The 56566-nt window shown below is 51.1% G+C and carries 63 protein-coding genes (2 of these 63 only partly in view); 59 read left to right on the top strand and 4 right to left on the bottom strand.

Annotation, left to right across the window (positions count from 1 at the left end; genetic code table 11):
• Positions 1 to 153, top strand: the end of a protein-coding gene (locus HP435_RS17225) for a cation diffusion facilitator family transporter (protein ID WP_173598899.1). It extends 729 nt beyond the left edge of the window; the window shows 153 of its 882 coding nt (coding positions 730-882); the start codon falls outside the window, past its left edge; its stop codon occupies positions 151 to 153.
• A gap of 42 nt (positions 154 to 195) precedes the next feature.
• On the opposite strand, the gene HP435_RS17220 is transcribed toward HP435_RS17225, so the two are convergent.
• Positions 196 to 1149 carry a non-homologous end joining protein Ku gene (locus tag HP435_RS17220; RefSeq protein WP_173598898.1) on the bottom strand — a complete coding sequence of 318 codons (954 nt, stop codon included), beginning with the start codon at positions 1147 to 1149 and terminating at the stop codon, positions 196 to 198.
• A 224-nt stretch (positions 1150 to 1373) separates the two neighbouring features.
• Positions 1374 to 1517, bottom strand: coding sequence for a hypothetical protein (locus tag HP435_RS17215; protein WP_167470328.1), 144 nt, complete (start codon positions 1515 to 1517; stop codon positions 1374 to 1376).
• Positions 1518 to 1948: 431 nt separating this feature from the next.
• Between HP435_RS17215 and rsmD the strand changes: the two genes are divergently transcribed.
• Together rsmD and coaD are read left to right on the top strand one after the other, a co-directional pair.
• Positions 1949 to 2515, top strand: a complete 567-nt coding sequence (gene rsmD / locus HP435_RS17210; protein ID WP_122965154.1) for a 16S rRNA (guanine(966)-N(2))-methyltransferase RsmD — start codon at positions 1949 to 1951, stop codon at positions 2513 to 2515.
• Positions 2516 to 2595: 80 nt separating this feature from the next.
• A complete protein-coding gene (gene coaD / locus HP435_RS17205; RefSeq protein ID WP_063227686.1) occupies positions 2596 to 3078 on the top strand; it encodes a pantetheine-phosphate adenylyltransferase in 483 nt (160 codons plus the stop codon).
• Between the two features lie 6 nt (positions 3079 to 3084).
• Here the strand turns inward: coaD and ylbJ are convergent, their stop codons facing one another.
• Entirely contained in the window at positions 3085 to 4317 is a 1233-nt protein-coding gene (gene ylbJ / locus HP435_RS17200; protein WP_173598897.1) for a sporulation integral membrane protein YlbJ, read from the bottom strand.
• Between the two features lie 137 nt (positions 4318 to 4454).
• Between ylbJ and HP435_RS17195 the strand changes: the two genes are divergently transcribed.
• From HP435_RS17195 to HP435_RS17020, 36 genes are all read left to right on the top strand, one after another.
• On the top strand, positions 4455 to 5249 hold the full coding sequence (locus HP435_RS17195; RefSeq protein WP_173598896.1) for a patatin-like phospholipase family protein: 795 nt from the start codon (positions 4455 to 4457) through the stop codon (positions 5247 to 5249).
• The gene (locus HP435_RS17190) at positions 5246 to 6313 is read left to right on the top strand and encodes a SepM family pheromone-processing serine protease (protein WP_173598895.1); all 1068 of its coding nucleotides are present in this window, start codon (positions 5246 to 5248) and stop codon (positions 6311 to 6313) included. Before HP435_RS17195 ends, HP435_RS17190 begins: the two co-directional genes overlap by 4 nt.
• 84 nt (positions 6314 to 6397) lie before the next feature.
• Positions 6398 to 6916: a YceD family protein gene (locus HP435_RS17185; RefSeq protein WP_063227682.1), complete on the top strand. Its 519-nt coding sequence runs from the start codon at positions 6398 to 6400 to the stop codon at positions 6914 to 6916.
• 138 nt (positions 6917 to 7054) lie between these two features.
• The gene (gene rpmF, locus HP435_RS17180; protein ID WP_005834357.1) at positions 7055 to 7225 is read left to right on the top strand and encodes a 50S ribosomal protein L32; all 171 of its coding nucleotides are present in this window, start codon (positions 7055 to 7057) and stop codon (positions 7223 to 7225) included.
• Positions 7226 to 7378: 153 nt separating this feature from the next.
• On the top strand, positions 7379 to 8155 hold the full coding sequence (locus HP435_RS17175) for a DeoR/GlpR family DNA-binding transcription regulator (RefSeq protein WP_173598907.1): 777 nt from the start codon (positions 7379 to 7381) through the stop codon (positions 8153 to 8155).
• A 169-nt stretch (positions 8156 to 8324) separates the two neighbouring features.
• A complete protein-coding gene (locus HP435_RS17170; RefSeq protein WP_173598894.1) occupies positions 8325 to 9104 on the top strand; it encodes an ABC transporter permease in 780 nt (259 codons plus the stop codon).
• A 10-nt stretch (positions 9105 to 9114) separates the two neighbouring features.
• Positions 9115 to 9897 carry an ABC transporter permease gene (locus tag HP435_RS17165; RefSeq protein WP_217365686.1) on the top strand — a complete coding sequence of 261 codons (783 nt, stop codon included), beginning with the start codon at positions 9115 to 9117 and terminating at the stop codon, positions 9895 to 9897.
• Positions 9898 to 9910: 13 nt separating this feature from the next.
• Positions 9911 to 10879, top strand: a complete 969-nt coding sequence (locus tag HP435_RS17160; RefSeq protein ID WP_173598892.1) for an ABC transporter ATP-binding protein — start codon at positions 9911 to 9913, stop codon at positions 10877 to 10879.
• A gap of 125 nt (positions 10880 to 11004) precedes the next feature.
• Positions 11005 to 11589 (top strand): transcription factor FapR, encoded by a 585-nt coding sequence (gene fapR / locus HP435_RS17155; protein ID WP_122965162.1) that lies wholly within the window; start codon positions 11005 to 11007, stop codon positions 11587 to 11589.
• A 20-nt stretch (positions 11590 to 11609) separates the two neighbouring features.
• Positions 11610 to 12617, top strand: a complete 1008-nt coding sequence (gene plsX / locus HP435_RS17150) for a phosphate acyltransferase PlsX (protein WP_173598891.1) — start codon at positions 11610 to 11612, stop codon at positions 12615 to 12617.
• A 5-nt stretch (positions 12618 to 12622) separates the two neighbouring features.
• Positions 12623 to 13642 carry a beta-ketoacyl-ACP synthase III gene (locus HP435_RS17145; protein ID WP_122965479.1) on the top strand — a complete coding sequence of 340 codons (1020 nt, stop codon included), beginning with the start codon at positions 12623 to 12625 and terminating at the stop codon, positions 13640 to 13642.
• Entirely contained in the window at positions 13642 to 14592 is a 951-nt protein-coding gene (fabD, locus tag HP435_RS17140) for an ACP S-malonyltransferase (protein WP_173598890.1), read from the top strand. Before HP435_RS17145 ends, fabD begins: the two co-directional genes overlap by 1 nt.
• Complete coding sequence (fabG, locus tag HP435_RS17135) at positions 14586 to 15326, top strand: 3-oxoacyl-[acyl-carrier-protein] reductase (RefSeq protein WP_122965165.1); 741 nt, start codon at positions 14586 to 14588, stop codon at positions 15324 to 15326. Before fabD ends, fabG begins: the two co-directional genes overlap by 7 nt.
• 53 nt (positions 15327 to 15379) lie before the next feature.
• Positions 15380 to 15613, top strand: coding sequence for an acyl carrier protein (acpP, locus tag HP435_RS17130; protein WP_005834336.1), 234 nt, complete (start codon positions 15380 to 15382; stop codon positions 15611 to 15613).
• A gap of 132 nt (positions 15614 to 15745) precedes the next feature.
• Positions 15746 to 16987 carry a beta-ketoacyl-ACP synthase II gene (fabF, locus tag HP435_RS17125; RefSeq protein ID WP_063227674.1) on the top strand — a complete coding sequence of 414 codons (1242 nt, stop codon included), beginning with the start codon at positions 15746 to 15748 and terminating at the stop codon, positions 16985 to 16987.
• A 54-nt stretch (positions 16988 to 17041) separates the two neighbouring features.
• The gene (gene rnc, locus HP435_RS17120; protein WP_269747568.1) at positions 17042 to 17728 is read left to right on the top strand and encodes a ribonuclease III; all 687 of its coding nucleotides are present in this window, start codon (positions 17042 to 17044) and stop codon (positions 17726 to 17728) included.
• Between the two features lie 278 nt (positions 17729 to 18006).
• Positions 18007 to 21579 (top strand): chromosome segregation protein SMC, encoded by a 3573-nt coding sequence (gene smc / locus HP435_RS17115; protein WP_173598889.1) that lies wholly within the window; start codon positions 18007 to 18009, stop codon positions 21577 to 21579.
• A gap of 70 nt (positions 21580 to 21649) precedes the next feature.
• Entirely contained in the window at positions 21650 to 22657 is a 1008-nt protein-coding gene (ftsY, locus tag HP435_RS17110; RefSeq protein WP_122965167.1) for a signal recognition particle-docking protein FtsY, read from the top strand.
• A 144-nt stretch (positions 22658 to 22801) separates the two neighbouring features.
• Positions 22802 to 23140 (top strand): putative DNA-binding protein, encoded by a 339-nt coding sequence (locus tag HP435_RS17105; RefSeq protein WP_063227670.1) that lies wholly within the window; start codon positions 22802 to 22804, stop codon positions 23138 to 23140.
• 10 nt (positions 23141 to 23150) lie between these two features.
• A complete protein-coding gene (ffh, locus tag HP435_RS17100; RefSeq protein WP_063227669.1) occupies positions 23151 to 24566 on the top strand; it encodes a signal recognition particle protein in 1416 nt (471 codons plus the stop codon).
• 113 nt (positions 24567 to 24679) lie between these two features.
• Positions 24680 to 24952, top strand: a complete 273-nt coding sequence (gene rpsP, locus HP435_RS17095; protein ID WP_005834322.1) for a 30S ribosomal protein S16 — start codon at positions 24680 to 24682, stop codon at positions 24950 to 24952.
• A gap of 23 nt (positions 24953 to 24975) precedes the next feature.
• Positions 24976 to 25203, top strand: a complete 228-nt coding sequence (locus tag HP435_RS17090) for a KH domain-containing protein (RefSeq protein WP_005834320.1) — start codon at positions 24976 to 24978, stop codon at positions 25201 to 25203.
• 101 nt (positions 25204 to 25304) lie between these two features.
• A complete protein-coding gene (locus HP435_RS17085; RefSeq protein WP_063227668.1) occupies positions 25305 to 25733 on the top strand; it encodes a YlqD family protein in 429 nt (142 codons plus the stop codon).
• A gap of 14 nt (positions 25734 to 25747) precedes the next feature.
• Positions 25748 to 26266, top strand: coding sequence for a ribosome maturation factor RimM (gene rimM, locus HP435_RS17080; RefSeq protein ID WP_063227667.1), 519 nt, complete (start codon positions 25748 to 25750; stop codon positions 26264 to 26266).
• 12 nt (positions 26267 to 26278) lie between these two features.
• The gene (trmD, locus tag HP435_RS17075) at positions 26279 to 27037 is read left to right on the top strand and encodes a tRNA (guanosine(37)-N1)-methyltransferase TrmD (RefSeq protein ID WP_122965168.1); all 759 of its coding nucleotides are present in this window, start codon (positions 26279 to 26281) and stop codon (positions 27035 to 27037) included.
• Positions 27038 to 27196: 159 nt separating this feature from the next.
• On the top strand, positions 27197 to 27544 hold the full coding sequence (gene rplS / locus HP435_RS17070; protein ID WP_049738740.1) for a 50S ribosomal protein L19: 348 nt from the start codon (positions 27197 to 27199) through the stop codon (positions 27542 to 27544).
• Positions 27545 to 27635: 91 nt separating this feature from the next.
• Positions 27636 to 28199 (top strand): signal peptidase I, encoded by a 564-nt coding sequence (gene lepB, locus HP435_RS17065; protein WP_122965169.1) that lies wholly within the window; start codon positions 27636 to 27638, stop codon positions 28197 to 28199.
• 29 nt (positions 28200 to 28228) lie between these two features.
• Complete coding sequence (gene ylqF / locus HP435_RS17060) at positions 28229 to 29128, top strand: ribosome biogenesis GTPase YlqF (protein WP_063227664.1); 900 nt, start codon at positions 28229 to 28231, stop codon at positions 29126 to 29128.
• 67 nt (positions 29129 to 29195) lie between these two features.
• Positions 29196 to 29972: a ribonuclease HII gene (locus tag HP435_RS17055; protein WP_122965170.1), complete on the top strand. Its 777-nt coding sequence runs from the start codon at positions 29196 to 29198 to the stop codon at positions 29970 to 29972.
• A 35-nt stretch (positions 29973 to 30007) separates the two neighbouring features.
• A complete protein-coding gene (locus tag HP435_RS17050; protein WP_173598888.1) occupies positions 30008 to 31939 on the top strand; it encodes a hypothetical protein in 1932 nt (643 codons plus the stop codon).
• Positions 31936 to 32226 (top strand): EscU/YscU/HrcU family type III secretion system export apparatus switch protein, encoded by a 291-nt coding sequence (locus tag HP435_RS17045; protein WP_122965172.1) that lies wholly within the window; start codon positions 31936 to 31938, stop codon positions 32224 to 32226. The genes HP435_RS17050 and HP435_RS17045 overlap by 4 nt, the downstream gene beginning before the upstream one ends.
• Positions 32223 to 32600, top strand: a complete 378-nt coding sequence (locus tag HP435_RS17040) for a YraN family protein (protein ID WP_173598887.1) — start codon at positions 32223 to 32225, stop codon at positions 32598 to 32600. The genes HP435_RS17045 and HP435_RS17040 overlap by 4 nt, the downstream gene beginning before the upstream one ends.
• 340 nt (positions 32601 to 32940) lie before the next feature.
• Positions 32941 to 34296 carry an Ig-like domain-containing protein gene (locus HP435_RS17035; protein WP_173598886.1) on the top strand — a complete coding sequence of 452 codons (1356 nt, stop codon included), beginning with the start codon at positions 32941 to 32943 and terminating at the stop codon, positions 34294 to 34296.
• A gap of 93 nt (positions 34297 to 34389) precedes the next feature.
• Positions 34390 to 35163: a nucleotidyltransferase domain-containing protein gene (locus HP435_RS17030; protein WP_173598885.1), complete on the top strand. Its 774-nt coding sequence runs from the start codon at positions 34390 to 34392 to the stop codon at positions 35161 to 35163.
• Between the two features lie 141 nt (positions 35164 to 35304).
• The gene (locus HP435_RS17025; RefSeq protein WP_122965176.1) at positions 35305 to 35496 is read left to right on the top strand and encodes a hypothetical protein; all 192 of its coding nucleotides are present in this window, start codon (positions 35305 to 35307) and stop codon (positions 35494 to 35496) included.
• 589 nt (positions 35497 to 36085) lie between these two features.
• Positions 36086 to 37633: a YifB family Mg chelatase-like AAA ATPase gene (locus HP435_RS17020; RefSeq protein ID WP_173598884.1), complete on the top strand. Its 1548-nt coding sequence runs from the start codon at positions 36086 to 36088 to the stop codon at positions 37631 to 37633.
• A gap of 235 nt (positions 37634 to 37868) precedes the next feature.
• On the opposite strand, the gene HP435_RS17015 is transcribed toward HP435_RS17020, so the two are convergent.
• Positions 37869 to 38177 (bottom strand): protease inhibitor I42 family protein, encoded by a 309-nt coding sequence (locus HP435_RS17015; RefSeq protein ID WP_173598883.1) that lies wholly within the window; start codon positions 38175 to 38177, stop codon positions 37869 to 37871.
• 383 nt (positions 38178 to 38560) lie between these two features.
• On the opposite strand from HP435_RS17015, the gene HP435_RS17010 reads away from it, so the two are divergent.
• The 20 genes from HP435_RS17010 to fliF all read left to right on the top strand — a co-directional run.
• Positions 38561 to 39349: an EAL domain-containing protein gene (locus tag HP435_RS17010; protein ID WP_370641079.1), complete on the top strand. Its 789-nt coding sequence runs from the start codon at positions 38561 to 38563 to the stop codon at positions 39347 to 39349.
• Between the two features lie 15 nt (positions 39350 to 39364).
• On the top strand, positions 39365 to 39736 hold the full coding sequence (locus HP435_RS17005) for a hypothetical protein (RefSeq protein ID WP_229049700.1): 372 nt from the start codon (positions 39365 to 39367) through the stop codon (positions 39734 to 39736).
• Positions 39733 to 40545 carry a GGDEF domain-containing protein gene (locus HP435_RS17000; RefSeq protein ID WP_122965181.1) on the top strand — a complete coding sequence of 271 codons (813 nt, stop codon included), beginning with the start codon at positions 39733 to 39735 and terminating at the stop codon, positions 40543 to 40545. The genes HP435_RS17005 and HP435_RS17000 overlap by 4 nt, the downstream gene beginning before the upstream one ends.
• A 116-nt stretch (positions 40546 to 40661) precedes the next feature.
• Positions 40662 to 40976, top strand: a complete 315-nt coding sequence (locus HP435_RS16995) for a YbjQ family protein (RefSeq protein WP_063227651.1) — start codon at positions 40662 to 40664, stop codon at positions 40974 to 40976.
• 135 nt (positions 40977 to 41111) lie between these two features.
• Positions 41112 to 41468, top strand: coding sequence for an SCP2 sterol-binding domain-containing protein (locus tag HP435_RS16990; RefSeq protein WP_173596485.1), 357 nt, complete (start codon positions 41112 to 41114; stop codon positions 41466 to 41468).
• Between the two features lie 139 nt (positions 41469 to 41607).
• Positions 41608 to 42501 (top strand): AlbA family DNA-binding domain-containing protein, encoded by an 894-nt coding sequence (locus HP435_RS16985; RefSeq protein ID WP_122965183.1) that lies wholly within the window; start codon positions 41608 to 41610, stop codon positions 42499 to 42501.
• A gap of 38 nt (positions 42502 to 42539) precedes the next feature.
• The gene (locus HP435_RS16980; RefSeq protein WP_173598881.1) at positions 42540 to 43595 is read left to right on the top strand and encodes a hypothetical protein; all 1056 of its coding nucleotides are present in this window, start codon (positions 42540 to 42542) and stop codon (positions 43593 to 43595) included.
• Between the two features lie 188 nt (positions 43596 to 43783).
• Positions 43784 to 44944, top strand: coding sequence for an ADP-forming succinate--CoA ligase subunit beta (sucC, locus tag HP435_RS16975; protein WP_063227647.1), 1161 nt, complete (start codon positions 43784 to 43786; stop codon positions 44942 to 44944).
• Positions 44945 to 44988: 44 nt separating this feature from the next.
• A complete protein-coding gene (gene sucD / locus HP435_RS16970) occupies positions 44989 to 45891 on the top strand; it encodes a succinate--CoA ligase subunit alpha (protein ID WP_122965185.1) in 903 nt (300 codons plus the stop codon).
• A gap of 132 nt (positions 45892 to 46023) precedes the next feature.
• The gene (gene dprA, locus HP435_RS16965) at positions 46024 to 47139 is read left to right on the top strand and encodes a DNA-processing protein DprA (RefSeq protein ID WP_173598880.1); all 1116 of its coding nucleotides are present in this window, start codon (positions 46024 to 46026) and stop codon (positions 47137 to 47139) included.
• A 109-nt stretch (positions 47140 to 47248) separates the two neighbouring features.
• Complete coding sequence (gene topA, locus HP435_RS16960) at positions 47249 to 49327, top strand: type I DNA topoisomerase (RefSeq protein WP_173596488.1); 2079 nt, start codon at positions 47249 to 47251, stop codon at positions 49325 to 49327.
• A gap of 39 nt (positions 49328 to 49366) precedes the next feature.
• Entirely contained in the window at positions 49367 to 50671 is a 1305-nt protein-coding gene (trmFO, locus tag HP435_RS16955; protein WP_122965188.1) for an FADH(2)-oxidizing methylenetetrahydrofolate--tRNA-(uracil(54)-C(5))-methyltransferase TrmFO, read from the top strand.
• 73 nt (positions 50672 to 50744) lie between these two features.
• Complete coding sequence (gene xerC, locus HP435_RS16950) at positions 50745 to 51686, top strand: tyrosine recombinase XerC (RefSeq protein ID WP_173598879.1); 942 nt, start codon at positions 50745 to 50747, stop codon at positions 51684 to 51686.
• Between the two features lie 15 nt (positions 51687 to 51701).
• Entirely contained in the window at positions 51702 to 52244 is a 543-nt protein-coding gene (hslV, locus tag HP435_RS16945) for an ATP-dependent protease subunit HslV (RefSeq protein WP_122965190.1), read from the top strand.
• 19 nt (positions 52245 to 52263) lie between these two features.
• Positions 52264 to 53661: an ATP-dependent protease ATPase subunit HslU gene (gene hslU, locus HP435_RS16940; RefSeq protein ID WP_063227640.1), complete on the top strand. Its 1398-nt coding sequence runs from the start codon at positions 52264 to 52266 to the stop codon at positions 53659 to 53661.
• A 40-nt stretch (positions 53662 to 53701) separates the two neighbouring features.
• Complete coding sequence (codY, locus tag HP435_RS16935; protein WP_005834266.1) at positions 53702 to 54481, top strand: GTP-sensing pleiotropic transcriptional regulator CodY; 780 nt, start codon at positions 53702 to 53704, stop codon at positions 54479 to 54481.
• A gap of 373 nt (positions 54482 to 54854) precedes the next feature.
• The gene (gene flgB, locus HP435_RS16930; protein WP_122965191.1) at positions 54855 to 55268 is read left to right on the top strand and encodes a flagellar basal body rod protein FlgB; all 414 of its coding nucleotides are present in this window, start codon (positions 54855 to 54857) and stop codon (positions 55266 to 55268) included.
• Between the two features lie 2 nt (positions 55269 to 55270).
• Positions 55271 to 55729: a flagellar basal body rod protein FlgC gene (gene flgC / locus HP435_RS16925; RefSeq protein ID WP_122965192.1), complete on the top strand. Its 459-nt coding sequence runs from the start codon at positions 55271 to 55273 to the stop codon at positions 55727 to 55729.
• Positions 55730 to 55748: 19 nt separating this feature from the next.
• Positions 55749 to 56048: a flagellar hook-basal body complex protein FliE gene (fliE, locus tag HP435_RS16920; protein ID WP_063227636.1), complete on the top strand. Its 300-nt coding sequence runs from the start codon at positions 55749 to 55751 to the stop codon at positions 56046 to 56048.
• Between the two features lie 29 nt (positions 56049 to 56077).
• A protein-coding gene (fliF, locus tag HP435_RS16915; RefSeq protein WP_122965193.1) for a flagellar basal-body MS-ring/collar protein FliF crosses the window boundary here: on the top strand, positions 56078 to 56566 show its 5' end (the start). 1098 nt of this gene lie beyond the right edge of the window; the window shows 489 of its 1587 coding nt (coding positions 1-489); it begins with the start codon at positions 56078 to 56080; its stop codon lies beyond the right edge, outside the window.

Below are 56566 nucleotides of genomic sequence, written 5' to 3'. Positions count from 1 at the left end.
CTGGTTGACGTCGTGATCCATGTGGAGCCGCATCTCAATGTGGTAGAAAGCCACACCATCACCGAACACATCGAAGAACGCATGAGACGTGTACACAAAATCAATACCGTTCATATTCATATCGAGCCAGAGCAGCAACTGGTCGAAAATTAAGCAAAAAACCTGTCCGTATCGGGCAGGTTTTTTTGCATGGCGTTACACGGGAGTCGCTTTTTTGCGACGCAGCTTTTTGGTTGTGGTCATCGCCTCGCTTTGCGCTGGCATTTGCTTGGGAGCTGCTGCGGTCGGCTCTGCGGGAGTTGCGCGCTTGCGGCTTGGCTTCGGTTTCGCTGCTGCTGGCGTAGGCTCAGGCTCGATTTTTACCGGACCAGGCGAAGTGCCTGCGGTAGAAGCGAGACTTTCCTTCAATGCTTGCATCAGGTCGATGACATTCGTCCGAGCGACGGTCGGTGCCGTGGCAATCTCCTGGCCTTCCAGCTTTTTCTCGATCATTTTTTGCAGCTCGCTGCGGTATTCATCGGTGTATTTGGCTGGGTCAAACGGAACGGTCATATTGCCGATCAGCTCGGTTGCCATTTTCAGCTCGTTTTCCGCCAAGGGGATGGTCGCCTCTGGCAAGGCAGGCACTTGATTGACTGGCCGTACTTCGTCAGGATAAAAAATCGTTTCCAGCATCATGCAATGCTCATACAGCCGAATGACGGCGAGACTTTGCCGATTGCGCATCGTCACCTGGGCAATCGCGATTTTTCCGGTTTGGCCCATCGCGGCGCGAAGCAGGGCGTACGCTTTTTCCCCTGTGTCCTGAGGGGACAGAAAGTAGCTTTTGTCAAAGTAAACCGGATCGATCTCCGACAAGTCCACAAAATCGAGAATCTCAATAGCTCGGCGGGTTTCGGGGGTGATCGCCTCCAGGTCCTCGTCGTTGATCATGACGAAGTGGCCTTTTTCATACTCGTAGCCGCGAACGATCTCGCTGGCGTCCACTTCCCGCTGACAATGCGGACACATTTTCGTGTATTTGATGGGGGTGTTGCATTCCTTGTGCAGCTGGCGGAAGCGAATATCCCGTTCTTCTGTCGCCGTAAACATGCGAACCGGGATGTTGACCAGGCCGAAGCTGATTGATCCTTTCCAGACGGTGTGCATACGATTCCTCCCGATTCGGTAGTGGCATAAGGCTGGGGCTGGATGCTGCCACGAGGTAAGTGATGAGATGGGTGCGGCCATTTTGCTTATTGTTTGTAGGCAGCCAGACGAAGCCGCGAGGGAAATGCAGGCGGGAAACATTGACACAGACGAGCTTGCTTTCCATTCCATGAAAAAACCAGCCGATCGAATGGGACGGCTGGTTGCGTTCTTTTTGCCTGATTTTACTGCCCGTGTTTGACGATGTCGGACTGGTCCGCCCGCGATTGCATTTCGCGTGCCGCTTCGCTGCCAATGCCTGTACGATCCGCGATGGACTGGGCTTTGGCTGCTTTCAGCTTTTGCTCGGACGGTTGTTTTGCTGCCATGTCAATTCCCCCTTTTGGAACATGTGCAAGTAGTATGCGCATGCCGGGAACAAAAAAATACCCCCTCGTCAAATGACGATGGGGCAGCTGTTCAACTCCTCCCGCGAAGGGAGCGATGGCACGGAATGCTCCTATCAGACACGCCGCGCGCCTAAGTGAACTGCCTTTCAATTATGGGAGAGGAGAAACCGGAGGAAGAGCTTATGGGGAAACGTAAGTCTTCTCCGCGGTTGTCAGCGACACCGTTGCGTCGCTATCCATCATGTTTTCCAAACTTTGCGTCTCGTATACCTGAAGCCGGCATAAATTTTCCAGTTGCCAATTTTACGGGGGTAGGCAGTTGTGATAGTATGATATCAGCCTGAAGGCAGAACGGCCTTGGTACAGGCGGCATTTATCTTCTACAAACTTCTTTGAACAGGTGAACAATTATGCGCGTCATCGCAGGAGAACACAGAGGTAGAAAACTTGCGGCCGTCCCTGGAAGCGGAACGCGTCCGACGACCGACAAAGTGAAAGAATCGATTTTCAACATGATCGGCCCGTACTTTGATGGGGGCTGGGCATTGGATTTGTATGCCGGCACAGGCAGCTTGGGCATTGAGGCGTTAAGCAGGGGAGCGGACAAAGCTGTCTTCGTCGAGCGCGATGCCAAAGCGTTTTCTGTCGTCAAGCAAAATGTCAGCGCCTGCCGCCTTGATGCATACGCAGAAATGTACCGCATGGATGCGGATCGAGCCATCCGGCAATTGGCAAAGCGGGAGCAGCCGTTTGATCTCGTTTTTTTGGACCCGCCGTATGCGAAGCAAAACATCGTGGAAGAAATCACTCAGCTACAACAGCTTGGTCTGCTCGCAGCAGGTGCCTGGATCGTCGCCGAACACGACAGCAAGGACTCGTTTCCCGCTGCCATCGGCGATTGCGTCAAAGATCGCGAGGCTACGTACGGCGAGACAGCGGTCACTTTGTACTATTACGAGCCGCAGCAAGAAGCATAGGAACGCCTCGCTTTTTGCGGTCGCATTCCATTTCATGAAAAACGTCGAGACGTTTTTCACAGAAAAAAGGGGGAGGCAACATGGCGATTGCCGTTTGCTCGGGAAGCTTTGATCCGGTTACATATGGACACCTCGACATTATCAGTCGGGGGGCAAAAGTGTTTGACAAAGTCATCGTGGCAGTTCTGATCAACTCCAAAAAAAATTCCCTGTTCAGCGTAGAGGAGCGCGTCGAGATGCTTCGTCAGGCGACAGCGGACATGAGCAATGTGGAGATCGACTCTTTTGACGGCTTGCTGATCGATTACATGAACAAGCGCGGAGCCAAAGTGATCATTCGCGGTCTTCGCGCTGTGTCCGACTTCGAGTACGAAATGCAGGTTGCTTCCATCAACAAAAAGCTCGACGATCAGATCGAGACCTTTTTCATGATGACCAACAATCAGTATTCGTATCTCAGCTCCAGCATCGTAAAAGAAGTGGCAAGGTACAAGGCAAGTGTCGCCGATCTGGTGCCGCCAGCGATTGAAGAAGCGCTCAAGCGCAAATTGGCCAGCGAGTAACCGAGTTTACCTCGGCTTGCTGCTGCGAAAGTAACGGGTGAGCAAGCTGATGCCGAAAAGCAGAACAGCCACCCCTGCCGCGAGCGTGCCAGAAAAAGCGATCGTCTCCCACCAGCTTGTAACGGGGATTCCGGAAGTGGTCGGCACGAAGACGGGAACGCTTTTTTCCAAAAACCAGTTGCTCGCTTTGACCAGCGGCTGCCAGAAAACAAAGGTCAAAATGGCAGCCAATAAAGCGTGGAGAGCACGCGCAATCAAATAAGGCGCTACCCGGATGTCTGTTTCGCTGAGAATGCTGGCGACTTGCGCATGGACGCTCAGTCCGCCCCAGGACAGTATGGCGCTGGCGATCGCAGCTTTCCAGACCATGGATACGGCATCGGGAACGACACTGGCTGCCTGCGCGCCCAACGTGACTTCAAACAGCCCGGCGACGATGGCTTTGGAAAAGGCGGGAGGAAAGCCAAAGGGACCGAGGAAAATAGCGAGAAACGTACTGATCAATTGGGTCAGGTGAATCGCTTGAAACAACTGAATCAACACAGAGAACACGATGATAAAGCCACCGATCATGAGCAAGGTGTTGAGCGCTGACTGCACGGCATCCCCCATGAGTTTGCCAAACGGCCGACCGTCGCGGATTCGCGCCCGGTGCATGGCTTGCAGCGCGCGGAGCGGGAGGGGCAAATTCGTTTTTTCCAAAGGCTTGGTTATGGCAGCAAACGGCGCGTGGAAACGGTAAATCAGCCCCATGATGACTGCCGACAAATAGTGGGTCAAGGCGAGGACGACTCCCATTTGCTCGCTGTGGAAAAAGCCGATTGCCACCGCGCCCATGACAAACAGCGGATCTCCCGTCGTCGTAAAAGATACGAGCCGTTCCCCTTCCGCTTTGGAGATATTGCTCTGCTGGCGCAAGCGGGTAGTCAGCTTGGCTGCCACCGGATATCCCGATGAAAAGCCCATGGCGAGCACAAATCCGCCTGTTCCCGGAACATTGAACAAAGGGCGCATCAACGGTTCCAACAGCACGCCAACAAAGTGAACGACTCCGAGTCCCATCAATATTTCCGAGAGGACGATAAACGGGAGCGTGGACGGGAATACGACCTCCCACCAGATTTTGAGTCCACGGACGGCGGCTTCAAAAGAAATTTGCGAGTAAATGACAAGGGTCAAGACGAGCGCGACTGTCGAGAGGGCAAGCAACAAGGTGAAAAACGGTGAGTGGCGTGACATGGAATCCTCCTGTGTCGACGAAAAGATCATAGTACATGTCTACGTGACAGGCTGATGATCTATGCGTGAGGCTTGTATCTTTCAAGTGTGAAAGGAACAGGGAATGGTCACATAGGCTGTTTACAGGAGGTGTTTGCATGACGGCGAAGCGAAAGCCAACCGTGGGGGTAGCGCTAGGCTCAGGCGGGGCCCGCGGTTTTGCGCATATTGGTGTCTTGAAAGCATTCGAGGCGCAAGGAATCGAGATCGACATGCTTGCGGGCAGCAGTATGGGGAGTTTGATTGCGGCGGTGTATGCAAACGGAATCGAGCCGCACATGATGGCGAAGCTCGCGCTCAATCTGAAGCGCAAGCACTGGCTTGATCTGACCGTACCGAGCATGGGGTTTGTCGCGGGAGAGAAAATCAAGCAGTTGATCAAGCTGCTCACTCACGGGAAGCGGATGGAAGAACTGGGCAAGCCTTTGGCGATTGTGGCGACTGACATCGAATCCGGCGAACGGGTTGTATTCCGCGATGGGCCGATTGATCAGGCAGTCAGGGCGAGCATTTCCATTCCAGGCATATTTGTCCCGGAAAAGGTTGGCGGGCGTCTGCTGGTCGATGGCGGTGTCATTGACCGCGTGCCTGTGACGGTGCTGAAAGACATGGGAGCGGATATCGTCATTGCAGTCGATGTGGCCCAGGTCGATACGCCAATGAAGGTGAACAGCATCTTCGACGTCATTGCCCAGACGATTGATGTGATGGAACGGGAAATTCTCCGCCACAGGATCATTGCTGCGGATATCGTAATCCGCCCGGATGTTGGACATTATAGCAGTATTGCCTACTCTGGCGTGGAGGAAATCATCGAACTCGGGGAACGCGAGGGTGCAGCACAAGCAGAGCGCATCCAGCAACTGATTGCGAACTGGGAGGAAAACGGATGAACGAGGACCAACTTTATAGACAAACGCGCAGATCGCGAGGAGCCAGAGGCTTTAGCTGGGTTTTGGCCTTGATTGTGATTGTGGCTGGACTGTCTTTTTTTATCCCGACCAATTACTATGTGACAAGGCCAGGCTCGGCTATCGCGCTAGGCCCGATGATCGACGTAGAAGGCGGCAAAAAGGACGAAACAGGCGCGTTCATGCTTACGACTGTGCGCATGGGTGAGGCGAATCTCGCTTGGTACGTCTACGCGAACATGTCGCCTGATGCCGAGCTGATGCCGAAAGAGCTGGTGGTCAGCAAAGGGGAGGACAACGAAGACTTCGTCCGCCGCGAGCAAGCCGTGATGGACAATTCGCAAAAGATCGCCGAAGCGGTCGCTTTTCGCCTGGCTGGCTACGATGTCAAGATCGAAAAAGAAGGCGTCTGGGTCATGGGCACAATCGAAGGACTTCCCGCCAAAAAAGTGCTGAAAATCGGCGACGTCATCACCGCCGTCGATGGAGTGCGCACCGCCGAAGCCAAAGATTTGCTGCAAGCTCTCGCCAGCAAAAAGGCAGGCGATCAGGTCGAGATTACATATACAAGAGATGGACAAGAAGGGAAAACGATGGTAACCTTGGAACCACTGCCAGAGTCGAAGTCCGTCGGCATCGGGGTGCGTCCGGACAACAAGCAAGAGATCGTGATTCCGAAAAAAGTAACGATCGCGTCGCAAGGGATCGGTGGACCATCTGCCGGGCTGATGATGACGCTGGAGATTTTGGATCAGCTCGATGTGGCGAAGGATTTGACAAAAGGCTATAAAATCGCCGGTACAGGCACGATTTCACTGGATGGGACAGTCGGCCGGATCGGCGGGATCAACCACAAGGTCATCGCGGCTGACAAAGCAGGGGCGGAAATTTTCTTTGCACCCGAGGATACGCCTGATGCAACCTCCAATTATCAGGAAGCGCTGGCTACCGCAAAACGGATTGGAACTTCCATGCAGATCGTTCCCATCAAGACAGTAAAGGATGCGATTGCGTATCTGGATGGACAAAAACCGAAATCTTCCTGAGCAAACAAGCTGTCAAGGAAAAATGGTTGACAAAGCTTTTTGCACGGGCTATAATCATCCTTGTTGTGCATGAGGTGAAGTGCTATGAACATTAAGTTAGCAGAGTTGGAACACCGAAAAGGAGAGGCACTGCCGTTTCAGTTGACGCTCGATGCAGCAGAACTGAAAGGTCGCCATAACGAGATTCGCGGGATCACTCCTGTGAATGCCGAGGGCGAAGCTGTACAGCTCGGTAACCTCTACTATGTAAAAGGCAGCATGAAGGCCGATGTCGATTTCGTCTGCGCCCGATGCTTGAATCCTTTTACCCATCACGCGGCAATAGACTTCTCCGAGACCTTTGCTTTGGCAGATGATCCTATCATAAGCGAGGACGAAGACAGCGACATCCTTCCACTGGAAGGAGACGAGATCGAGCTTACTGCGCTGTTGCAAGAGGACTTTTTGCTCGCGATGCCAACCTTCCCGCTGTGCGAGGAAGATTGCAAAGGATTGTGCCCGAGTTGTGGCGTAAACCGCAACGAAGTGGCATGCAGCTGCAAGAATGAGCGGATTGACCCGCGCTTGGCCGGGTTGGCTGACTTTTTCAAGGACAGCAAGTAGTATTCTCTTGTTTTCAAGGTGAGGCGCCGATCTTCGGATGCAGCGTCTCATTTTTGAAGGACGGCATAAGCTTTTGGCCTATACTGTCCACCCAATAGAGCATCTTAGCATTTGTCAGTTGAAGGAGGTGTAAGGAAGATGGCAGTACCTCAACGGAGAACTTCCAAAACCCGTAAAAGAATGCGTCGTACGCACTTCAAATTAGAGATTCCAGGCATGATCAAATGCGATAATTGCAGCGAATACAAGCTTGCGCATCGTGTTTGCCCAAGCTGCGGTCACTACAAAGGTGTGAAAGTAGCAAAGTAAGCTTTGCTGCGTAAAAAGTGAGGTGAGCAATCACCTTGCTTTTTTTGTGCCTTCATTTTGCTTATTAATGCTTATGAATACTTAAATAATATTGCTTAAAATGCGTAAATGACTTACAATGAGGAAGAAAGGCAAGGATGGAGTGAAACCGTGATGTACCAGGAAGAGCGATTGACCGCGATCCTGCAATATTTGCAGCAGCACCACCGAATCAGTGTACAGGAAGTCGTGGAGCAATTCGGCGTCTCCCGTGATACGGCCCGGCGAGATATCGTCAAGCTGGAGGAGCAGGGAGAAATCTTGCGGACTCGCGGTGGAGCGATTTTGCCTAGCTTGAGCAAAAAAAGCTTTTCTCATCAGGAGCGCATGCAGCTCGATTTGACAGGGAAGCGGCGGATTGCGCAGGCTGCCGCGCGTTTGATCAAACACGGCGACTATTTGCTGCTTGACGCATCCACGACGGTTCAACTGACGGTAGAATCGTTGCAGACAAAAGACCATGTCATCATTACAAACTCCTTGGCTACAGCAGCCAGTGTTTCGCGCAAGGAAGGCGTGCTTGTGAAAATGCTCGGCGGAGATGTGAACCCGCAAGATCAGTGTGTGCACGGCACCCGAACCGTAGAAAATCTGGCGAATTACCACGTCGACAAGTTGCTGGTCGGAGCTTGCGGGCTGACGACGGGCGGGCTTGTTTCCCCGGATGAAGATCACGGCTATGTGATCAGGGAGATGATGAAGCGGGCGGATCAGGTGATTATTCTTGCTGACCACTCCAAATTCGGAAAAAGCATGTTGTACCGGGTAGCCAGTCTGGATCAGATCGACTTGATCGTGACGGACTGCGCACCAGGGCGGGAAATGGCCGAAGCCTTCGACAAGAGCGAGGTAGACGTATTGGTAGCCGCTGAAAACGGCAAAGACGCATGAAATAGCGGGTAGATTTCATCTGGCTGGCGTGAAGGGAGACCCCGCGTGACAGCAGATGGATTTATCAGAGAAGGTTCTTCTTTTTGAAGAGCCTTCTCTTTTTTTTGCTTGCAATCATATAGGAGCCCTGCTATCCTGTTATTCCTGACTTTTCCACGAGGAGGTTCTTATGGTTTACTGGCGGATTATCCGCAAAAGCTATCGACGCAATCTTCAGTATCGTCTCTCTCATCTGATCAACAATGTGGCGAGCTCGATTTTTGGGCTTGTTTTTATTGCCATTTGGATGGGAGTCCTGCGAGGCAAAGCCGTTCACGGCCCGTACGACGCGGAAACGATGGCCTGCTACATCGCGATTTGCCAAAGCGTGCTTTGGGTGACGACGTTCATGTCACCGGGGCTGAATGTGCAGGTCGGGGTGCGCAGCGGAGCGGTCAGCCTCGACATGATCAAGCCTGTCCATTACTTGTGGTACACCTTGAGCCAGGAGTTTGGCCGCCTGCTCTATAACGCCTGTTACCGCAGTCTGCCGATCGGCCTTTTGCTTGGGCTTGCGGTAGGCTTTTCTTTCCCCTCCGATCCGCTTGCGTACCTCTTGTTTTTGCTCTCGCTTCTGCTGGCTGCCTACGTAGGCATGCTCCTTTTTTATTTGGTCGGCATTTCTTCTTTCTGGACGACCGAGGTGCGCTGGCTGCACCTCATTTTGCTCTCGCTAGTTTTCGGCTTTGGCGGGCAGATGATCCCTGTTGATCTGATGCCGGGGGTACTCGGGCAGCTGGCTCCGTTTTTGCCTTTTGCCGCCATGATTTACTATCCGGTCATGAACTGGCTGGAGCTTGCTCCGGTCTACAGCATCGGGGTTCAGCTGCTGTGGGCTGTCATTTTGACAGTAGTCGCTCTCGCTGTGACGAAGCAAGCAAGAAGAAAGCTGGAAATACAAGGGGGGTAGCGACGTGCTCATGCTTTATCGAAAGCTGATCGCAGCCAGTCTCCGCTCGCAAATGCAGTACAAAATGAATTTCATTACGAGCGCGGCTACGACCGGCATGATTATGGTTCTCGATTTTGTGATTCTTTCCGCCATTTTGCACCGCTTCAACGATGTGGCTGGCTGGAATATTTACGAGGTCGGCATGCTTTACGGCATTTCTTCGGCATCTGTCTCCTTGTATCGGCTGTTTGCTCCGGAAGTGAACGATTTTGAGAAGTATGTCGTGCACGGAGAATTTGACCAGATGCTGATTCGCCCGGTATCGCCGCTCTTGCTTTTGCTTACGCGCAATCTCGACCTTTCGCGGATTGGCGGCATCGTGCAAGGCGTGGCAGTGCTGGTGCTCTCGCTTGCGGGACTTGCCCGGGAAGGGGCAGATTTGCTCTGGTTGATCGTCTTTTCCCCGATCGCGATTTTTTCGGGCGGGGTCATTTATTTTTCCATGGCGTTGTCTTCGGCGGCTCTCTCTTTTTGGACGCATCAAATGAGAGACATCCTGACTTTTACGATCTACGCGCCGGCGAATGCCTCCAACTATCCGATTTCGCTCTATCCAGGCTGGCTGAAATGGCTGTTCTTTACCGCCTTGCCGATCGCGTACATGAATTACTTGCCGATGCTGGCCTTGCTCGGAAAAGGGGGAGGCTGGTACTACCCGCTGCTGGCGCCTGTTGCGGCGGCGACCGCATTGTTTTTGGCACTCACCTTTTGGAAGATAGGCATACGACATTATCACTCTACGGGAAGCTGAGGAGGTTTTCATCATGATAGAAGCTGTACATATCGGCAAGTCGTTCTATTTGTCTCCGGAGAACAAAGGCCGCTTCGCTTCGGTGCGCACCTTGTTTTCCCGGGAGCAGCGTGAGGTCAAGGCTGTAGACGACATCTCCTTTTCCATCGGGGAAGGGGAGTTCGTCGGCTACATCGGCCCGAACGGAGCGGGGAAGTCGACCACGATCAAGATGCTGTCCGGCATTTTGCACCCCAGTCGGGGAGAAATCCGCATCGGCGGCTACAGTCCGCAAAAAGACCGGATACAGGTCGCTTCGCGCATCGGCGTCGTCTTCGGGCAGCGAACACAGCTGTGGTGGGACTTGCCCGTCAAAGATTCGTTCGAGATTTTGCAGGCGATGTACAAAATCGATTCGCGCACGTATCGGCGCTCGATGGAGCTTTACCAGGAGCTTCTGGATATGCGCGAATTTCTGGATACACCTGTGCGCAAACTGTCGCTCGGACAGCGGATGAGAGCGGATTTGGCAGCAGCGCTTTTGCACGATCCGCCTGTGCTGTTTTTGGATGAGCCGACAATCGGGCTGGATGTGGTCGCCAAGACGCGCATCCGCGCCTTTTTAAAAGAAGTGAACGAGACGCAGAAAAAGACGATCCTGCTGACGACGCATGACATGGACGATATCGAGCAATTGTGCAAGCGGATTATCGTCATCAATCACGGCAAAAAGATGATGGACACGACATTGGATGACATGCGCCGCCAAATCGGTTTGCCCAGTCTGATTCAGGTTGAATATCGCCAGCCGCCAAGCCTGGGTGCCGAGTTGGCAGGGATTGAACGGCTGGAGTTGTCCGGCAATGTTTTGTCCGTTCATTTTGACAAAGGAAAAATTTCTTCGCCGCGCATCCTGGCAGAAGTGGCTGGCTGGGGTGAGCCTTTGGACATCCAGATGAAAGAACCCGGGATTGAGGAGATCATTCGGCTAATGTACCGCTAGGGAGAGCTACCCATTTTCAAGAACTTTACTTGTAATTGCCAACGTTCTCCCTTATACTGTTTTGGTACCTGGTATTAAAAACAGCTCGCAATCATACATATCCGAAACAAGAATCTTGCTAGGGGGTGTTTCGCATCGCCCGCTTGCCAAAAAAAGACCGCCAGACCCGCTTGGTGCAGTCGCTGGCGGATAATCCATTTGCGACGGACGAAGATCTGGCTGAGTTATTTCATGTCAGCATTCAAACAATACGACTAGATCGATTGGAGCTTGGGATTCCGGAGCTTCGGGAGCGGATCAAATCGGTTGCGGAGAAAAGCCTTGATCCCGTGAAGTCGTTGGGGATTGAGGAAGTAATCGGGGAGATCATCGACTTGCAGCTCGATTCCCAAGCTATTTCCGTATTGGAAATAAAAGAAGAGCACGTTTTTTCCAAAACACAAATTGCCCGGGGCCATTATATTTTTGCCCAGGCTAACTCTTTGGCAGTAGCAGTCATTAATGCCGATGTCGCGCTGACAGCTACAGCCCGGATTCGCTTTGTGCGCCCCGTGCGCATTGGCGAAAAGCTGGTCGCGAAGGCAGTAGTACGCAGCCGAGACGGCGACGAGTGCAAAGTGCGCGTGGAGACGAAAGTTCAAGGTGAATTGGTCTTTACAGCGACATTCCGGGTTGTGGAAATGACTGTCGCACAAAATCGGCATGAATGAGAGGTAAGGAGGAGACACGGTTGCGAATTGCAGTTGATGCGATGGGCGGCGACAACGCACCAAAAAGTACAGTATTAGGAGCACTTGCTGCCATCAAGGAAAACCCGGCCATTACGGTTGTACTGGTGGGAGATGAACAAGCCATTCGGAACCACTTGCCGCAAGACGCGCCGGCAAACATCGAGATTGTTCCTACGACAGAAGTGATTTTGCCAGATGATGAGCCGGTTCGAGCTGTACGTCGCAAGAAAAATTCCTCGCTGGTTGTTGCAGTTGAGATGGCACGTGAAAAGATCGTGGATGCAGCGATTTCGGCGGGAAACACGGGTGCGCTCATGACGGCAGGTTTGCTGTACACGGGCCGCATGGAAGGCATCGAGCGCCCGGCGCTGGCCGCTTATATCCCGAATAAAAAAGGCCGCGTAACACTCACACTTGATGTGGGGGCCAACATGGATGCGAAGCCGCATCACCTGCTGCAATACGCGGTGATGGGCAGCCTGTACGCAGAAAAAGTGCTTGGATTCGAAAATCCAAAAGTAGGACTGCTCAACGTAGGGACAGAAGAAGGCAAAGGGAATGAGCTGACCAAAGCGGTGTTCCCGCTGCTGTCCCAGGCAGACCTGAATTTCGTCGGCAATGTGGAAGCGCGCGACGTCATGGAAGGGGCATGTGACGTGCTAGTTTGTGACGGCTTCGTCGGCAACGTGCTGCTGAAAGCGGTAGAGGGCGCTGCTTCCACAATCTTTTCGCAGTTGAAGCAGGAGTTTACTTCGAGTCTGATTAATAAAGTAGGAGCGGCCATCTTAAAGCCGGGACTCATGCGCTTCAAGAAGAAAATGGACTACGCGGAATACGGGGGAGCGCCGTTATTGGGCTTGAAAAGTCCTGTGATCAAGGCTCATGGCTCCTCTGACGAGAGAGCGATGAAAAACGCGATTGCCAGCGCAGCTCGCTTTGTGCGGCAAGATGTCAATGAAGTCATTGCGCAGGCACTACAGAAAAATATAACGGGAGAAAGCGAGTGAGGCAGATGGATAAAAAGCGTTCAGTAGGCATTTTGGCTACAGGTTCTTACACCCCTGACAGGGTGCTTAGCAACTTCGATCTGGAAAAAATGGTGGAAACATCTGATGAGTGGATTGTTTCCCGTACTGGAATCCGGGAACGCCGGATCTGCTCGACTGAGCAAGCATCTTCTGATCTCGCTTACGAAGCTGCGAAAAAAGCGTTGGCAAAAGCCAACATCAGCGCAGAGCAACTGGACATGATTATCGTCGCTACGGTGACGCCGGACACGATGTTCCCATCCACTGCCTGCATTTTGCAGGAAAAGCTGGGAGCAAAGCGTGCGGCTGCGGTAGATTTGTCTGCTGCCTGCACCGGCTTTTTGTACGGCATTACGACAGCGACCCAGTTCATCGCCAATGGGTTTTACAAGCACATTTTGGTGGTAGGGGTTGAAACGCTGTCCAAAATTACGAACTATAAAGACCGCAATACTTGCGTGCTGTTTGGCGACGGAGCGGGTGCTGCTGTCATCGGCGAAGTGAAAGAAGGCTTCGGCTTCCAGTCGTTTGAATTGGGTGCAGACGGATCGGGCGGACCTTTGCTGTGTCTGCCAGCGGGCGGCTCGCGCATCCCTGCTTCCAGCGAATCGGTGGAAAACGATCTGCACTATTTGGCCATGGCGGGCGGAGAGGTGTTCAAATTCGCTGTGCGCGTGATGAACTCTGCAACAGAAGCGGTTCTTGCCAAAGCGGGCGTAGACCGCGAAAATATCGATCTGCTCGTGCCGCACCAGGCGAACAAGCGAATTATCGATTCGGCTGTGCAACGCTTCGGCTTGTCCGAAGAAAAGGTGGCGATCAACCTCGACCGTTACGGCAACATGTCTTCTGCATCGATTCCGGTTGCACTCGATGAAGCGGTCGAAGCTGGACGCATCAAAGAAGGCGACAATGTGATTCTCGTAGGCTTTGGCGGCGGATTGACTTGGGGAGCGACACTCTTGAAATGGTCGACCACGCCAGCAGAAGGGAGCGGACAGTAGTGGGGAAAGTAGCATTTGTTTTTCCGGGGCAGGGCTCGCAATTCGTAGGAATGGGCCAAGCGCTCAGTGAACAGTCGGAGGCAGCCCGCCACATTTTTCAGCAGGCAGATGAAGCGCTCGGCTTTTCGCTGTCCGGCTTGTGCTTCAACGGCCCGGAAGAAGAACTGAAGCTGACGGCTAACACGCAGCCGGCGATTTTGACGGCGAGCGTCGCGGTATTGGCAGCTTTGAAAGAACAGCGTCCTGACTTCACTCCGGCATTCGTGGCTGGACACAGTCTGGGCGAATATTCGGCACTGGTTGCAGCAGGAGCGTTGTCTTTTGCTGACGCGGTAAAAACGGTCCGTGCACGCGGTCAATTCATGGAAGAAGCGGTTCCGGCAGGGCAAGGCGCGATGGCAGCTGTCCTGAACATGGAGCGCTCCGCTTTGCAAGCGATTTGCGAAGACGTGACTGCTTCCGGACACCCGGTACAACCGGCGAACATGAACTGTCCGGGCCAAATTGTCATCTCCGGTTCCGCCGAAGGTGTCAAACTGGCTGGCGAGCAGGCGAAGGCAGCGGGGGCGAAGCGTGTTCTGCCGCTGAACGTAAGCGGACCGTTCCACTCCAGCCTCATGCAGCCTGCTGCGGATAAATTGCAGGCCGTGCTTGCAGGCGTATCTGTCCGGGAAGCAACCGTTCCGGTCGTGGCAAACGTAACGGCGCGACCTGTTACCGAAGCGGCGGCGATTGTGGAACAACTGGTTTCGCAAGTATCGGCTCCAGTTCTGTGGGAGGATTCCGTACAGTGGATGGTGGAAGCGGGCGTGACCACTTTTGTGGAGATCGGGCCAGGAAAAGTGCTTGCTGGACTGATCAAAAAAATCGCTCCGGCAGACACGACGATTATTTCTGTACAGGATATGGAGTCCTTGACTGAGCTTTTGAACGGAGGGGTATTATGCTAACAGGAAAAACAGCACTCGTCACAGGCGCTTCCCGCGGAATCGGCCGCGCGATCGCACTCAAGCTGGCCGCAGCAGGAGCGAATGTGGTCGTTAACTACGCAGGAAGCGAAGCGGCAGCCAGTGAAACAGTCGCGATGATCAAGGAGCTCGGCCGCGACGCCATCATGGTTCGCGCCAATGTGTCCTCGACAGAAGAAGTGGGCGACATGTTCAAAGCGGCGCTCGATCACTTCGGGACCATCGACATTCTCGTCAACAACGCAGGGATTACCCGCGATAACTTGTTGATGCGCATGAAAGAAGAAGAGTGGGATGACGTCATCGCCACGAATCTCAAAGGCGTGTTCAACTGCCTGAAAGCAGCTACTCGTCCGATGATGAAGCAGCGTTCGGGAAAAATCATCAACATCACGTCCGTTGTAGGTGTACTCGGCAATGCAGGACAAGCAAACTACGTAGCGGCTAAAGCAGGCGTCATCGGTCTGACCAAGACTGCTGCACGCGAGCTGGCGAGCCGTGGCATCACCGTGAACGCGGTAGCGCCAGGTTTCATCGCTACAGAAATGACAGACGTCCTGCCGGAAGACATCAAAGCGGGCCTGATCAGCCAGATTCCGCTCGCCCGTCTCGGTCAAACCGAAGACATCGCGTCTGTTGTTTTGTTCCTTGCTTCTGATGCAGCCAACTACATGACAGGCCAAACCTTGCATGTAGACGGCGGCATGTATATGTAAACTGGTTTTTTGAAAGCTCATCCACTATAATACGGGAGAGGGGGTGAAGCAAGATGGCAGATACATTGGAACGCGTGAAGAAAATCATCGTCGATCGTCTGGGTGTAGATGAGTCCAAGATTACTTTGGAAGCTTCTTTCAAAGAAGACCTGGGCGCTGACTCCCTGGATGTAGTGGAACTCGTAATGGAACTCGAAGACGAGTTTGATTTAGAGATTTCTGACGAAGATGCTGAAAAGATCACTTCTGTTGGTGAGGTTGTTAAATACATAGAATCTCACAAGTAGATCCATCAGTTGGAAGTCCCGTACCATACGGGACTTCTCCTTCAATTGCAGAGAATACATACGGGGAAGCTATGTTGGGCATGAAGTGTAAGTAACAGGCTGACTGCTGACTTTCATATAGAGGTGATCGCAATGAAACGAAGAGTGGTGATTACGGGCGTCGGTGTTATTTCTCCGGTGGGAAATGACGCGCAGACCTTCTGGAACAGTTTGCTGGAAGGAAAATCAGGCATTGACCGCCTGACTGCTTTTGACGCTACTGATTATCCGACACAGATTGCGGGAGAAGTAAAAGACTTCAATCCCGAGCTGTATATGGACAAAAAAGAAATACGACGTACAGACCGATTCGTTCAGTTTGGATTGGCTGCTGCCAAAATGGCGGTAGAGGATGCGAAACTGGAAATCACGCCAGAAAATGCGGAACGAGTGGGTGTATACATCGGGTCCGGTATTGGCGGGCTGTCTACATGGGAAGAGCAGCATTCCGTGCTGTTGGAAAAAGGACCGCGCCGCGTGAGTCCGTTCTTTATTCCGATGCTGATTGCGAACATGGCGTCTGGAGCAGTATCGATCCAATACGGTGCAAAAGGGCCAACATCCAGTGCGATTACCGCATGTGCAACGGGGACGAACGCAATCGGCGACGCTCTGCGTTTGATCCAGTTTGATCATGCCGACGTGATGATCGCAGGTGGAGCGGAAGCGACCGTTCGCCCGATGGCGTTTGCCGGCTTTTGTTCCGCCAAAGCGATGTCCACGCGCAACGACGAGCCGCAAAAAGCATCCCGTCCTTTTGACAAGGATCGCGATGGTTTTGTCATGGGAGAAGGGGCAGGCGTCCTGATCCTGGAAGAACTCGAGCATGCGAAAAAGCGCGGCGCGAACATCATCGCCGAAGTGATCGGCTATGGCATGAGTGCTGACGCCCATCACATCACTTCTCCATCTCCAGGGGGAGAAGGGGCTGCGCGCTGCATGAAAAACGCCCTGCGTGACGCGGGAATCGACCCGACAGAAGTAGGCTATATCAACGCACACGGAACTTCCACTGACCAAGGGGATATCGCAGAAACGCAGGCGATTAAAGACGTCTTTGGCGAACACGCTTACAAGCTGGCTGTCAGCTCCACCAAGTCGATGACAGGCCATTTGCTCGGCGCCACAGGCGGTATTGAAGCGATCGCGACTGCTTTCGCTCTGCGCGATCAGGTGCTTCCTCCTACCATCAACCTGGAAAATCCTGATCCGGAATGTGATCTCGACTATGTTCCTAACCATGCGCGCAAGGCGACCGTCCATGTGGCTGTGTCCAATACATTTGGATTCGGCGGTCATAATGCTACGGTGATCCTGAAGCGATACGAAGCATAAATGAGCCCTACTGAGAGAAAAAGTAGGCAGTCTCCTGGAATGGTGGTGAGGGTGATGAATTTTGCGCAGCTGCAAGAGAAGATCGGCTTTCGCTTTCATGATGAAAGCGTTCTGCGGCAGGCATTCACCCATTCTTCCTACGTGAACGAGCAACGCGGCAAACGGATATCAGACAATGAACGGCTGGAATTTTTGGGAGATGCGGTGCTCGAATTGACGGTTTCCCAGTTTTTGTACAAAACTTTTCCCAAGATGAGCGAGGGAGAGATGACAAAACTGCGGGCAGCGATTGTCTGTGAGCCTTCTCTGGTTAAATTTGCTGAGCTACTGAATTTTGGCGATCTCGTTTTGCTGGGAAAAGGGGAAGAGCTGACGGGCGGCCGTCAGCGACCTGCCTTGCTAGCGGACGTATTTGAAGCTTTTGTTGGCGCCCTCTATTTGGATCAGGGCCTGGATGCCGTGTTTTCTTTTATGGAAAAATACGTTTATCCGAGAATCGACAAGGGAGAGTTTGCCCAGGTTACAGACTTCAAGAGCCAGTTGCAGGAATTTGTTCAACAGGACAATCTGGGAGACATCCAGTATCGCATTGTAGAAGAAAAAGGACCAGCTCACAATCGAGAGTTCGTATCTGAGGTGCTTTTGAACAATCGTTCGCTTGGCATCGGCTCGGGCCGCTCCAAAAAGGAAGCGGAACAGCAGGCCGCCGCGCGGGCATTGGTAAAGCTGGGGGATAAATAAAAGCTCGGAAAAGGGAGCTGCATCATCTGCGAAAGGCAGGTGGTGTAGCTTTCTTTGTTCCGACTTGGAAAAGCTGGGAAAATACTGCGTGATGACGGCTTTCTATGATACACTTAACGGGGAAAGACCCAAGAAACCTCGCAGTGGAGTAGCTCCTGTCTCATGCAGGAGCTCTTTTCGGGTACCCATCCAATCTGGGCCGCGTGTTTTGCCGGATTCGGCGGATAACAGCAGGTGGCGAGCAAACAGGGTGGGGTTTGGTAAGGAGGATCGTACGTATGTATTTGAAACGTCTGGAGCTGGCAGGATTCAAATCTTTTGCCGACAGGACGGAATTGGAGTTCGTACCGGGAGTGACAGCAGTAGTCGGCCCGAACGGAAGCGGCAAAAGCAACGTTTCCGACTCGATTCGCTGGGTGCTCGGGGAACAAAGCGCCAAATCGCTGCGCGGGGCGAAGATGGAAGATATCATTTTCGCGGGCAGCGACAAGCGCAAGCCAGTGAATTTTGCTGAAGTGACATTAACCTTGGATAATACCGATCGCTCGCTTGATGTGGAATATTCGGAGGTTTCCGTTACGCGCAGAGTGTACCGCTCTGGCGACAGTGAGTATTACATAAACAACCGATCGTGCCGCTTGAAAGATATTATGGAGCTGTTTATGGATACGGGTCTGGGAAAAGAAGCGTATTCCATTATCGGTCAGGGAAAAATCGAAGAAATCCTCAGTACCAAATCGGAAGATCGCCGGGGAATTTTTGAAGAGGCAGCGGGAATCGTCAAGTACAAGACCCGCAAGCGAGAGGCCGAGAAGAAGCTGGACGACACGGAGCAAAACCTGATTCGCATCCACGATATCGTCAGCGAGATCACGGAGCAGATTGGACCGTTGCAGGAGCAGGCCGAGACGGCGAAAACCTACAAGGAGCTGCACCGCAAGCTGGTCGAGCATGAAGTGGCTCTGTACGTGCAACAAATCGAGGCGGCCCATACGAAGTGGGAGGCTGCCTCGCAGCGTGTGCAGGAACTGCGCGAGCAACTGATTACGCAAACGACGGAAGCGAGCAAGCACGAAGCGGATTTGGAGCAAGCCCGCTTTTCTGTCACGCAAATCGACCAGTCGATTGAGGAGTTGCAGCAAGTTCTTTTGACCGTGAGCGAGGAAACCGAAAAAGTAGAAGGCCAGCGCGAAGTATTGCGCGAGCGGATGCGCAACTTGAGTGCCAATCGCCAGCAGACGATGGAGCAAATGCACAAGCTGACGGAAAAGCAGCATGCGCTCGAAGCAGAGCTTGCAGAAGAAAAGCAGCGCGTGCAGGAAGCGGAGCAGCGAATGACAGAGGCCCATGCCTCCTTGCAGGAAGCCGAAGGCCAGTTTTTCGCCATGGTGCAATCGTTGACGGATGACGTGGAGCGCTTGAAAGGCGACTATTTTGAAAAGCTCAACGAAATGGCGAACCTGCGCAACGAAATTCGTCACCAGCAGCAATTGGTGCAAACTTCTCAGGCGCGTGTCGACCGTCAGCTGTCTGGAAAAGAGCAGCTCGATCTCGAAGAAGTGCAGCGTCAGGTCAAAATCGCCGAACTGCAAGAGCGGTTGGCCAAAATCGAGCAAACGATACAAGATACGGTGGCGAGGTACAAGCAATTGCTGGACGGTCTGCGCGACGGACAAGCCCGGATGGAGCAGGTTCGCCGGGAGCTTCGCCAGTCCGAACAGCGCAGGGAAGCGGCCAAGTCGCGACTCGATCTGATCAAGGAAATGCAGTCCGAATTTGCCGGATTCCAGCAAGGGGTAAAAGAAATTCTCAAAGCCCGTGAGCGAGGCTTCAAAGGAATCCACGGTGCGGTAGCCGAGCTGGTCGTCGTGCCGCAGCAATACGAGACAGCCATTGAAGTTGCGCTCGGCGGGGCATTGCAAAATGTCGTCGTGGACGACGAGGCAGCCGGGCGCGCAGCGATTGCTTATTTGAAGCAGCACAATGCAGGCCGCGCTACCTTTTTGCCGCTGGATGTCATTCGGCCGCGCACCTTGCAGGCACAAGACAAGCAGCAGCTGGCAAAAGAAGGCGGCGTTGTCGGGATCGCCAGCGAGCTTGTTTCGTTTGAGGAAACGTACCGCCCGATTTTGGAGAGCATGCTCGGCAATGTCATCATTACGGAAAAATTGGAGCAGGCCAACCGTGTCGCGCGTACACTCGGCTATCGGTATCGCGTCGTTACGCTCGAAGGGGATATTGTCAACGCAGGCGGTTCGATGACAGGGGGAGCGCTGAAGAAAAACAGCACCAACCTTCTCGGCCGCAATCGGCAGGCAGATGAGCTGGAAGCGCAGATGCGTGAAATCGAAGAGGCAATTTCTGGACATACTACGCTAATGGAGCAACTGACCAGTGAGCTTGGCCGTATGGAAGAAGAGCAAGAAACGCTTCGCTCGGAAGGGGAAGCCTTGCGGTTGAAGGAGCAGGAAGTCAAGGGCCTGTTGCAGCAGGCGGAAGCAGAAGGGCGTTCGCTGGGCGAGCGGGCCAAGCTGGTTGAGCAGGACATCGCCGCTTACCAGCGGGAAAGAGAAGAAGCTTCCGAGAAGCAGGAACAATTGCAAGCCTCCCTCGTTGTGCTGGAACAAGAGGAACAGCAGCTGAATGCGCTGATTGCCGAGGCGGAAGCCAAGCGTCAGGAGCAGCTGGAATCAAAAGAAGAGATGAATCAGAAAATTACCAGCCTCAAAGTATTGAACGCCCAGGTGAAGCAGGAGCATCAATCCCGACTGGAGCAAACGGAGCGCTTGTTGGAACAAAAAAGCTTGCTTCAGCGCGAGTGGGAGGAGCAAAATGCGAATCTGGCTGCTCTCGACGAGCTGGAACAGACGAATGAATCGTCAGGACTGGAACTGGACCAGCGCATCGCGGAGTTGCGCCAGGACAAAGAGCGGGTAGCCGGGCTGATTTCCGAGCGGCGCAACGAGCGGGCGACCCTTTTCCACAAACAAGAGCAGGTTGAAGTACATGTAAAAGAAATTCGCAGAGAAGTCAAAAGTCTGGAAGAGAAGCTTCACCAGGAAGAAGTGAAAGTCAACCGGGGTGAGGTGGAACTCGACCATCTGTTGAATAAACTCTCCGAAGAATACGAAATGAGCTACGATCTGGCGAAGCAGAAATACCCGCCACGCGGAGACTTGCAAGAGGAAACGCAAATCGTCGCCAAAATCAAAAAGCAAATCGCTGCGCTCGGCACCGTAAACCTCGGAGCCATCGAGGAGTACGAGCGTCTCTCGGAGCGCCAGCAGTTTTTGAGCGCCCAGGAAGCCGATTTGAATGAAGCGAAAGATATGCTCTACCAGGTGATTCAGGAGATGGACGCGGAGATGTCGCGCCGCTTCAAGGAGACGTTTGAAGCGATTTCCGAGCAGTTCCGCGATGTGTTCGTGCAATTGTTCGGCGGAGGTCGCGCCGACTTGCTTCTGTCCAACCCGGACAACCTGCTCGAAACGGGGATCGACATCGTAGCGCAGCCGCCGGGCAAAAAGCTGCAAAATCTGGCTCTGCTCTCCGGGGGCGAGCGCGCGCTGACGGCGATGGCTCTGTTGTTTGCCATCCTGCGTGTCAAACCTGTGCCATTTTGCGTACTGGACGAGGTGGAAGCCGCGCTGGATGAAGCCAATGTCAACCGATTTGCCGAGTACATGCAGCATTTCAGCCGCCAGACGCAGTTTATTTGCGTGACACACCGCAAAGGCACGATGGAGAGCGCTGACGTCCTGTACGGAATCACGATGCAGGAAGGCGGCGTGTCCAAGCTGGTTTCCGTCAAGCTGGAGGACAGCGACAAATTCGTGGAGTCGGCCTCGTAACGGGGCGTGACATTTCTTGCGCCCAAGCGCAATATGGATGAGAAAACAATAGCCGCAAAGGAAGATGATCATGAGTTTTTTCAAGCGCCTTCGTGACGCGATCGTGCAAAAATCCGAAGAGGTAACGCAAAAGTTTACCGACGGATTGGCGAAAACGAGAGATTTGCTGGTGGAAAAAGTGGAGGACCTCGTCCGCCGCTACAAAAAAATCGACGACGACTTCTTTGATGAACTGGAAGAAATCTTGATCACGTCCGATGTCGGGGTCAACACCGTAATGGAGCTGATCGACGATTTGCGGTCGGAAGTGCGTAAACAAAAAATCGAAAACGCCCTGGACCTGCAACCGATCCTTTCCGAGAAGCTCGTCAACTTGTTGAAAAACGACGAAGCAGCAGACAGCTCTCTCAACATCGAGGACGGACGTCTGAACGTTGTGCTGTTTGTCGGCGTTAACGGCGTGGGCAAAACCACGACCATCGGAAAAATGGCGCACATGTTCAAGCAGCAAGGGAAAAACGTGCTGCTCGCAGCAGGCGATACGTTCCGGGCGGCAGCGATCGAGCAACTGGAAGTATGGGGAGAGCGCGTCGGTGTCGACGTCATCAAGCAACAGCAAGGCTCCGATCCGGCTGCCGTCATCTACGATGCGATCCAGGCTGCCAAATCGCGCAAAGTCGATGTGCTTTTGTGCGATACGGCTGGACGTCTGCAAAACAAAGTCAATCTTATGGAAGAACTGGCGAAGGTGCACCGCGTTTTGCAGCGCGAACTGCCAGGCGCTCCGCACGAAGTCTTGCTCGTCCTCGACGCGACGACAGGCCAAAACGCGCTGTCCCAGGCGAAAACATTCGGGCAGTCTGCCGGAGTGACCGGACTCGTTCTGACCAAGCTTGACGGAACGGCGAAGGGCGGTATCGTCATCGCGATCCGCAATGAGCTGAACATCCCGGTCAAATACGTCGGTCTGGGCGAGAAGATGGATGACTTGCAAGCATTCGATCCGGAACAGTTTGTACACGCCTTGTTTGCCGGATTGATTCAAAAAGATGAAGCCGAAGAGCAAGAAAACGCGTAATATCATAATGTCTGGAACGTCAAAAAAAGATGTCAACAAAAATGCTTGACACTAGGTGTGGAATTAGGTACTATAATCTACGTGCTGTAAAGAAAAAGCCTTTACAGTTTCGAAACGAGTACCTCACAGCAAAGGATTGGTTTCATGTTAGAAAAGACCAATCAAGTCAATCTCTTGTTTGACTTTTATGCACCGTTACTCAAAGGCAAGCAGCGAGAATATCTGGAGCTGTATTATCTGGATGACTTGTCGCTCGGAGAAATCGCGGAAATGCACGAGGTCAGTCGACAAGCTGTTTACGACCACATCAAGCGGGCGGAAAAGCAGTTGTTCGAATACGACCAGAAGCTTAATCTGGCACATCGCCACGAGAAGCGGATGGAAGTGCTGGCACGAATGAATGAGCTTGTAAATGGGCTTGCAGAGAGCGAGACAAGAGACGAGCTGAATACTTTGCTCCACCAACTGTCAGAGATGGATTAGGAGGGCTCGCATGGCGTTTGAAAGCTTGGCCAATCGGCTGCAAAACGCATTTGACAAACTGCGCGGCAGAGGAAAAATTGACGAAACAGTCGTCAACGAAGCAATGCGGGAAGTTCGCCTTGCCCTGCTGGAAGCAGATGTTAACTTCAAAGTAGTAAAAGACTTCGTCGCTCGCGTCAAAGAGCGCGCAGTCGGCCAGGAAGTCATGAAAAGCCTGACACCAGGTCAAATGGTTATCAAAATCGTGAATGAAGAGCTGGTCGCCCTGATGGGTGGCAATGTCGCTCAATTGACGATGGCGCACCGCCCGCCGACTGTCATCATGATGGCAGGTTTGCAAGGGGCAGGGAAAACGACCACAACTGGTAAGCTGGCCAAGTATTTGCAAAAGCAAAACAAGAAGCCGCTTCTGGTGGCAGCGGACATTTACCGTCCGGCTGCGATCAAGCAGCTGCAAGTTTTGGGGGAGCAGTTGAATGTTCCCGTCTTCTCTCTCGGAGATCAAGTCAGTCCTGTTGATATCGCCCGGCAAGCGATCGAACATGCGAAAACAAACCATCTGGATGTCGTGATTCTCGATACGGCAGGTCGCCTGCACATCGATGAAGCGCTGATGGATGAGTTGAAGCAAATTCGCGAAGTTGCCAAGCCCGATGAGATTTTGCTCGTCGTGGACTCGATGACAGGTCAAGATGCCGTCAATGTAGCGGAGAGCTTCAACAGCCAGCTCGAACTGACTGGCGTGGTTCTCACCAAGCTCGACGGTGATACCCGAGGCGGTGCGGCACTGTCCGTCAAAGCTGTCACTGGAAAGCCGATCAAGTTTGCGGCGATGGGTGAAAAGCTGGATGCGCTCGAACCGTTCCATCCGGATCGCATGGCTTCCCGCATTTTGGGAATGGGCGATGTGCTCAGCCTGATCGAAAAGGCGCAAGCATCTGTGGATGAAGAGAAAGCGCGCGACATGGAGCGCCAGATGCGTCAAGGGGAATTTACCTTCGACATGTTCTTGGATTCCATGCAGCAGTTACGCAACTTGGGGCCTTTCGAAGACATTCTCGGCATGTTGCCAGGAATGAACAAGATGAAAGGCAAAATGAACGTGGACGAGAAGCAGATTGCCCGCGTGGAAGCAATCGCCAAATCCATGACCAAAGCGGAGCGCGCCAATCCTGATCTGTTGAACGCCAACCGCCGCAAGCGCATTGCAAACGGCAGCGGCACAAGCATTCAGGAAGTGAATCGGTTCATCAAACAATTCGAGGAAATGAAGAAGATGATGAAGCAATTCTCTGGTGCCGCAGACAAAATGGTCAAGAAGTCGAAGAAAAAAGGCGGCTTCGGACTACCGTTCATGGGCAAGGGCGGAGGAAACAACCAAGGCGGCATGAACTTCCCCTTCAATTTCAAACCACCGTTCAAGTAAGCATTGCATGATCTCTTCGCGCCGCTGACTTGTCAGACAGCGCGATGGTTCAGATATAGTAGCACCAACGCAGATGTTCATCTTGCGTTGATCCATACAGGAGGTGACACAACATGGCAGTTAAAATTCGTCTGAAACGCATGGGTTCCAAGAAAGCTCCTTTCTACCGTGTAGTAGTAGCTGACTCCCGTTCCCCTCGCGATGGCCGTTTCATTGAAGAAATCGGTTACTACAACCCGGTTGCTCAACCGGCAGTGGTGAAAATTGATACCGAAAAAGCGGTACAATGGATCCTGAATGGTGCAGCTCCAACTGATACCGTTCGTAACCTTCTCTCCAAAGAAGGCGTGCTCGCAAAAGTACACGAAACCAAATACGGCAAATAAGTCGGTCATCTGGAGGTCTGATGATGAAAGCGCTGGTCGAAACGATCGCTAAAGCTCTCGTCGATCATCCGAATGAGGTTCGTGTGAATGCAGTGGACAAAGAGCGCACTCTCGTCTTTGAATTGTCGGTGCACCCGGATGATATGGGGAAGATTATCGGCAAGCAAGGACGGATCGCTAAAGCCCTGCGCACTGTCGTGATGGCGGCATCCGTGGAAACGGACAAGCGTGTCACGGTTGAGATTGTCTGAGAAAAAGGCTGGGAGCTTTCCCAGTCTTTTTTGGTTGAATAAGAATAGCCAGATGTTTGAATCGAGATGGTGGACTGATACGTCGAAAGGAGTGGCAGGGCATGCTCACGATTTTTCGGTCGGTACAAGTCAAACTCATTATGACAGAAGCTTCCCGCGCTGTGCTGATCGACAAGTACAGCAGACAACTGCGCAAGCAGCGAGACGAATGGGAGCAATGGCAATTTCAATCGAAAAAAATATTGGCCGAGGCGAAGAAAAAGTCTGCGGATACATATGCGCTCGCGCAACAAAAGATCGCCCAGGAAGAGCGGCGACGCAAGGAAAAAATCGCCCAAATCTCTTTTTCCCTGCAACAGGCAGAGAGCCTTCCCGAGGGAAGCGAGATGGACTATCAGACCGTGGAAAGTCCTGTTACCATTCAGGAAGGCGATATTTGGGATGAAATCATGGCAGGAACGGAAATCATGATAAAAGACGGACGTGTGCATGAAATTCGGCGGACGCCAGGCCATCGGGCTGAAGAATAGAAGGAGTGGATACGGTGAGCAACCAAAAGTTTTATACGGTGGGCAAGCTGGTCAATACGCACGGGCTCAAGGGAGAAGTACGTGTCACCTCAACAACTGATTTCCCTGATCAACGGTTTCGCAAAGGAAACGAGCTGTTTTTGTTCCATGCCTCTCTCTCTGCGCCGTTGAAACTGAAAATCGAGACTCGTCGCGCCCATAAAGACTTTGAGATTTTGAGTTTCCAAGGCTATTCCCACATTAACGATATCGAAAAATACAAGGGCGGAGAGCTGAAGATCCCGGAAGAAGCTTTGATGGAGCTGGAAGATGACGAGTTTTACATCCATCAGCTGATCGGTTGCGAGGTTGTCACGGACGAAGGGGAAGCGCTCGGCAAAATCGTCGATGTGATGCAGCCGGGAGCCAACGATGTGTGGGTCGTAAAAGGGCAGCGTGGCGAGATTTTGCTGCCGTTTATCGATGAGTGCATCAAAGAAGTGGACATTGCAAACAAACGCGTGGTCTGCCATCTGATGGAAGGCTTGTTGTAGGAGGTACTTCGGATGCGGATCGACATTTTTACGCTGTTTCCCGAAATGTTTGCGGGCGTCTTGTCCAGCAGCATTTTGGGAAAAGCTCGCGAGAAGGAACTGGTTGACTTTCAGGTCACCAACTTTCGCGATTTTTCCGAGAGCAAGCACGGTACAGTCGACGATACGCCGTACGGCGGCGGCGGGGGAATGGTGCTCAAGCCTGAGCCGTTGTTTCGGGCGGTAGAGGCTCTGCCAGGGGGCAAGAAGCCGCGCGTCATCCTCATGTGCCCGCAAGGTGTGACGTACAACCAGAGCCTCGCTGAGGAGCTGGCGCAGGAGGAGCATCTTGTGTTCATTTGCGGTCATTACGAAGGATATGATGAACGCATTCGCGAGCATCTGGTCACGGATGAGATTTCGATTGGCGATTATGTGCTGACAGGCGGCGAGCTGGCAGCAATGGTGGTGATCGACAGTGTCGTTCGCTTGCAGCCGGGCGCTCTCGGCAACCAGACGTCTGCTGTCGAGGATTCGTTTTCCACCGGGCTGCTCGAATATCCGCACTACACGCGGCCAGCCGAGTTTCGCGGCTGGAAGGTGCCAGATATATTGCTGTCCGGTCATCACGCCAACATCGAGCGCTGGCGCTTGAAGGAATCACTGCGCAGAACGAAGGCGCGCCGACCCGACTTGCTTTCGAAGCTTGAGCTGACTGGTGAAATGAAAAAGCTTTTAGCCGAGCTGGAGCGGGAACAGGGGCAGGAGAAAAGCGCAGAGGAAAAAAGTTAGAACGGGCCTTGTAGTTTAGCGCCTACTGTGTTAATATACTTCTTGTGGCAATTTTGCCCGCTGACTAAGGCGGTCCGCTACTCGTGACTCGGCTCCACTGGATGACCGAGACCATTTGGCAAGACGAGTAAGAACGTCTATCGGAAGGAGGGAATTTAAATGAACCAAGTTATCCGTGAATTGGAAAAAGAGCAATTGAAACAGGATATTCCTGCGTTCCGACCTGGTGACACTGTTCGTGTACACGTTAAGGTTATCGAGGGTCAGCGTGAGCGTATTCAGCTGTTCGAAGGCGTAGTTATTCGCCGTCGCGGTACAGGTGTCAGCGAAACATTTACTGCTCGTAAGATTTCTTACGGCGTAGGTGTTGAGCGTACGTTCCCAGTACACACGCCTAAGATCGACAAGATCGAAATCGTGCGTCATGGTAAAGTACGTCGTGCGAAACTGTACTATCTGCGCGATCGCGTAGGTAAAGCAGCTCGTATTAAAGAAATTCGTCGATAAGCGAAACGCTTAAAAAGGGGACTGGTCTGCTTGCCAGGCCTCTTTTTTCCATTTACAGGGTTGGACGAGCTATCTTGGGAGGGCGTAAGTGATGAGCGAAGAAGTAGCCTCCAGTCGCACGAAGAAAAATGAGCTATGGGAATGGACGAAGGCGCTCGGGATTGCCTTGATTCTCGCCTTTCTCATTCGTACCTTTTTGTTCGCTCCGTTTATTGTCGAGGGCGAGTCCATGGAAACGACGTTACATAACAGCGAGAAACTGGTCGTAAACAAGGCCATCTACTATTTGCAAGAGCCGAAGCCGGGAGATATTATCGTGTTTCATGCAGAGAAGACGCGCGATTACATCAAACGCGTCATCGCTGTAGCGGGCGATACCGTCGAAGTGAAAGGCGATCAGCTGTACATAAACGGCAAATTGGTTGAAGAACCATATCTTGCACAACATAAAGAACAAGCGAAACAACAGGGCGAGCCGTTTTTCACAAACGATTTTTCCCCTGTAGCGATACCTGCGGGTCACATTTTTGTGATGGGCGACAATCGGCTCAACAGCCATGACAGCAGGGCGATTGGTCCTGTCGCTGTCAGCACGGTAGTGGGCAGAGCGGAGTTTACGTTTTGGCCGTTCGCAAGTATTCGCATGACGAGATAAAAGCATAGCTTCAAGGTAGGTGAGACAACATGACGATCCAATGGTTTCCCGGGCATATGGCGAAGGCTCGCCGGCAAGTTACGGAAAAGCTGAAATTGATTGATGTGGTTATCGAGCTTCTGGATGCGCGGCTGCCTCTTTCCAGTCGGAATCCGATGATTGATGAGATTGTCAGTGACAAGCCGCGATTGATTTTGCTGAACAAGGCCGATTTGGCGGATGAAAAAGCTACAGACGAATGGATTTCTTACTTCCGCAAGCAAGGCATCCGCACGTTGCCGATCGACGCTTTGAGCGGAAAAGGCGTGAACAAGCTGCCAGAGCTGTGCAAGGAGCTGGCGGCCGAGATGCTGGCGAAGCGCAGTGAACGCGGCATGCAGGGACGCGCGATTCGCATCATGATTTTAGGAATCCCCAACGTAGGAAAATCTTCGTTGATCAACCGACTGTCCAAGCGTTCTGTAGCGGCGACCGGCGATCGTCCGGCTGTCACGAAGGCGCAGCAGTGGGTGAAGATGGGCGACACGCTGGAACTTCTCGATACACCGGGAATTTTGTGGCCCAAGTTCGAAGATCAGATGGTCGGACTGCGGTTGGCAGCAAGTGGCGCGATCAAGGACGAGCTGATCGACTTCACAGAAGTAGCTCTGTTCGTCATCGCCTATATGATGCATTATTATCCAGAGCGTTTGCTTGAGCGCTTCAAGCTGAAGGAACTGCCGGAAGACCGCGTCTCCATGCTGGAGGAAGTCGGAAAAAAACGCGGTTGCCTTATCTCTGGCGGCAACATCGACTACGATAAAGCAGCCGAAATCTTTTTGCGAGAGCTGCGCTCAGGGAAGCTCGGCCCGATTTCCGTGGAACGTCCGATCGATTGGGAGATGGACGAGCCGATCGGAAAGCCGCTGTCACTGACGGATCACGATTGACGTACACGAAAACCTGTCTATCCATAGATGATAGACGGTTTTTTTCGTAAGAAGGAGAAATGAGTCAATGAACCTGGCAGATATGTCGATAAAAGAAATACGAATGGCGATCGAAAAGTTGGACGAGATATCCAATGATTTTTTACAATGTTTACAAGCAGATAAACGGGCAGGTGTTCAGGCGCTGGCCAAGCAGGCAGAAGCGGCGATGGCGCGTCGGGCCAAGCTCGCGCAAATGTGGACAGAGATGACGGCATACGAGCGTGCGCTGCACGAAAAAGGATATTCACACGTGTTTGGAGTGGATGAGGTGGGCAGAGGGCCGCTGGCAGGACCTGTCGTCGCAAGCTGCGTTTGCTTGCCGCCCGATTTTTATTTGCCAGGCTTGAACGATTCCAAAAAAGTTCCGGTAGCTACGCGCGAAGCTTTTTACGAAGTGATCATGCGGGATGCCGTGGCGGTCGGAATCGGTATTGTCGATGCCGCCCGCATTGATGCCATCAATATTTTGGCCGCTACGAAGGAAGCGATGAAGGCCGCAATCGAGGATGCCGGAGTACCTGCTGACGTGCTGTTGATCGATGCTGTACAACTGAATGATGTCGCGTGCAAGCAAATTCCGATCATTGGCGGAGATGCGAAAAGCGTCTCGATTGCAGCAGCCTCCATCGTGGCGAAAGTGACCAGAGACAGAATGATGGCGGAATACGCCAAACAGTATCCGCAGTATGGCTTCGACAAAAATGCCGGCTACGGCACAGCGGAGCATTTGGCTGCGATTGCTACATACGGGCCAACCCCTCTTCACCGCGTGACATTTACCGGGGTGAAAGAGCACGCCTAACGACTACCGAGCGCTTTCCAGAGGAGGAGAAGTGTATGTTTTCCCCGTCGCAACTTATATCATCCCTTGTGCAAAAGACTCCTTCCGCCACAGTCAAGCCGGTGGAGCTGACGCCAGGACAAGTATTCAAAGGAACCGTCGTCAAGCATTATCCCGATCAAATGGCGCTGGTTCAGATCGGTGGAATGCAGGTCCAGGCAAAGCTGGAAGCGAATCTCGAAGCGGGTCAAAAGGCATGGCTGCAAGTACAGCCTTCAACAGGGGTCGTAACCTTGAAGGTACTGGATACGCCTGTTGAGGCACCTGGCAAGGAAGCTTCTCTGGAGAACTTGATGCGGTCGCTCGGGATTACGGAGACAAAAGAGAGCAAAGCGATTGTCCAAGCGCTGGTAAATGCCAATTTGCCTGTCACCAAGGAAGTCGTTCAGGCATTTTCGCAAGTGACGCAGCGCATCGGGATGGATGACAGTACAGTAGATGCGTTTCTTTTGGCAATGAAACGAAATTTGCCGCTCACACCAGATTCGGTTGCGGGTTTGAAGGCTTTTATGTCCGGCAAACCGCTGGGGCAGACGATCCAAAATTTTTTGCAGCAAGCCGCGATGTTTTTGGGCGAGGAGGCAAGTGGCGAGCACAAACTGCCGGGCCAGACGGCTCCTATGGGGCAGGCTCACTCAGCAGGAGTGACGAGTGCGGATATTCGTCAAGTGGTCAGCCAGTTGAAGGAAAAGCTGACGGCGCTGCCTTTGCTGGTAGCGGCTGGAGAGAACGGAGAGGCTGGGGCTGGCTCCAAACCAGTGACGCAGGGTGGAGTAGCGAGCACGGGCGGACAGCAGGCTGCCGGAAGCAATGCCAGTCAAAATGCGCCACAGACCCTTATCGCGAATCCGCAGACAAAAGCGCCCACTGGCGGCTCTGCTCCAGCTGCAGGCGCACTGAATACAGCGACAGGACAAGCTTTGACAGGGCAAGGGGCTGATCGTGCCGTTGCCCAAACCAATTTGCCCGGCGCTACGCAAGCTCTCGTGGCAGGGGAGAAGACGGTTGCTCCCGACATTTCTCCTGCTGTTCGACAAACGACTGCTGCTGTAGCCCCATCCGTACAGCCGGGAACGCCGAACAATGGAGGCACGGCACTGGCTGGAGCGACTGGCAACAGTCAGATGTCTGGTGCGCCACATGTACAAGCGGCGAATCCGGGACAAACGGCCGGACTTTCTCCTGTTGACAAGCAAGCCGTTGCGACGGCAAGCGGTCAGTCGACCTCTGCGCTTGTCCAGCCAGCCGTGGCGGCAAATGTATCCGGTGCAGCATCCTCCAATCCGCTCGTGGAACTGTTCCGACACCTCGGGATTAACCACGAACGCGGGCTGATGGGTCAGGCACTGGGCCAACAGCAGGCAGATGCAGGGACGCACAAGCAGATCGAGACAGTGAAATCGTTGCTTTTGCAGATCAACCAGGTTCCCGCACAGTCAGTGCCCGCTGCGCTTCGCGAGGCAGCTGATCAATTGCTGCAACAAGTAACCGGACAACAACTGATGATGGTTCAGCCAAGCAACCAGGCACTGTCCCAGATCGTGCTGCAAATTCCGATTCGCCAGGCAGAAGGGGAAGAGACCGCTTTTGTCCAAATCGAATCGAAGAAGCAGGGAAGTGGAAAGCTGGACCCGGAAAATTGCCGACTGTTTTTCCACCTGGAGCTGAAAGGCATGGGAACGACGATGATTGACGTCGGGATCGTCAATCGGATTGTGAACCTGCAAATCTTCAATGACTCCCCTTGGCTGGAGGCACTGGCTCAAGGCACAAAGGATCGGTTTGCCCAACAGTTGAACGATGTAGGCTATCACCTGTCCGCCATGCGAATCCAGCCTGTTCCTGACAGGCAAAGCAAGCCAGCAGGAAGCAGTCAGGCGAAAGGGACCCTATTTGCCGACTACAGAGGGATGGATGTGCGCGTATGAACCAATCCCCCAACCATGAAAACAAACGGAAACAGGCCGTCGCTCTCAAATACCAGGCAGGTGTAATGGAAGCGCCTAAAGTAGTGGCAAAAGGAAAGGGCTTCGTTGCCGAAAACATCCTGAAAACAGCCAAAGAGAACGATATCCCGATCCAGGAGGACCCTTCCTTGGTAGAAGTGCTGGGAAAGCTTGATCTCGATCAGCAAATCCCTCCCGAGCTGTATCAGGTTGTAGCGGAGATTCTAGCCTTTGTGTATCGGCTTGACAAGGGAGGCGCAAAAGGATGAGCGATCGCCGCAGGCTTCTCGGACAAAAAGGCGAGCAGCTGGCGATGCGTTATCTGGCGCAAAAAGGGTATCGGATCGTCGAGCAAAATACCCGGACGAAACAAGGCGAGATCGACCTGATTGTCCAAGACGACAAGACGCTCGTCTTTGTAGAGGTGCGCACGCGGAGCAGCCTGACTTTTGGAACTGCGGCTGAGTCCGTGACGTGGAAAAAGAAGCAAAAGCTGCGACAGCTGGCGATGGCGTACATACAGGCCCAGCAGCAGCCGATCGCTTCTTTCCGCTTTGATGTCGTCGCGATTTTTCACCCTGGCGGCAACGACCGAAGCGAGCCGTCAGAGCCAGTAATTGAGCATTTTATGAATGCCTTTTAAAAAACGGGCTCCGGGCCACCCTGTTTTATGGGGATATGTCTACAGCAACCGTTGCATTGCCAGCGTACTATGTACTGTACTCGACGCGATGAAACTCCTCCAAGCATCATCATTCGCCTTCCAGGCATAGGCTGGAAGGCATTTTTTCTTTTCGCGGGCAAATGGCTCATCGAAAATGTGCCGATACATATAGGGAGCAACGACTTCTCCACAGACCCCTCGTCAAAGAAAAGTTTTTTTGAAAAACAAATGTTTTTCTAAAAAACGTATGATTTTGATGTGACATTTTTCCAACTCGTGCGTCTTATTTGATGAAGGAAACAAAGTGGAGGGTAAAAAGATGAAAATGAAAACAATGAAAAACATTTCTCTCGCTGTAGCGACCATTTTTACGGTTCAGCTGTCTGTGACAGGCATCGCTTCCGCACAAGTATCGGCTCCGCAAGCTGTGAACAGCAGCTATGTGGCAAAAGCATCGGAAAAAGGCTTTGAGGCAAGCTCGTATTATGCAGAAGTGACTATCGGTCAACCATACAAGCTGAAGCTGACTTACAATGGACAACCACTGGACGGAGCGCTTGTTGCTTGGACAACTTCGAACAGCAAGCTTGCGACAGTCCATAATGGCATCGTGTCCGGCTACAAAGAAGGAACGGTTATCATTACAGGACGATACAATGGCGAATCCATTCGTATCCGTGCGTCGGTATCCAAAGAGCCAACATTGGATGCTTCCAGCTCATCTGTCAGCATTCGTAAAGGACAACAACAAACCATCACTTTAAAATACAACAACAAAACCATTGACGGAATCGATGCAAGCTGGTCTTCTTCCAACGAATCTGTGGCAACCGTAAAAAGAGGCGTTGTTACCGCAAAAGCAAGCGGAACGACAGTCATCACTGCCACCTATAAAGGAAAAAGCGTCGACATTAGCGTAAAAGTAACGGCGAATCAATCTGGCAAGCTGGAAGCCAGTGAGTCCAAAATTTCATTGAAAAAAGGCGAGCGTCAATCGATCAAGCTTACTTATGAGGATGAAAAGCTGGCTGGCTCCAAAGCGGAATGGAAGTCTTCCAAGACCTCTGTAGCTACAGTTGACGACGATGGCGTCATTACAGCCAAAGGCAAAGGAACAGCAACGGTTACAGCAGAATACAAGGGCTATAAAATCGAGATTGAAGTAAAAGTTGACAGTGGCGACGAGTCTGGCGACCTGGAAGCTAGCGAAACCAAGCTCAAAATGAAAAAAGGCGAAGAGGAAACCATTACTCTCCGCTATGACGGCGAAAAAATCAAAGGAAACAAAGCTGAGTGGAAATCTTCCAAATCCTCTGTAGCTTCTGTTGATGATGATGGCACGATCACTGCTAAAAACAAAGGAACAGCGACTATCACTGCGAGCTACAAAGGCGAAGAAGTGAAAATCGAGGTTACTGTTGGCACAAAAAGCGGCAGCGATTTGCTGGAGGCAGACGACACCAGCTTGAGCCTGAAAAAAGGCGACAAAGAAACGATTACGCTGAAATATGACGGCAAAAAGCTCGTTGGTTCGAAAGCTAGCTGGAGTACTTCCAAGTCTTCGGTAGCTACTGTATCCAATAGCGGAAAAGTAACAGCGAAAGCAAAAGGAACAGCAACGATTACTGCTTCGTACAAAGGCGAAGAAGTTGAAATTAAAGTAACTGTAAAATAACAGCCAAAAAAAGCTCGCTGGATCAAAGCTTGACGATTCAGCGGGCTTTTTGCATCATCATATCTAAATGAAGAGCAGTAGGGGGGAAGGACGATGAAGGAAGTCATCCAGCAAAAGCTGGCGGAGATGGAAAGAGAACATGCGCTGAAAATATTGTTTGCTATCGAGTCGGGGAGCCGGGCCTGGGGTTTCCCGTCGCAGGATAGCGACTATGACGTGCGCTTTGTCTATATTCACAGGCCGGAGTGGTATTTATCGATCGACGACAAACGAGATGTTCTGGAGCTGCCGATTGATGAAGTCTTGGATATAAACGGCTGGGACATTCGAAAAGCGCTCAAGCTGTTTCGCAAATCGAATCCGGCGCTGCAAGAATGGCTCGCTTCCGAAATCGTTTATCAGGATGACCTCGGTTTCCGTGATGAGCTTATTCGTCTGAGCAGCGATTTGTTTTCACCGAAGACAGCCATGCACCATTACTTGAGCATGGCAAGCGGGAATTACCGAAAAGATTTGCAAGGCGATCATGTAAAAAGTAAAAAATATTTTTATGTGCTGCGTCCGCTCCTCGCTTGCGAATGGATCAAACAAAACAAAACGAATCCGCCGCTCCTGTTTCAACAGTTGGTATCCGAGATGGTGAGCGATTCGGCCTTGAAGCGGGAAATCGATGAGTTATTGCGCAGAAAAATGGCGGGAGATGAGCTTCGGATGGAACCGCGAATCGACGTCATTCACGAGTATATTGAGGGCAGCTTGGAGAGACTGACGAAAGATGCCAAGGAGTTTACAGACCGTCAGCAAGACTGTACGCCTGTGCTCGATAGTGTGTTTCGGCGCTATTTGCAAACAGCTTGGCACACGTAGTGAGAACGTCCAATGACGTCAGGGGAGAAGCACGTTCCATCCATTGTCGCTGTCGATACTCCGCCATTTATTTGGTATAATGCCGTTGTATATACGTTCTTGGCGCTACTATCATTTTTATCGTAAAGTGAGGATTTTCACATGAAGAAAAAGCTTGTACTTGTATTGGACGTGGAGAAAGCGGAAAAAATCGATATGCAACAGCTTGCCGACTCGATGTCGCAAGCGATTCAAAACGTGGACGGCATCGTGCTGCACGATCTCGTGATGTTTGACAACGACGAGAACAACGCGGACAAGCTGATTGCCAACATGAAAAAAGAGCTTTCCTGAGAGGCGCGGTCAACTCTCACAACGCAATGCGTTCCAACGATAATGAATCGAATTTGCAATTATGGGTTAGCCAAAAAGACTTGCCGATCAGGGGCAGGTCTTTTTTTGGTCTGTTTCAAGTTTCCTCACGTGAGCACGGCTCCTCGTGTCTTCCTATAAATTGGTTCGCCTTCGGTGTCTTTACGAAGGTAGTGGAGCAGCTATTTTTACACTGATCTCCGTGTCAGCCATCCAATAGACTTGCATACCTTCAGAGGCTCTTCTAAGCAGTGAGGCAGCCATTTTTGCTTTGATCTCCATGCCAACCGATAAACTTGCTCCCCTTGGGTGTCTTTACCAAGGTAGTGAGGTAGCCGTTCATACACTGATCTCCGTGTCTATCAATAGACATGTCCACCTTCACTGTCTCTTCTAAGTAGTGAAACAACCATTTTGCACTAATCTGCGTGCCCACCAATAAGCTTGCTCGCCTTCGCTTTCTATTCCAAGCAGTGAAACAGCCATTATGCACTAATCTCCATGCCCCATCAATAAACTTGCCCAACCCCACTTTCTTTTCCTATTCTTAAAAGGGAAGGGGGAGAGAAACATGTACGCATGCAGTTATTCTGGAACGGTTTTCGGAATTGATGGAATGGTGGTAACGGTAGAAACGGATATCGCCAACGGATTGCCGCAGTTCGATCTGGTCGGGCTTGGCGGATCAGCGGTTAAGGAAGCGCGCGATCGTGTGCGCGCTGCTTTGCGTAATGCAGGCTATGAATATCCGATGCAGCGAATTACCGTCAATCTGGCACCAGCGGATCAGCGCAAGGAAGGCTCAGGCTTCGATCTTGCCATCGCGCTGGGAATTTTGCTTGCATCGAAACAATTGGCAACCAGACCAGAACGTATTCTCGTCCTCGGAGAGCTGGCACTCGACGGCTCTTTGCGCCCTGTCTCCGGCGTTCTTCCTATCCTGCTGGAAGCGAAAAAGACAGGCTTTACCCACGTCATCCTGCCGCAGACCAACGCAGCAGAAGCACGGCTTGTCGATATGATCGTCTTGCCAGCTGGCAATTTAACGGAAGCCGTCCATTACTGGAAAGAAGGACTCCAGCCGCAAAATCGGCAAGAAACAGCAGAACAACCAGCAACCTTCCGCAACATTTCCCATTCCAATCACGCTCCCGATTTATCCCATGTTTACGGTCAGCATTTCGTCAAACGCGGCTTGGAAATTGCGGCAGCAGGCTTTCATAACGTGATTTTGGTCGGTCCACCTGGCTGTGGCAAGACACTGCTGGCCAACTGCTTGCCGGGCATCATGCCCAAGATGACGATGGATGAATCGTACGAGGTGACGAAAATATACAGTATCGCAGGCCATCTTACGCGCGAGGGCGGACTGATCGAAGAACGGCCGTTTCGCGCTCCCCACCATACGATTACAGCAACAGCTTTGATTGGCGGCGGGGCGCAAATCCCCCGACCCGGTGAATGCAGCCTGTCTCACGGCGGAATCTTGTTTCTGGATGAAATGCCGGAGTTCTCCCGGCATGTCCTCGAAGTGCTGCGCCAGCCATTGGAAGCGGGCAAGGTTACGATTGGACGAGCCAAGCAGGTGTTTACGTTTCCGGCCCAATTTTTGTTGATCGGCTCATGCAATCCTTGTCCATGCGGATTTTTTGCTGTCAGGGACAAACAAGTATGCTCTTGTTCGCCCCAGCAAATACAGAAGTACCGTTCCAAGCTGTCAGGGCCGTTGCTCGACCGGATTGATTTGCACATAGAGGTGCCGCGTGTACCTGTTCAACTGCTGCACAATCGAAAAGCCGAAGAAACGTCGAAAGATATTCGAGCCAGAGTTGAACAGGCGCGCGCCATTCAGTGCGAAAGGTATCGGCACCGACCGGGAAATCCTTTTAACAGCATGATGAATGCAGAAGAACTGCGGAATTTTGCCAGGCTGGACAAAGAAGGCCAAGAGATGTTGCAGCTCGCTTTTGAGACATTGGGATTAAGTGCGAGAGCCTACGACAGAATCGTCAAAGTAGCGCGAACGATCGCTGACCTGGATGGTTCTTCACACATTGACGCAGCGCATGTCGCGGAGGCGATCCGGTACAGGGCGCTGGACAGGGGAGTGCCGCTTTAACCTGCTAGAGCGGGTTGTTTGGCTGGCATGGCTGTTTTTAAAAAAAGAGGCAAGAGCAGAAACCGAAGCTGAAACTGTAACCCTAACCCTAACCCTAACTCTAACTGTAACGCAGGAAGCAGGAAGCGAGACTATTCAAAATGCCAATAACACCAGTCCTATGGAACCCGAGTGCGTGTTTATCAAGTGTCAGTTTCGGCCCCAGTGCCCAGCCCTAGCCCCAGACCCAGACACTCTAAACAATCGTCACGATATAAAAGACAAAGCTCGCGCAATCTGACTGATCCCAAGGCCGGCAGTATTTGAAGGAAAGAGTAGTCACGCCGCGGTTGATTGCCCGAAACGCAAAGCGTTGATGACCGCCTTGCCCGATTCGTGCCGCTTGGGCAGGAGGGACAAATTCAGTGGATTGGAAAACGAGAAAGCGCTCGTCTACAGGATTGGATAGCGTCCACTGGTAACCAGTCGTAGGATTCGCCTCAAGCGCTATGGGAAACACATGCCCACTTTGGACTTGCAAAGTGAAGGTAGAGCTTAATGCCATGATCCATCGTCCTTTCCGGAAGAAAAAGTCTCCTGATACTGTATGTAAAAAGGAAGCAAATGCCCACATGTGCAGAGCATAGTATGAGTGAAAAATAATTGATACATATAGAAAAAAACGAAGGAAAGCATTGTGAAAAAAGGAACACGTCATACCGGAGCACATTTTTTTCGGCCGAATTAGTATGATTTGGAAAGGGATTTGCAAAATAATGGCGAATGTATAGGAATAAAGACACATAATGTCGAATGTTTTAGGGATTTTGTAATCTCTTTTGCCTAGTTTTTTCGTCAAAGGATTTCCAGAGTGTCGAGAGGCATTTTTACGGTCCAGACTGTTTGTTGAACTTCCCAGCACTTCCAAATAGTTTGGGCGTACATCCTATGCACCTCACACTTGGAAAGCTTTTCTCTGTGTACATATTTGCTAGGAAAGGGAAAGGAAAATTGATGGAGAGCATTGCGGAACTATTTGAGAAAAGAGAGTATTACCACGCCTTTCAACCGATATGCCAATTTCCGGAAAAAAACCGGATAGGGTATGAAGTGCTCTTGCGCAGCAAAGCGGGGCAGAACCCGGAGTTGTTGTTTTCCACGGCAAAGGAAAAAAGAAAGCTGCCGGAATTGGACACCCAATCATTTCGGCATGCGCTCTCGACTTTTTTTCGTGCTTCCATGGAGCACAATCATGAACTCCTGTTTGTGAACATTTTTCCCACCACAATTGTGGAGGACTCGTTTCCAGCGTTCATCGAGGAGATCAGACAAGCTTTTTTTCCGTATTTGACGCGAATCGTGCTGGAGATCAACGAGTCCATCATGGAGGGAGAATGCTGGCACGAACCTGTTTTTACGCGACGCATCAGTGAATTGAAAGCAATGGGTTTTTTGATCGCTTTGGATGATGTAGGCGATGCAGCAAATATTTTTCACAAGATTACCGATCTTTCGCCGGATTTCATCAAAATCGATCGCTTTTATTCCAAGGAGCTTTCGACTTCGCAAGAAAAACAAAAAGTCGTAAAGCTGTTTGTCGAATTTTGCAAGCATGAACCTCAACTCATTCTCGAAGGAGTTGAAGAAGAAGAAGATTTTGCTTGCGCCTCTTCATTGGGAATTGCAATGGGTCAGGGATACCTTTTTGGCAAGCCCGGCCGTTTGCAGGAGGATTAAGAGGGGGGAGCAGAATTGGAGGAATTACTAATGTTTGGTGATAGTAGTGTATATTCGAGGAAAGCGACCCTTTCCTTAAAAATATCTGAATTTGAAGTCCCTCCCATGCAGGATTTGCTGATTATAGGGAGGAAAGCGCCAATCGGGCCGGAAGCAGTGCGGAGAATGGCAGAAGCCTTGTCGCCGGAGCAGTTTACTTTGCTGAAGATCGATCATCCCAAGATCGAAGCTGTCTTGTTGAGAAACTCGCTCTTGCAAATGATGGACGAAAAATTGCTAATGAAAATTATTTTGGAAGAATCAGAGCGGATGATCAGTGAATCCATGGTTTTGCGATCTGAGCTGAAAATTGCATTGTCGGTACAACGCGAGGTGGATTTGCTATGAACATCTCAGAGATCATGATTCCAACGATTCATTCCATTTCCTCTGACAAATCCGTCTCCCACGCAGCAAGGCTTATGAGCCAGTACCAGATGGATTCGCTCGTCGTCATTGACCATGGAGAGCTCGTAGGATTAGTGACTTCCAGAGATGTCCTCACTGCTCATCCGAATCGAATTGTCGCTGATGCTATGTGTAATCAAATGCATTATTTGCTGGCAGACCAAAATATTTGGGAAGCCCATCATTATTTTCTCAATGAAAATGTCAAATTGGCGATTGTCCTCGACGAAGAGCAGGTAAGCGGGATGATTACCAAGGAAACAGTAGAAATGAAAATAGCGGAATACAAGGACCCGCTCTCTGGCTTGTATCGGGCACCTTATATCCAGTTTATCGGGGAAAGTTATTTGCGTAAGCAGATTCCGTTTCATTTGCTGTTTATCGATTTGAACGACTTTGGCAGAATCAATAAGCAATACGGTCATCCGTTCGGTGATGATGTCATCCGGACCTATTCCGCTGTGCTTTCCTCGATTGCCGAGGATCAGGGAGATCATTTGTGCCGTTACGCAGGGGATGAATTTGTCCTGATCTCCACTGCACCAATCGCGCTGATCGAGCAGTATATCGATTTGATCTCTCGGCCGACAAACGTGCTGGACATCACGGTTTCCGCAGCCGTTGGGCATGTGAATGGATGTGAAGATCCTGATTTTTTCAAACGATCCTGGAGAGAACTGATCGCCCAGGCAAGCCTTGAGTCTTCTGCTATCAAAGCACAGAAGACTGCTTCGGCGCTTCCTTCGTAACAGAAGCGCCGGATAAGAGAACAGGATTGTGCATACACTTGGTGAAACCAACTCTGTTTTTATTCGTATTTCTTAATGACATAACGAGACGAGTTCGGTCAGGGGAGGCTATTTACATGATTGTTACTACAACCAACACTGTGCAAGGAAGAGAAATCGAAGCGTATCTGGACATTGTCAGCGGAGAGGTCATTATGGGAGCGAACGTAGTCCGCGACTTTTTGGCAGGGATTACGGACATCATCGGTGGCAGAAGCGGATCGTACGAGAGCAAGCTGGCGGAAGGCCGGGAAATGGCTTTGAAAGAAATGAAGGACAAAGCTCGCGCACTGGGCGCAAACGCAGTAGTAGGCGTCGATCTCGATTTTGAAACACTCCGTGAAGGCATGATGATGGTCATAGCGACCGGAACAGCAGTACGTGTAAAATAAGCCGGCAGATGCCCGGCTTTCTTTTTTTGCGTTGTATGTGGTAAAAAGGCAGAAGCTGCTGGCCTGAGCCATGCTACGGACTGTTTAAAATGGCAGAGATGAGGTAAGCTGGACTAAGAGACTGAGGTGATAAATGTGTCTGTAGAAGCGATACTGGTCGAGCTTGCGCAAAAAATCAAGGCGAATCCCAAACCGATTCGCGGCTTTTTCGCCGTGTATCATTTTGTGCTTGGCGGGGAAGAGAACGGGACGTATGAAATCAAATTCGGCAACGATGAAGCGACCTATCGGCTAGGGATTACTGAGCAGGCAGGCTGCACGCTGGAGTTGTCCGACGAAAATTTCATCAAGCTGGTACAGGGAACGCTTAATCCGGCTGCGGCCCTCGTCACGGGCAAATTGAAAATCAAAGGGGACATGGGGCTGTCTTTAAAGCTGCAGACTTTGCTGTACAGCTACCAGACATCCTCTCTAAGAGCAGGAAACGAGTGAACAGACAAACCAATCCGGCGGTGCTGTTAGCCGCCCGTCACAAGTCAGTCACGGAAAAAAACTGGTCAAATTCCGAATAGTTGCGTTAAAATATGACCAAACAATGACAAGTATTCCAAAGAAAAGAACGAGGGAAACCATGCGCCATATTTGTTCCTTAATTGCAATCGTACACGGACTGGATGGACAATCTGTGCGTTTTGACTTGTATCAGGAGATGAGAAGAGGGACAACCGAACGAGAGCTGCTCAGACAGCATGCCAAGCTCCCTCGGCACTATTTCGACTATTTGTTTCACTCCGGTGTGCTGGAGGTCGAGAACGATCCTCCTTACCAGCCCAGCGTGACAAAGCCTGCTTCCATCGGAATGAACATACGATCTTTGGGTGGAAATGTATTGTTTGACATGTGCTTCGCTCCCCAGACGTATAAATTATGGCAGAATACAGATGCGAGTCTGGAAGACCTGTCTTTGCCTGCTGATATCTTCGAAGAATACGTATACCGTTTGGGAGCGATCAGCCGATTTCGTTATCTTGGACGCATCGATGATCCGGTTGTAGCAACTTCTCTTGGCGAAAACGACATGATCGAGTTCAAGCGCGACTTTTTGCTGTCCAAAGGCGGAATTATTAAAACAGTTGTGGCCTTTGCCAATTCGAACAACGGCAATCTTTTTTTGGGAATTACCGATGAAGGCAGCATTTGCGGCATTGATCACGAGATTGAGCAATACGGAGACCCGGATAAATACCTTTTGGCCATTACTCAGTACATTCAGGACAAGACGTCGCCATTTTTAACACCTTTCCCTAAAATCTCCCTGAAAAAAGTCGACGGAAAGCATGTTGTCGCTATTTTTGTGGAGGTTTCCTCCGAGCTGATTTGCGGGCTGGACAAAAACAGCGAGAAATACGTTGTGATCCGCACGAACAATCGCTCGGTTGTGGTAAAAGACCCGCATCAGATTGGCGAAATTTACGTCAAACGAAAACTTGGCAGTGAGATCAGCCGACGACTGGGACTTCTCTAGATTCATCGGGCAGGGCTGATACTCGAAGGAGGTTGCTGATGGTATCGTCTTTGCGTGCTTATTTGTTAGTCGTGATGGTTGCAAGCATGTTTGTTTCCGGTTGTGCGCAGTCTGACAAAGTTCCAGCTGACATGAACGATCGCATCGAGACGGAGCTAGGCGCCGTAGAAAAGGCGACAGTCATGTCCACAGACGGCCAGGAAGTCATGCTGGATTTGCCTACCTTCATGAAAGAACTGTCTAATCAAGGCAAGGATTTGCAGCTCTCAGAAGAAGCTTTGAAGCAGGAAGACGTGCGTTTTACGCTTGTATTGTACCGGAAGCAGTTAGCTCCGCTAGTGGTGGCGGTAGGAGAAGGGGCCAGCCAGTTTGGCGAAAATACATATCGGGGAGCAGGCGCTGTCGCTTTTTATCAATGGATTCAGAAGCTGACAGGAAAAGGCTTGCTGTCGCAAAAAATTGATACCGTGTTGCTCTCGGCTGACGATTTGGGCAAGACGAGGGCGCTTGGCGAAGCAGAAGCGGACCTGATCCGCAAGGTGCTGGCAACGGCCACGCCTGAGCCGGGGGCAGCGAACAAGCAATACGCGCTCTATCCGAATTACCAGATGCGAATCAACGCAACAGACAGGCCGCTCGAAGTGACGGTGCTCACGCCGACATTGATCAGTGTGCCTTTTGGAAAAGAAACCCATACGTTTCGCGTGGATGGAGGACTTTTCTCCAAGCTGACGGAGTGGATTCCTCCTGCGGATACAGGTGACAAAACGTTTGAGCAGCTGTTCAAGGCCAGCCAAATCCGAATTTCGGCTACGGGTGCTGCCGCCGCGGAAAACATCGAAGTGGAAGTAAGAAAAACGACAGTGGAGCAAGGGATCGCACACCAGGCCGTGCGGCTTTTACAAGCAGCCGATTTGTTAAAAGAAGCACCGAAAGATCCGGGGCACGAACAGTATCGCCTCTCCTTTTTTGTGAATGGAAAAGAGCGCGAAGTCGTCCTGTACGCCAATTATTTTCAACTGGACGCAAAATGGTATATTCACAGTGAAATCGCGGGAAATCAGTGGAAATTGTTTCAAAGTCTTAGAAAATGATGGTTGTTCCTCATGAAGTTTCGAAGTTATGGTCACGATAAGGACAACATATTACTACCACTTTTGCATTTTTTGTCGTAGAATAGTTACGTTGCACTGATAGTGGAGGCTTCGACCGGAGGAAGACGCAGATGTCTTTAGCCGGTCTAAAAGCCTGCCGATCTTTATCTGCCATAGGAGGATGGAGAATGAACATTCATGAGTATCAAGGTAAAGAGATACTTAAGCAGTACGGTGTAAAAGTTCCTGAAGGTCGCGTAGCGTTCACAGTGGATGAAGCTGTTGAAGCAGCGAAAGAACTGGGCACCCAAGTAGTTGTGGTAAAAGCACAAATCCACGCTGGTGGCCGCGGTAAAGCTGGCGGTGTAAAAGTGGCGAAAAATCTGGATGAAGTTCGTACATATGCCAACGAAATTCTTGGCAAAGTGTTGGTAACTCATCAAACAGGACCAGAAGGCAAAGAAGTAAAACGCCTTTTGATCGAGCAAGGCTGCGATATCAAAAAAGAATACTACGTTGGTGTCGTTGTTGACCGTGCGACTGGCAGCGTTGTTATGATGGCTTCCGAAGAGGGCGGTACGGAGATCGAGGAAGTAGCTGCTCACTCTCCAGAAAAAATCTTCAAAGAAGTAATCGATCCGGTAACAGGTCTGAATGCGTTCCAAGCACGTCGCCTGGCTTACGCAATCAACATTCCAAAAGAACTGATCAACAAAGCAGCGAAGTTCATGCTGAGCTTGTACCAAGCATTTGTTGACAAAGATTGCTCTATCGCTGAAATCAACCCGCTCGTTGTTACTGGCGACGGTGAAGTAATGGCACTCGATGCCAAACTGAACTTCGACAGCAACGCTCTCTATCGTCATGCTGACATCGTAGCTCTGCGCGATCTGGATGAAGAAGACGAGAAAGAAATCGAAGCGTCCAAATTCGATCTGTCCTACATCGCACTCGATGGTAACATCGGTTGCATGGTAAACGGTGCAGGTCTGGCAATGGCAACGATGGACATCGTGAAATTTTACGGTGGAGACCCTGCCAACTTCCTCGATGTAGGCGGCGGTGCTACAGAAGAGAAAGTAACCGAAGCGTTCAAAATCATTCTGCGCGATGAAAAAGTTAAAGGTATTTTCGTTAACATTTTCGGTGGCATCATGAAATGTGACGTCATTGCAAACGGCGTAGTAAATGCAGCAAAACAAATTCAACTGGACAAACCGCTCGTTGTGCGCCTCGAAGGTACCAACGTGGATCTCGGTAAGAAAATCCTCAATGAGTCCGGTCTGAACATCGTTGCAGCTGAATCCATGGCTGATGGCGCTGAGAAAATCGTATCCTTGGTAAAGTAAGCAATTGCGAGTAGATACGTTAAAAAAGGTGGGAAAAATACGCGATGAGTATTCTCGTTAACAAAAATACAAAAGTAATTACACAAGGGATTACCGGTGCAACAGGTTTGTTCCACACTCGCGGAGCCGTTGAGTACGGTACACAAATGGTTGGCGGTGTAACACCTGGTAAAGGCGGCACTGAAGTTGACGGTATTCCAATTTTCAACACAGTAGCAGAAGCAGTAGAAAAAACTGGTGCAAACGCATCCGTTATTTACGTTGCTCCTCCATTCGCTGCTGACGCGATCATGGAAGCGGTTGACGCTGAGCTGGATCTCGTAATCTGCATCACCGAAGGTATTCCTGTCCTCGACATGGTAAAAGTAAAACGTTACATGGAAGGCAAGAAAACCAAGCTGATCGGACCTAACTGCCCTGGCGTTATCACTCCAGGCGAGTGCAAAATCGGTATCATGCCTGGCTACATCCATACTCCTGGTAAAGTGGGTATCGTATCCCGCTCCGGTACCTTGACGTATGAAGCGGTTCACCAAACATCTACTCGCGGCATTGGTCAATCCACTGCTGTTGGTATCGGTGGAGACCCTGTAAAAGGTATGGAATTTATCGATGTACTGAAAATGTTCAACGAAGATCCAGACACAGAAGCAGTAATCATGATTGGTGAAATCGGTGGTACTGCGGAAGAAGAAGCAGCTGAATGGATCGCTGCGAACATGAAAAAACCAGTTGTAGGTTTCATTGGCGGACAAACTGCGCCTCCAGGAAAACGCATGGGCCACGCTGGTGCGATCATTTCCGGCGGTAAAGGTACTGCGGCTGAGAAAATCGCCAAGCTCGAAGAGTGCGGTGTTCGCGTAGCGAAAACGCCAGCAGTTATCGGTGAAACACTGGTAGAACTATTGACAGAGCGCGGTATGCTCGACAAAGTTCTCAACAAATAAGAACGAAGATAGCAGAAGTGGACAGGCACAGGCTTGTCCGCTTTTTCTTTTTTTGAAGGAGGCCGCTGTCTTTCGGTACAATGACTCTCGAAACCGTTACACCAAACGGCGTTCCGCGGGAGGGAGTTTTGCATGCGTAAACCGAAAATCAGTGAGCGAGACTGGTTGTTCATCCTGACGATGATCTCTGGCCTGGGTCGCAAAAAAATTAGACAAATTCTTGAGCTGGCAGGCTCTTTGCAGAATGCTGTCGATGAATGGCGTTTGGTCGGAGAAAAATTGCGGCTGTCGATCGAGCTAATTCAACAAGTTGATGCGCAAACCAATCCAGCTGTAGTCGAGCGGATGCTTGGCGAACGGGAAGCGAAAAAAGTCGGTTTCTTGTGCGTGTGGGACGAAGCGTATCCTGCTTCGCTCCGCCATATTCCTGATCAGCCATTGACCTTGTTTTACCGTGGGGATAGCAAGCTGCTTGAAGTGCCGTCTATCGGCGTTGTGGGCTCGCGGAAGCCTACGCCATACGGGCGGGCCAGCAGTGCGTTTTTGGTGAAGGAGCTGGTGCGTGCAGGTCTTGCCGTTGTCTCCGGCTTGGCGCACGGGATCGATGGGGAAGCGCATCAGGCTGCTCTTGCGGCAGGAGGAAAAACGATTGCCGTGCTCGGATGTGGACTCGATCATGTTTATCCGCCGAGACATCAAGCGCTCTATCAAAAAATTGAATCTTTCGGACTACTTTTGTCTGAGTATCCGCCGCATACGCCTCCTTTTCCCGGGTTGTTTCCGGAAAGAAACCGAATGATTAGCGGACTTAGTTTGGGTGTTTTGGTTGTAGAAGCGGCAGAGAAAAGCGGATCGCTGATTACAGCTGACTGTGCTTTGGAGCAAGGACGCGACGTTTTTGCCGTTCCCGGACCTATTTTTTCATCGTTGAGCGCTGGCCCGCATAACTTGATCAAACAAGGTGCAAAGCTAGTAACAAGTGCAAGCGACATTTTGGAGGAATTGCCGATTGTATTGCCACCAGATGTGCCGTCTGGAACAGCAACTGCCAAAAAGAGCCATGACAGCGAGCTGTCTCCAGAAGAAAAGGCAATCGTAGAATCGATAACGTACGATGGCGTTCATGTAGACGAGATTGTTCAGCAATTGGAACCGGATCGACGCAAAAGCATCCATCAGTTGATGCTCAGACTGGAGGCAAAAGGGGCGCTGACTGCCCTGCCAGGGGGGTATTTTGCACGGCGTTGAGGCTTGTGTCACATGTGCTGCGAACTCCCTACCCCTTGCAAGTGTTTGACAAATCGGATAAGCATATTTAATAATAGGGAAGATTCCTTACTAAAAGGGGAGGAAAAAAATGGCTGATACGCTCGTAATCGTAGAATCCCCTGCGAAAGCGAAAACCATTGGAAAATATCTGGGAAGCAAATATATCGTGAAAGCGTCCATGGGTCATGTGCGCGACCTCCCGAAAAGCCAGATGGGGGTAGATGTCAATCATGACTTTGAACCCAAATACATAACGATTCGCGGCAAGGGCGATGTACTCAAGAGCTTGAAGGATGCCGCCAAAAAAGTGAAAAAAGTTTATCTGGCTGCCGACCCGGATCGCGAAGGGGAAGCAATTGCTTGGCATCTGGCGCAGTATCTGAATCTGGATTTGAACCAGCCGCTTCGGGTTGTGTTCAACGAAATCACGAAAGACGCGATCAAAGAAGCGTTCAAGCATCCGCGACACATCAACATGGATTTGGTCAACGCCCAGCAAGCCCGCCGCATTCTGGATCGGCTTGTCGGTTACAACATCAGTCCGATTTTGTGGAAAAAAGTGCGCAAAGGCTTGAGTGCAGGGCGCGTTCAATCAGTTACGGTCAAGCTAATCATGGATCGGGAACGCGAAATTCAGTCGTTCATTCCTGAAGAGTATTGGACGATTGCCACCAAGCTCGTAAGCAATGGCAAAGAGTTTGAAGCGAAGTTTTACGGCTATGGGGACGAAAAGGTAGAGCTGAAATCCGAAGAAGATGTCAAACAAGTGTTGGACAGAATGAAGGACCAGCCGTTTGTCGTGCAAAAGGTGACCAAGCGCGAACGCAAACGCAATCCGGCTCCGCCGTTCATCACCAGCTCCTTGCAACAGGAAGCAGCCCGCAAACTGAATTTCCGCACGGCCAAGACCATGCGCATCGCCCAGGAGCTGTACGAGGGGATCGATGTTGGCAACAAGGAAGGCGCAGTCGGTTTGATTACGTATATGCGTACAGACTCGACACGCTTATCGGAAACCGCACAAAATGAAGCGAAAGAGTACATACAGGAAAAATTCGGCGCTGATTACATACCGGCTGAACCTCGCGTCCAGGCCAAAAAGGAAAACGCTCAGGATGCGCACGAAGCGATTCGTCCTACGTCTGTGTCTCGCACACCGGATGAAATCAAAGAATTTTTGTCGCGGGATCAGTTGCGTTTGTATCGCCTGATATGGGAACGGTTTCTCGCCAGCCAAATGTCTTCGGCTGTACTCGATACGATGAGTGTGGATATAGATGCAGGGGGCATCATGTTCCGGGCGACTGGCTCGAAAGTGAAATTCCCTGGATTTATGAAGGTTTATATAGAAGGAAACGATGACGGGACAGAAGAAGAAAGCTTCCTGCCGCCGATTGATGAAGGGCAGACCCTTGAACATCAAGAAATCACCCCGGCTCAGCACTTTACGCAACCGCCGCCGCGATACTCCGAGGCACGTCTTATCAAGACGCTGGAAGAAGGCGGCATCGGACGGCCTTCCACTTATGCGCCTACCTTGGAAACAATCCAAAAGCGCGGCTACGTCGCTTTGGAGGAAAAACGCTTTATTCCGACGGAGTTGGGTGAGATCGTCATTACTTTGATTGAGGAGTTTTTCCCGGAGATTCTCAATGCGGAATTTACGGCTCACATGGAGTCTGATCTGGATGAGATCGAGGAAGGCACTGCCAACTGGGTCAACATTCTCGATGCGTTCTACGGAGGCTTTGCCAAGCGGGTAGCCGTAGCCGAGGAAGAGATGAAGGAAGTCGAGCTGAAAGACGAAGAGTCTGATGAAACCTGCGAGCTTTGTGGTCGCGTGATGGTCTACAAGCTCGGACGTTTTGGCAAGTTCCTCGCTTGTTCCGGCTTCCCGGATTGCCGGAATACGAAACCGATCGTCAAAGAAACCGGAGTAAAATGCCCACAATGTGAAACCGGACACATTATTGAACGTAAATCTAAAAAGAGCCGTATTTTTTACGGTTGCAACCAATACCCGGAATGCGATTTTGTATCGTGGGACAAACCGATTGCCCGTCCTTGCCCGAAATGCTCAAGCCTGATGGTAGAGAAAAAGCGCAAGAAGCAAGGGGTCAGCGTCGTCTGCACCAAATGCGATTACCAGGAAGAAGCAGACTCCTGATTGGACGAGGTACAATTTGTAGCTTGGAGGAAAAACAGCATGACAACACCAACTATCACAGTCGTAGGCGCAGGGTTGGCAGGAAGTGAGGCTGCCTGGCAAATCGCCAAGGCAGGGATTCCTGTCAAGCTGTACGAAATGCGGCCGAAAACCCAAACGCCTGCCCATCATACAGACAAATTCGCGGAACTGGTTTGCAGCAACTCCTTGCGAGCGAATACTTTGACCAATGCAGTCGGCGTATTAAAAGAAGAAATGCGTCGTCTGGACTCGGTCATCATCCAGGCTGCTGACCGTTGCGCCGTTCCGGCGGGTGGAGCACTCGCGGTAGACCGACATGAGTTTGCCGGCTACGTTACCGATGCGGTGAAAAATCATCCGCTGATTGAAGTGATCACCGACGAGATCACGGACATCCCGGCTGACGGGATTGTCGTCATTGCGACTGGCCCGCTGACATCGCCGGCCTTGTCCCAAAAGCTGAAAGAGCTGACTGGGGAAGAATACCTATACTTCTATGATGCTGCAGCCCCAATTATCGAAAAAGACTCGATCGACATGAACAAAGTGTTTGTCGCTTCCCGTTACGATAAAGGGGAGGCTGCCTACCTGAACTGCCCGATGACAGAGGAAGAATTTAATCGCTTCTACGATGAGCTGATCGCAGCCGAAGCTGTTCCGCTGAAGGAATTTGAAAAAGAAATTTTCTTCGAGGGCTGCATGCCGATCGAAGTAATGGCAAAGCGCGGACGCCAAACGATGGTTTTCGGACCGATGAAGCCAGTCGGTTTGACCGATCCCCGCACAGGCAGAAAGCCGTATGCAGTCGTTCAGCTTCGCCAGGACAACGGAGCGGCTACTTTGTACAACATCGTCGGCTTCCAAACCCATTTGAAGTGGCCTGAGCAAAAGCGCGTCTTCTCGCTCATCCCGGGACTGGAAAACTGCGAAATCGTGCGCTACGGCGTCATGCACCGCAACACCTTTATCAATTCTCCCAAGCTGCTTCGTCCGACCTATCAGTACAAGGAACGCGATACATTGTTCTTTGCAGGGCAAATGACCGGAGTGGAAGGCTATGTGGAATCGGCTGCATCCGGACTGCTCGCAGGCATCAACGCTGCGCGACTGGCAAAAGGGGAAGAGCTGATCGTCCTCCCGCCTGAAACGGTAATGGGCAGCATGGCGCGGTATATTACGACGGCTGATCCGAAACATTTCCAGCCGATGAATGCGAATTTCGGACTGGTTCCCGAGTGGCCAGAACGTATCCGAAACAAGCGTGAGAAAAACGAAAAGCTCGCTGAGCGGGCGCTAGATACAATTCAGAATTTTACACAATAACGACACAATTAACGTTGATATCCGAATTTCGTCTGTGTTACTATATAGGTGCTTCGAGGAGGGTGCATCCCATATGGACATTTCGCAACAAATTTCTGTGGATCTTGCGATGTTTACCCGTTATTTGCGAGTAGAAAAAAACGCCTCTCCTCATACGGTAAAGCAGTATATGGCAGATATCAGCGAATTTGTCTCCTTTATGGAACAGCACCAAATCTCCGTATTTGCTGCTGTTTCTTATTTGCATGGTCGATCCTTTCTCGCACACTTGGCGGGCAGGGGGTTATCCCGGCGAAGTGTTGCGCGTAAGCTCTCCAGCTTGCGAAGCTTGTATCGATTTTTGTTGCGTGAGGGTCAGCTGGAACAAAATCCATTTCAACTCGTCTCCACTCCGAAAATGGAGAAGAAACTCCCCTCCTTTTTGTATCCGCAAGAGGTTCAAGAGTTTTTTGATCTGCCAGATACATCAACGCCTTTAGGAATACGTGATCGGCTGATATTTGAACTGTTGTACGCGAGCGGCATGCGCGTTTCGGAACTGGTGACCTTGTCAGTTGACGACATCAATCCGAGCATGGGCGTCGCGCTTGTATATGGAAAAGGGGCAAAAGAGCGGTATGTGCCTGTGGGAAGTTATGCCTGCGATGTTCTTAGGCAATACCTAGAGTATGGAAGAGAAAAACTGTTGGCCGGAAGAGTAGATCACGGCAACCTGCTGGTCAATTATCGCGGAGAACCGTTATCTGACCGCAGTGTTCGCCGGATTGTAGACAAATACGTAGATATGTGCGCTTCTCATTTGCGTGTCTCACCGCACACCTTTCGTCATACGTTTGCGACCCATATGTTAAATGGAGGGGCTGACCTCCGTACGGTCCAAGAACTGCTGGGACATGTCAATGTCTCCACGACACAGGTATACACGCATGTGACCAAGGAGCGACTTCGCCATGTATATGACACCGCTCACCCGCGGGCTAACCCGAATAGTACAGGTTCCGCCAAACGGACATAACGGGAGGAATCAGTAATGGAACAGTTTCACGCAACAACCATATTCGCTATTTCGCACAATGGGGCAATCGCAATGGCCGGAGACGGTCAGGTTACCTTTGGAAACAGCATGGTCATGAAAAATGGTGCTAAAAAAGTAAGAAGGCTCTATCGTGGAGAAGTTTTAGCAGGTTTTGCTGGCTCAGTTGCTGACGCAATCACGCTGTTTGAAAAGTTTGAAGGCAAGCTTGAGGAATACCACGGCAACCTTCAGCGAGCGGCTGTCGAGCTGGCGAAGGAGTGGCGGCTGGATAAAGTGCTGCACCGCCTGGAAGCCATGATGATTGTGGGCAACAGAGAGCATCTTTTGCTCATCTCCGGGAACGGGGAAATCATCGAACCGGATGACGGCATTCTCGCGATTGGCTCTGGCGGCAGCTTTGCCCTTGCTGCCGGGCGCGCGCTGAAAACATATGCGCCGCATCTTGGTGCCCGAGAAATTGCAGAAGCATCACTTCGAACTGCTGCCGAGATTTGCGTGTTCACGAACAACAATCTTGTGGTGGATGAGTTGAATTGAGCGAAAGGGAGGAACTTCTGTGCTGAATCTTGAGCAATTAACTCCGCGTAAGATCGTAGAGCATCTGGACAAATACATCGTCGGGCAGGCACAAGCGAAAAAAGCGATAGCTGTAGCCCTTCGCAACCGTTACCGGCGCAGCCTTTTGCCGGAACAGATGATTGACGAGGTCGTTCCTAAAAATATTTTGATGATCGGGCCAACCGGGGTGGGTAAAACCGAGATTGCCCGCCGCATTGCCAAATTAACCGGCGCGCCGTTCATCAAGGTAGAGGCGACCAAGTTTACTGAAGTTGGCTACGTAGGACGCGATGTAGAGTCGATGGTGCGAGATCTGGTGGAAGCCTCCATCCGAACTGTGAAGCAGGAAAAAATGGAGTCAGTGAAAGAAAAAGCAGAAAAGCTCGCGAATGAAGCGATCGTCAATGTGCTGGTTCCATCCCGCAAACCGCAAAGCTCGTTCAAAAATCCGCTGGAGATGCTGTTCGGCGGACAACAGCAGCAACAACAAGAGTCGCATGACCAGGAAGAGGCTTCCGTCCTGCAACAGCGCAGACAGGTGGCTTGGCAACTGGCGAATGGACAGCTGGAAGAACAAATGATCGAGATAGATGTAGAAGATCAGTCGCCAAACATGTTTGACATGTTCCAAGTTCCGGGTACAGAACAAATGGGGATGCAAATGCAGGATATGCTCGGCAGCCTGATGCCTAAACGGACGAAGAAGCGAAAATTGCGAATTAAAGATGCCCGAAAGGTATTAATTCAGCAGGAAGCGCAAAAACTGGTGGATATGGACGAAGTTACGCAGGAGTCGATTCGTCGGGCTGAACAGCATGGCATTATCTTTATCGACGAAATTGACAAGATTGCGGGCAAGGACGGACGTGGTCCGGACGTATCCCGCGAAGGCGTGCAACGGGATATTTTGCCGATTGTGGAAGGCTCTACGGTCATGACGAAGTACGGACCTGTGAAAACAGATTACGTCCTGTTCATCGCAGCCGGAGCATTCCATATGGCCAAACCGTCCGACCTGATTCCTGAGCTTCAGGGACGTTTTCCGATTCGGGTCGAGCTGACGAGCTTGCGCATCGAAGATTTTGTGCGAATTTTGACAGAACCGAAAAATGCGCTGCTCAAACAGTACGTCGCCCTGTTGGAAACAGAGGGAGTTCAAGTGGAATTTACGCCGGAAGCCATCCAGGAGATCGCCAAAATGGCTGCTGAAGTGAACCAGAGTACAGACAATATCGGCGCGAGACGCTTGCACACCATACTGGAAAAGCTGCTGGAGGATCTCTCGTTTGAAGCCCCGGAAATTCATCTGGAAGTTGTACAGATCACCCCGGATTACGTCCGTCAAAAGCTGGGAACAATCGCGGGGAACAAAGACTTGAGTCAATACATTTTGTAAGCATTGGATAGGTAGTAACATACATTGGGAGGAAATACAGATGGATCTACTGTCGAAAACTAGAAGAATTAACCGCATGTTGCAAAAATCTGCGGGTCATGCCGTTAATTTTAATGAAATGGCACAAGTATTGAGCGATGTGATTGAAGCAAATACGTTTGTTGTAAGCCGCAAAGGGAAGCTGCTTGGCTTTGCGATCCACCAAGAGATGGATAACGGACGTATGCGCAAAATGCTGGAAGAGCGCCGTTTTCCGGAAGAGTATAGCCAAGGCCTTTTGAAAGTGGAAGAAACGTCCGCTAACTTGGACGTAGAAAGCCCATACACCATTTTCCCTGTGGAAATGAAAGATGTATTCCGCTCCGGTTGGACGACTCTCGTTCCGATCATGGGTGGTGGCGATCGCCTCGGTACGCTGATTCTCGGCCGCATCAACGATCAATTCGTGGACGATGACCTGATCTTGGCAGAAGTGGGCGCAACCGTAGTAGGAATGGAGATTTTGCGCGAGCGTTCTGAAGCGATTGAAGAAGAAGCGCGCAGCAAGGCTGTCGTTCAAATGGCGATCGGTTCCCTGTCCTACAGTGAATTGGAAGCTGTCGAGCACATCTTTGAAGAGCTGGAAGGCAAGGAAGGCTTGCTCGTAGCGTCGAAAATTGCGGATCGTGTCGGCATTACCCGCTCCGTTATCGTGAACGCGCTGCGCAAGCTGGAGAGTGCGGGCGTAATCGAATCCCGCTCCCTGGGGATGAAAGGAACATTCATTAAAGTATTGAATGAAAAGCTGCTTCCTGAACTGGAAAAGCTGAAAACCTCGTAAGATTTTCTAGAATAAAAGTTTAGCCAAAGTGAACTTCAAGGTATAGCAACAGCCGTTGCTGTACCTTTTTTCATGGGTAATTATACCTAGTTGCAACACTGTCCGACAATCTTTTACCAGAAATTATGCATTGATTTTTCGGGATAAGTGCAATCACAGCGCATTGAATATGGTTTGCATGTAAAAACAAGTAAAAAAACAGGAAAGTTCAGGGATTTAGTGCCATTGAATCATTTTGAAAATCGCCATCAATAGGGGCTTTTTTCACTATTACGATTTTGCTATGATTGAATCGTATCTTGGCTGTCGAAAATACAGGAATTATAGGCAGATTTGCGAAAACGAATTGACACATATTGGGGGAGAAGGCTACATGCTGGATAGTTATCATCTGCAGGTCCTTGAGAGATCGATGAACGCCGCTACACTGCGCCATCGGACGATCACAAACAATCTTGCCAATATCGATACCCCTCAATTCAAAAGTCAACAGGTAATTTTTGAGGGCTATCTGCAAGAGGAACTAAATGGGAAAATAGGAACTGGAAAGCTTGCGGCCTATCGAACCAATGAACGCCACATTCCATTTAGCAACGCTGGCGGGTTCGCGATGCCACAGGTCGTTTCCAATCCGAATAGCTACGTTCAAAACAGTGGGAATGATGTGGACTTGGAGTCGGAGACAACGGAGCTGGCGAAAAACCAAATCTGGTATAGCGGCCTGACGCAGCTGACTGCGGGCCATTTCCAGAAACTGCGCAGTGTCATTGAGGGTGGAGGGAAATAACGATGAGCTTGTTTCAAGGAATTAATACAAGTGCTTCAGCCTTGACTGCAAATCGGTTGCGCCTGGATACGATTGCGTCGAATATTGCGAATGCAGAAACGACGCGCGCAACTTTTGTCGATGGCAAGTGGCAACCGTACCGTCGAAAAATGATCGAAATGTCACCGCGCTCAAGCGAGTCATTCGACAGCTTTCTGCAAGCGGCGGTTGGGACGGTGTCTGGCAGAGGAGGAGAACAAGGGGTGCGGGTCACAGCGATTCAAGAAGACAACACTCCGTTCAAGCGCGTATACGATCCTTCCCATCCGGATGCAGATCAAGACGGCTACGTGCTCATGCCAAACGTTGATCCGATGAAGGAAATGGTGGACCTGATTTCCGCTTCGCGATCCTACGAGGCGAACGTCACTGCTTTAAACGCAACGAAAGCGATGATGTTGAAGGCATTGGAAATCAAATAAAGCGGGTGAACAGTAAAAGATGGACATAAACGCACTTTCACAAGCGGTTCCGGTCAAGATGCCTGTCGCAAACAAAATGCCAACCACCGCGGAAGTCACAAAAGAATTTGGAGCCTTTTTGACAGACGCCATGAACCAGGTGAATCAGGCGCAGGTAGAGTCGGCCAATCTGGCAGACAAATTCGCGGCTGGCGAAATTACGGATCTGCACCAACTGACTGTTGCAGGCCAAAAAGCTTCCGTGATGCTGCAAATGACGATGCAAGTCCGGAATAAAGTGATTGAGTCTTACCAAGAAATCATGCGCATGCCGATTTGATTGTCGTTTTATCCAGTGAGAGGTGAAACATGAACGAACGTTTAGCTTTATACAGAAATCAGCTTACGTCTAAATGGAACCAGTTTTCCAAAAAGCAAAAATGGATGATTGTCGGAATCTCGCTTTTTCTGTTAATTTCGCTGGGCTTATACATATACATCGCTTCTCAGCCGGTCTACAAGCCACTCTACGATCAGAGACTTAGTGAACAGGAAATCGGCGCGATCAAGAAAGAGTTGGAAGGTCAGCAAATTCCATACAGGATTACTGGAAATGGGACAAGCATTGAAGTACCGGAAAAAATGGCCCAAGACGTCATTGTCGATCTTGCCGCACAAGGAATCCCCAGCCAAGCAGGCATCAACTCCGAAGTTTTTTCCAATACGTTGGGTGTTACGGACAGACAGTTCGATGTGATGAAAAAAGAAGCCTTGCAACAAGAGCTGCGCAAGATGCTTGAAAGAGTAAAAGGCGTTCGCTCGGCACAGGTAATGATTACACTGCCACAGGAAAGCGTT

It is taken from the genome of Brevibacillus sp. HD3.3A (genome assembly GCF_013284375.2).
Taxonomy (GTDB): Bacteria; Bacillota; Bacilli; order Brevibacillales; family Brevibacillaceae; genus Brevibacillus; species Brevibacillus parabrevis.
Note: the sequence above shows the minus strand (reverse complement) of the source record. Positions and strands in the feature narration are given on the sequence as shown.

Bases quoted from the DNA above. Each gene is read 5' to 3' on its own strand.
- HP435_RS17220 (WP_173598898.1), bottom strand. From the start codon at position 1,149: ATGCACACCGTCTGGAAAGGATCAATCAGCTTCGGCCTGGTCAACATC.
- HP435_RS17215 (WP_167470328.1), bottom strand. From the start codon at position 1,517: ATGGCAGCAAAACAACCGTCCGAGCAAAAGCTGAAAGCAGCCAAAGCC.
- rsmD (WP_122965154.1), top strand. From the start codon at position 1,949: ATGCGCGTCATCGCAGGAGAACACAGAGGTAGAAAACTTGCGGCCGTC.
- coaD (WP_063227686.1), top strand. From the start codon at position 2,596: ATGGCGATTGCCGTTTGCTCGGGAAGCTTTGATCCGGTTACATATGGA.
- ylbJ (WP_173598897.1), bottom strand. From the start codon at position 4,317: ATGTCACGCCACTCACCGTTTTTCACCTTGTTGCTTGCCCTCTCGACA.
- HP435_RS17195 (WP_173598896.1), top strand. From the start codon at position 4,455: ATGACGGCGAAGCGAAAGCCAACCGTGGGGGTAGCGCTAGGCTCAGGC.
- HP435_RS17190 (WP_173598895.1), top strand. From the start codon at position 5,246: ATGAACGAGGACCAACTTTATAGACAAACGCGCAGATCGCGAGGAGCC.
- HP435_RS17185 (WP_063227682.1), top strand. From the start codon at position 6,398: ATGAACATTAAGTTAGCAGAGTTGGAACACCGAAAAGGAGAGGCACTG.
- rpmF (WP_005834357.1), top strand. From the start codon at position 7,055: ATGGCAGTACCTCAACGGAGAACTTCCAAAACCCGTAAAAGAATGCGT.
- HP435_RS17175 (WP_173598907.1), top strand. From the start codon at position 7,379: ATGTACCAGGAAGAGCGATTGACCGCGATCCTGCAATATTTGCAGCAG.
- HP435_RS17170 (WP_173598894.1), top strand. From the start codon at position 8,325: ATGGTTTACTGGCGGATTATCCGCAAAAGCTATCGACGCAATCTTCAG.
- HP435_RS17165 (WP_217365686.1), top strand. From the start codon at position 9,115: ATGCTTTATCGAAAGCTGATCGCAGCCAGTCTCCGCTCGCAAATGCAG.
- HP435_RS17160 (WP_173598892.1), top strand. From the start codon at position 9,911: ATGATAGAAGCTGTACATATCGGCAAGTCGTTCTATTTGTCTCCGGAG.
- HP435_RS17145 (WP_122965479.1), top strand. From the start codon at position 12,623: ATGGATAAAAAGCGTTCAGTAGGCATTTTGGCTACAGGTTCTTACACC.
- fabG (WP_122965165.1), top strand. From the start codon at position 14,586: ATGCTAACAGGAAAAACAGCACTCGTCACAGGCGCTTCCCGCGGAATC.
- acpP (WP_005834336.1), top strand. From the start codon at position 15,380: ATGGCAGATACATTGGAACGCGTGAAGAAAATCATCGTCGATCGTCTG.
- fabF (WP_063227674.1), top strand. From the start codon at position 15,746: ATGAAACGAAGAGTGGTGATTACGGGCGTCGGTGTTATTTCTCCGGTG.
- rnc (WP_269747568.1), top strand. From the start codon at position 17,042: ATGAATTTTGCGCAGCTGCAAGAGAAGATCGGCTTTCGCTTTCATGAT.
- smc (WP_173598889.1), top strand. From the start codon at position 18,007: ATGTATTTGAAACGTCTGGAGCTGGCAGGATTCAAATCTTTTGCCGAC.
- ftsY (WP_122965167.1), top strand. From the start codon at position 21,650: ATGAGTTTTTTCAAGCGCCTTCGTGACGCGATCGTGCAAAAATCCGAA.
- HP435_RS17105 (WP_063227670.1), top strand. From the start codon at position 22,802: ATGTTAGAAAAGACCAATCAAGTCAATCTCTTGTTTGACTTTTATGCA.
- ffh (WP_063227669.1), top strand. From the start codon at position 23,151: ATGGCGTTTGAAAGCTTGGCCAATCGGCTGCAAAACGCATTTGACAAA.
- rpsP (WP_005834322.1), top strand. From the start codon at position 24,680: ATGGCAGTTAAAATTCGTCTGAAACGCATGGGTTCCAAGAAAGCTCCT.
- HP435_RS17090 (WP_005834320.1), top strand. From the start codon at position 24,976: ATGAAAGCGCTGGTCGAAACGATCGCTAAAGCTCTCGTCGATCATCCG.
- HP435_RS17085 (WP_063227668.1), top strand. From the start codon at position 25,305: ATGCTCACGATTTTTCGGTCGGTACAAGTCAAACTCATTATGACAGAA.
- trmD (WP_122965168.1), top strand. From the start codon at position 26,279: ATGCGGATCGACATTTTTACGCTGTTTCCCGAAATGTTTGCGGGCGTC.
- rplS (WP_049738740.1), top strand. From the start codon at position 27,197: ATGAACCAAGTTATCCGTGAATTGGAAAAAGAGCAATTGAAACAGGAT.
- lepB (WP_122965169.1), top strand. From the start codon at position 27,636: ATGAGCGAAGAAGTAGCCTCCAGTCGCACGAAGAAAAATGAGCTATGG.
- ylqF (WP_063227664.1), top strand. From the start codon at position 28,229: ATGACGATCCAATGGTTTCCCGGGCATATGGCGAAGGCTCGCCGGCAA.
- HP435_RS17055 (WP_122965170.1), top strand. From the start codon at position 29,196: ATGAACCTGGCAGATATGTCGATAAAAGAAATACGAATGGCGATCGAA.
- HP435_RS17050 (WP_173598888.1), top strand. From the start codon at position 30,008: ATGTTTTCCCCGTCGCAACTTATATCATCCCTTGTGCAAAAGACTCCT.
- HP435_RS17045 (WP_122965172.1), top strand. From the start codon at position 31,936: ATGAACCAATCCCCCAACCATGAAAACAAACGGAAACAGGCCGTCGCT.
- HP435_RS17040 (WP_173598887.1), top strand. From the start codon at position 32,223: ATGAGCGATCGCCGCAGGCTTCTCGGACAAAAAGGCGAGCAGCTGGCG.
- HP435_RS17035 (WP_173598886.1), top strand. From the start codon at position 32,941: ATGAAAATGAAAACAATGAAAAACATTTCTCTCGCTGTAGCGACCATT.
- HP435_RS17030 (WP_173598885.1), top strand. From the start codon at position 34,390: ATGAAGGAAGTCATCCAGCAAAAGCTGGCGGAGATGGAAAGAGAACAT.
- HP435_RS17025 (WP_122965176.1), top strand. From the start codon at position 35,305: ATGAAGAAAAAGCTTGTACTTGTATTGGACGTGGAGAAAGCGGAAAAA.
- HP435_RS17020 (WP_173598884.1), top strand. From the start codon at position 36,086: ATGTACGCATGCAGTTATTCTGGAACGGTTTTCGGAATTGATGGAATG.
- HP435_RS17015 (WP_173598883.1), bottom strand. From the start codon at position 38,177: ATGGCATTAAGCTCTACCTTCACTTTGCAAGTCCAAAGTGGGCATGTG.
- HP435_RS17010 (WP_370641079.1), top strand. From the start codon at position 38,561: ATGCACCTCACACTTGGAAAGCTTTTCTCTGTGTACATATTTGCTAGG.
- HP435_RS17000 (WP_122965181.1), top strand. From the start codon at position 39,733: ATGAACATCTCAGAGATCATGATTCCAACGATTCATTCCATTTCCTCT.
- HP435_RS16995 (WP_063227651.1), top strand. From the start codon at position 40,662: ATGATTGTTACTACAACCAACACTGTGCAAGGAAGAGAAATCGAAGCG.
- HP435_RS16985 (WP_122965183.1), top strand. From the start codon at position 41,608: ATGCGCCATATTTGTTCCTTAATTGCAATCGTACACGGACTGGATGGA.
- HP435_RS16980 (WP_173598881.1), top strand. From the start codon at position 42,540: ATGGTATCGTCTTTGCGTGCTTATTTGTTAGTCGTGATGGTTGCAAGC.
- sucC (WP_063227647.1), top strand. From the start codon at position 43,784: ATGAACATTCATGAGTATCAAGGTAAAGAGATACTTAAGCAGTACGGT.
- sucD (WP_122965185.1), top strand. From the start codon at position 44,989: ATGAGTATTCTCGTTAACAAAAATACAAAAGTAATTACACAAGGGATT.
- dprA (WP_173598880.1), top strand. From the start codon at position 46,024: ATGCGTAAACCGAAAATCAGTGAGCGAGACTGGTTGTTCATCCTGACG.
- topA (WP_173596488.1), top strand. From the start codon at position 47,249: ATGGCTGATACGCTCGTAATCGTAGAATCCCCTGCGAAAGCGAAAACC.
- trmFO (WP_122965188.1), top strand. From the start codon at position 49,367: ATGACAACACCAACTATCACAGTCGTAGGCGCAGGGTTGGCAGGAAGT.
- xerC (WP_173598879.1), top strand. From the start codon at position 50,745: ATGGACATTTCGCAACAAATTTCTGTGGATCTTGCGATGTTTACCCGT.
- hslV (WP_122965190.1), top strand. From the start codon at position 51,702: ATGGAACAGTTTCACGCAACAACCATATTCGCTATTTCGCACAATGGG.
- codY (WP_005834266.1), top strand. From the start codon at position 53,702: ATGGATCTACTGTCGAAAACTAGAAGAATTAACCGCATGTTGCAAAAA.
- flgB (WP_122965191.1), top strand. From the start codon at position 54,855: ATGCTGGATAGTTATCATCTGCAGGTCCTTGAGAGATCGATGAACGCC.
- flgC (WP_122965192.1), top strand. From the start codon at position 55,271: ATGAGCTTGTTTCAAGGAATTAATACAAGTGCTTCAGCCTTGACTGCA.
- fliE (WP_063227636.1), top strand. From the start codon at position 55,749: ATGGACATAAACGCACTTTCACAAGCGGTTCCGGTCAAGATGCCTGTC.